This window comes from Antarcticibacterium flavum (assembly GCF_006159205.1).
In the GTDB taxonomy this organism is placed as follows: Bacteria; Bacteroidota; Bacteroidia; order Flavobacteriales; family Flavobacteriaceae; genus Gillisia; species Gillisia flava.
Genome location: NZ_CP040812.1, coordinates 1614796 through 1672466, shown reverse-complemented (window position 1 = coordinate 1672466; position 57671 = coordinate 1614796). Strand labels below are relative to the sequence as shown.

The window sequence follows — 57671 nt, the reverse complement described above, 5'->3', positions numbered from 1 at the left end:
CAATGATCTTCATCATGTATTTATGTACGGCAGGACTTCCTGCTTTTACCTTGATGAAATAATGGTCCCGGTAAATAGAATATTCTTCGGCCCGGCCTTTATAGATCTTTAGTTTGTAATAGGGAATGACCAGTGCATAGGTTTCCAGCAGGGAACGAAACATCACAATAATACCATTTGGCCTCATTTCTATATTGCAAATGTTGGCATTGTTGTCAAGAACGAGTAGGTTATGAATATCGATACTGGAGGAGGTGATGTGTAGTTTTGGAGAACCGGTTCCGTTAAGCCGAAACCTTTCAAGCAGGGTAAAGGTTTTCCCAACTTCGGTATTGATCTTGTCTCGTATTTTGGGTTGATTGTAACTTATATTAACCAGCATATACTTTTTTTCTAAAGATAAGGATTTGCCATTAAAGCACTAGAGCTTGCTGCTAAATTCTCTTATCTTTGGGCTTTCAGAAATAATAAGATCTAAACGCAAATGAGTATTCAGCAAGCCATTGAACAGCAGGTTAAAAAGGCGGTAAAAAGTATATATGACGTAACATTGGAGACTGTAGAATTCCAGCCTACCAGAAAAGATTTCGAGGGAGATGTGACGTTGGTAACCTTTCCTATGTTGCGTCAAATTAAAACCAACCCTGTTCAACTAGGCCAGTCCATAGGTGCTTATCTCTTAGAGAATGTTCCACAGGTAGACAGGTTTAATGTAGTGCAGGGATTCCTGAACATAGTACTTAAAGATAGTCTTTACCTGGAGAAGTTCCTGGAAATAAACCGGCAGGAGGATTTTGGTAAGGCAACACCCGGCCCTGCCTCCCAATCCATCATGGTAGAATATTCCTCTCCAAATACCAATAAGCCCCTGCATTTGGGGCATATTCGAAATAATTTACTGGGTTATTCTGTTTCAGAGATCCTAAAAGCAGCGGGGAATACCGTGTACAAGACACAGATCATCAATGACCGGGGAATTCATATATGTAAATCAATGTTGGCCTGGGAACGTTATGGAAACGGAGAGACCCCTGCTTCCAGTGGTCTTAAAGGTGATAAGCTGGTAGGGAAATATTATGTAAAATTTGACCAGGAGTATAAAAAGGAGGTCAATGCATTAAAGGAGCAGGGCAAGACAGAAGAGGAAGCTAAGGACACTGCCCCTGTACTCCTGGAGGCTAAGGAGATGTTACGTAAGTGGGAAGCCGGTGATGAGAAGGTGGTAGACTTATGGGGAATGATGAACCAATGGGTATACGATGGTTTTGAAAAGACCTATGATGCCCTGGGGGTAGATTTTGATAAGAATTATTATGAAAGTCAAACATATCTATTAGGAAAAGATGTGGTTAATCAAGGGCTGGAGAAAGGTGTTTTCTACAGGAAAGAGGATGGCAGTGTATGGATAGATCTTACAGATGAAGGCCTGGATGAAAAAATAGTCCTGCGCAGCGATGGTACGGCTGTTTATATGACCCAGGATATTGGTACGGCAATTCAACGAGTTAAGGATTTTGATATTGACGGGATGGTCTACACCGTGGGGAATGAACAGGATTATCATTTTAAAGTCCTGTTCCTTATCTTGAAAAAGCTTGGATATGAATGGGCCAATTATCTCTATCATTTGAGCTATGGTATGGTAGACCTTCCTTCAGGAAAGATGAAAAGCAGGGAAGGTACAGTGGTAGATGCAGATGACCTTATGGAACAAATGACTCTCACGGCCAAAAATATATCTGAGGAATTAGGCAAACTGGATGATTATTCAGAAACTGAAAAAGAAGAACTTTACAGGATCATTGGCCTTGGAGCACTGAAATATTATATTCTGAAGGTGGATCCCAAAAAGAGGATACTTTTTAATCCTGAAGAATCTGTAGATTTCCAGGGGAATACTGGTCCTTTTATTCAGTATACTTACGCCCGTATTCAATCGATCCTGCGTAAAGCCGATTTTGACACTTCCTCGCAAAAGGCTGAAATACCCATAGGTTATAATCTTCATGAAAAGGAGAAAGAACTTATCAAGCAGCTTTTGCTTTATCCTGAAACTGTGCAGCTGGCGGCAGAGAATCATAGCCCGGCTCTCATTGCCAATTACACCTATGACCTTGTGAAGGAATTCAATTCATTTTATCAAAATGTAACTATTCTTGGTACCACAGAGCAAACAGAAAAAATATTCCGTGTGCAGCTTGCCAGGACAGTGGGAGAGGTAATAAAATCTGCTTTTAAATTGCTTGGAATTAATGTGCCGGAGAGAATGTAATTCGCCCGGGTTGCTTATTTTTGTCTCTATATAAAACTTTGGATATGAATAGATTGATGTATGTTGGATTGTTCCTTTCCTTTTTTGGATTGGCTTCCTGTGATGTTAGTGATGATGAGGTACCTTGTATTACAGGGCCTGTGCAGCTTTACCTGGAATTTGTAGAAAAACAGACCGGTGAGAATCTTTATGCTAATGATACCTTCCAGACTGCAACACTTGAGGTTACAGATGAGGACGGGGTTCTGGTTCCCTTTGAGTTCGTACAGGATCTTAACCGTACTTTTCTCAAGTTGACCTTTGAAAGAGAAGTTGGGGAAAAGTTGATAACCCTGGCAATAAAAGAAGACGTGAGTCTGGATCTTGAATTAACGATTGCTGTCCTGGAAGACAGTTGCAGGTCTTATTATATTAGTGAATTTGAAGTACCGGGTTACGAATATGACCAGGGAGGCGTGGCCGGGGTGGTTAGGATCCTTTTCTAGGATCCTGTGAATCAAATTTCCCCTGCAGAAACTTTTTTCTTCTGGGGTGAAAATCATTAAATTTGTTCTCCTTCCCGTATAGGGTGAGAATTTAAAATTACAGAGATAATTATGTTCGATAATTTAAGTGATAAGTTAGATAATGCTTTACATGTTCTTAAGGGGCATGGACAAATAACTGAAGTAAATGTTGCCGAGACTCTTAAGGAGGTAAGAAGGGCACTTGTAGATGCCGATGTCAACTATAAAATTGCAAAGGAATTTACCGGTACGGTAAAGGAAAAAGCCCTTGGACAAAACGTATTGACGGCCTTAAAGCCGGGGCAATTAATGGTTAAGCTGGTAAAGGATGAACTTACCCAGTTAATGGGAGGGGAAGCAGCAGGTATTGACCTTTCGGGAAATCCTTCAGTGATATTAATGTCTGGATTGCAGGGTAGTGGTAAAACTACTTTCTCGGGGAAACTCGCAAATTATCTCAAAAATAAAAAAACTAAAAAGCCTTTGTTGGTTGCCTGTGACGTATACCGTCCCGCAGCGATCAATCAGCTACACGTAGTTGGGGACCAGGTTGGTGTTGAGGTTTACAGTGATGAGGGAAACCAGGATCCTGTAAGTATAGCAAAAGCAGCGGTCGCCCACGCAAAACAAAATGGTCATAATGTGGTCATTATAGATACAGCCGGTCGTTTGGCCGTGGATGAGGCGATGATGACAGAGATTGCGAACATTCACAGCGCTATCCAGCCTAATGAAACTCTTTTCGTAGTGGATTCCATGACAGGGCAGGACGCTGTAAATACTGCAAAAACTTTTAATGAGCGTCTTAATTTTGATGGGGTTATCCTTACAAAATTAGATGGTGACACCCGTGGTGGGGCAGCTATCTCCATTAAATCTGTAGTGAATAAGCCTATAAAGTTTATAGGTACAGGTGAAAAAATGGATGCCATAGATGTTTTCTACCCGGACCGTATGGCCGACAGGATCCTTGGGATGGGAGATGTGATATCTCTTGTTGAGCGTGCGCAGGAGCAATATGATGAGGAGGAAGCCAGGAAGCTTCAAAAGAAAATCGCTAAGAACCAATTTGGTTTTGATGATTTCCTTAATCAGCTGCACCAAATTAAGAAAATGGGGTCAATGAAAGACCTTATGGGAATGATCCCTGGAGCAGGTAAAATGCTTAAAGATGTGGATATAGATGATGATGCTTTTAAGCATGTTGAGGCTATCATTTATTCCATGACTCCAGAAGAAAGAAGTACCCCAACAGTTATCAACGCCAGTAGAAAGAAAAGAATTGCAAAGGGTTCAGGTACATCTGTTCAACAGGTGAATCAATTGCTCAAGCAGTTCAATCAAATGGGTAAAATGATGAAAATGATGCAGGGCGGCGGCGGAAAGAAAATGATGCAAATGATGAAGGGAATGAAGTAATCCTTCTTCAACCTGGCAGTTATTTTTTGGATTTGGCCTGAATAACTGATATGATGACGGTTGAAATTGTTGAAGGAAGTATTCATGGTAAAGTACCGGCCAGGGCCGGGAATACAAAAGGTTACACGATCATTTAATTTTTAGCATAAATAATCCCGGTATAATTGGTATCTCAAACTGCCAACTGCACCTTTTTAAATAGATACTATAATGACTATTCTTGACGGTAAGAAAACAAGCAATGATATAAAAGAAGAGATTGCTGCAAAGGTTTCCAAAATGAAGGAGCGCGGGGAGAAAGTTCCGCATCTGGCTGCAATAATTGTTGGGAGTGATGGTGCAAGTATGACCTATGTTAACAGTAAGGTGCAGGCATGTAAAAAAGTGGGCTTTGAATCTTCTTTGTACAGGTTATCCTCCACTGTAAGTGAACTTGAACTGCTGGCTAAAATACAGGAGCTCAATGAGAATGATGATATTGATGGTTTCATTGTGCAACTTCCATTGCCCCCGCAAATAGATACGCAAAAAGTCCTGAATGCTGTAGATCCAGAGAAAGATGTAGACGGTTTCCACCCTACAAATTTTGGAAAAATGGCTTTGGATATGACTTCCTTTATCCCGGCCACACCGTTTGGAATCCTGGAACTACTTGAGAGGTACGACATACCTACAAAGGGGAAACATACAGTAGTAATTGGGAGAAGTTACATTGTTGGTCGCCCTATGAGTATTTTGATGGGCAGGAGTGGTTTCCCTGGAAATTCAACTGTAACCCTTACTCATGAGTTCACAAAAAATATTACCCAGATCATATCTCAGGCAGATATAGTTATAATAGCCGTGGGAATCCCAAATTTCCTGAAGGTAGAAATGATAAAGGATGACGCTGTGATCATTGACGTGGGAATTACTCGCGTCCCAGATGAAAAAGCTGAAAAAGGTTATGTGATCAAAGGAGATGTGGATTTTGAGAATGTAAGCAAGCGGGCATCTTTTATAACCCCGGTACCTGGTGGGGTGGGGCCTATGACTGTTTCAATGTTGCTTAAGAATACCCTGCTGGCGAGGGAAAATCATAGAAGAAAGGCTAAAGCTCTTTCCAACTAATAATAAAAAAGCCGCTACAAAGCGGCTTTTTTATTACAATCTTTTTCTTTTTAAGACTCCTCTTCCTCGTCTTCTCCTTCTTCCAGTTTCCAGTCGAGATAGTTGTGAAGATCTGTTTCCATGAATCTTAAACTAAAGGTGAGCACAGCAAAATCATCTACATATCCTATCCCCGGTATAAAATCTGGGATAATATCAAATGGATTAAGCACATATAATAATCCAAAAGCGATAGCCGCGATGGTGAACCAGGGCACATTGGTATAGATTCCCTTGCGATAATCCTGGAGCATCCCAAACATAACCTTACCCAGCTCTGTATACTTCTTTAAGGCGCTGGAACTCGAGATCTTTTTTGCTATCTCCTCCTGGTTGTCCATTACAACATCTACATCTCCCTCGTCAACTTTAGTGATCTCACCACTTACGTATTCTTCATCTACGATCTTTTCTTTCTTCCCAAACATATTTTTCGTTTTAATTAGGTTTTATAAATTATCATAATCATTCCCATATTCCTTCTTGTAAATCTTCAAAATAAGCAGAAACAGCGATATAAGCAAAGGCCCGAATATTAGCCCAATAAAGCCGAATAAGGGCACACCTACTATTACTCCAAACAGAGTGATCAAAGGGTGCACGCTTGCCAGCTTTTCAAGTATATAAAGCCTTACAATATTATCTGTAGATCCAACGACCACTATTCCATACACAAGGATAGCGATTGCCTGCCAGTTTTGCCCCATTGAGAGTAAAAGCAGGGTTACCGGTACTATTCCCAGGGCTGAACCTATAAAGGGTACCATAGAACCTATGGCGGTTATGGCGAACCAGAAAAATGGATCTGGCACACCAAATATAAGAAACCCAATAAGTGCAATAACTCCCTGAAAGATGGCTACCAGTGGAATTCCCAGTGCATTCGATTTTACAGAGAGATCACTTTCTTTTTCTATTAGCTCAATATTCTCATCATTTAATGGAATATATGTTCTTAAAATAAGGTTCATTTTATCCCGGTTAATGAGCATATAATACAGCATGAAATACATGATCCCAATAGCTATAATAGCTGTAAAGGTACCCCCGCCAAACTTTGCAGATTGGTGGAGAGCCACCCGGTTATGGCGGTGCTGTCTATGCTGTTGCTTATATTAAAACCAAGGTAATCCTGCAAATTATCTGCCTGGTCTTTTACTGCAGCTACAACTTTTTCAGAATTGGCAATGAACTTTCCTATTTTGGAGTAAAGCATTATAATGATAAGCACAACCGGTACAAGGATCCCAATAAAGGAAGCCAGCATTAATACTGCTGCCGCCAATGGCTTTTTCCATCCCAGGTTCTCCAGCTTTCTCATTCCATTCTTCAGGATCACAAACAAGGTTATAGCACCCAGTATGCCCGAAAGAAAGGGTACAATTTCCTTGAATATCAAAAACCCCAAAAAAATTATTACCAGCAGTACGAATAGTTGCCGTACTAATGAGGGTTTAAGTTTATCCATGGAGGTCCCTATTTTGCAAACAACTGGCTCATGTCCTTAAAGGCCTTGAATTCAAGGGCATTGCCCGAAGGGTCTTTAAAGAACATTGTAGCCTGTTCGCCTGTCTTACCTTTAAATCTTATATATGGCTCGATAACAAAATCTATATGCTGCTTTTTTAGTTTTTCAGAAAATACCTGGAAATCATTCCATTCCAATACAACTCCAAAATGAGGAATAGGTACGTCTTTCCCGTCTACCGGATTTCCCTTTCCTGCCTTTTCAGCACTTGATTCCTGGACATGAATAACGAGTTGATGCCCAAAAAAATTAAAATCGACCCAGTGGTCACTGCTTCTCCCTTCTTCACACCCCAGGGTGTCTCTGTAAAAGATCCTGTTTTTTTCAAGGTTCTGCACAGGTATAGCCAGGTGAAATGGTTGTATTTTACCCATAATGTAATAGTATATGTCTAATTTAAAGATAATCCATCAATTTCTAAAGACGAAAATCTTTTGAAAGGACCACCGGGTACTAAAAATATAAAGATAAGCTGAAAGGCAGCAGGAGGAAGTGGTAATAATCTGTTAAGATTTTCTCCTGGAGCGGGAAGCAGGCGTAAATTTTTTTGGTTTATCCTTTTGAGAAGTATTATGTGCAGGGTTTTTAACAGGTTCTGTCTTTAATTTTTTTGAAGAAGTAGCAGGCTCATGAGTTTTTGTAGATGAAGAAACCATTTTCTGGATTGTTTGCAACTCCTCTGCAGTAAGATCACGCCATTCTCCTAATGGAATATCCAGCTGGACGTTCATGATCCTTATCCTTTTCAATGCGGTTACCTCATAACCCAGGTACTCACACATTCTACGAATTTGCCGGTTAAGGCCCTGGGTAAGGATGATCCTGAAATCAAATTTCCCCAGTTGCTCCACTTCACATTTTTTGGTAACAGTATCAAGTATAGGTACTCCACTGCCCATTCGCTTTATAAAAGTCGAGGTTATAGGCCTGTCTACAGTCACTACATATTCTTTCTCGTGATTATTTCTTGCCCGCAGGATCTTATTAACAATATCGCCGTCATTAGTAAGAAATATCAATCCTTCACTGGCCTTATCCAGCCGGCCTATGGGAAAGATCCTTTTTGGATAATTGATGAAATCTATGATATTATCCTTTTCCACGCCAGTGTCTGTAGTACATACTATTCCCACCGGTTTGTTAAAGGCAAGATAGACCTGTTCTTCCTTTTTATTACTAATAGGCTTCCCATCTACTTCTACAAGATCTCCAGGGGCTACCTTAGTCCCCATTTCGGGTACTTTGCCATTAATGGTGACACGTCCTTTATCGATCAATTTATCTGCCTCGCGACGGGAACAATATCCTGCTTCACTTAAATATTTATTGATTCGGGTAAGTTGCATGGTCCAAAAATAAAGTAAGGCTGCAAAGATAAAGATTTTGCCTGCCATTCCAGCAGGATGCATCTTTAACTTGCAGCCTTATATTTAAAGGTGATATTAATGCTTGCGATGATCTGCAGCTACTTCATCTGTATCCTTTCGATATTTAAGCATTGAGATACCGGCAATAAAGAAGATGAACCCTAAAATTGCCAACGCCCAGGGACTCAGCATAAGGGCAATACTTCCAAAAATTCCCAGAACTCCCATTACCAGTGCAATAGCACCACCAACTAACATAATAATAGCTAAGATCTTGATCATAACATACTTTATTGGTTAAGGGATAAAGTTAGACAATCTATTAAAAAGAGGTCTTGAATTAACATTTTATAAAGATAATTCTTACAAATAGGACGATTAAAATGCTTTATTTCTACCAGCTAATCATGAAATACTTGATTTTAGCATCATCTGGGATCTGGGAAGCATTTATCCTGCTGTCTGTATCAAATCTAAGGCTGGAGGGTAGTTCCTTTTTATCTATAGTTAAGTACATATTAAGTTCGTCTATGAATACTACTGCAGAGTTTAATGTGTTCTCGATCCTGGAAATACTGTAATTCTTAACCACATCCCCAAAAGTGCTTTTTGTATTTAAGCCTTTGGCAGTTTCAAATCTGGGATCAAGGACCTGTATGTATCCAACAGTGCTAGTTGAATCAAACTGCTGCACCGGCTCCAGTATAAGAAGGGGAGAGCCTTCCCTGTCATAGATCTCAATGTCATTAGTAGCGTTTAGAAATCTATTTCCCGAGGTATTCCTAACTATGGAATCATTTGCAAAAACAGAATCCAGTTGGTTGATCCTTATCTCTTTTGTAAGAGGCCCAACCCTATTGGAATCTATTAAGAAAGGATCCTGGTCTCTGCCGCAGGCTGCCATAATCGCCGCCACACTTGCACACAGAAATATTTTTTTTATCATTTGAATTTCTTATTTAAAACTTTTATTTAAAATGCTCATCACCCCTCTAATAAATGTTGCACTGGTGAGGACTTTGATAACGGGGTTTTGCCTTTGCGATCCTCTTTTTCGGGTTGTTGTGCGGGAAATAGTTTCTCTTTCCTTCTTTGCTTTAGTGCGAGCTTCTTCCTTTTCTGCCTTTGATATCTTTGCGTTTAGAAGTTCATATGCGCTTTCCCTGTCTATGTCACCGCTGTACTTTCTGGCCAGGGTGGAGGAGCCGGTGATCTCCCTTAATTCCTGTTCTGTAAGTATATCCATTCTGCTCATTGGTGCCCGCAGCATTGTTGCAGCGAGCGGGGTGGGCCTGCCTTTATCGTCAAGAGCAGAGATCAATGCTTCCCCTATTCCTAACGCCGTAAGGACTTCTTTGGTATCGTAATATTTAGAAAGAGGATAATTTTCTGCTGTTAATTTTATGGCTTTCCTGTCTTTTGCAGTAAAAGCGCGCAGGGAGTGCTGGATCTTAAGTCCCAGCTGGCTTAGGATCTCTGCAGGTACATCTGTAGGGTTTTGAGTTACGAAATAGATCCCTATCCCCTTGGACCTTATAAGTTTTATGATGCTTTCCAGTTGATCCATCAACGCGCCAGATGCTTCTTTGAATATGAGATGCGCTTCATCTATAAATAGAATTAGTTCCGGGTTTTCAGCATCCCCTTTTTCAGGGAATTCAGAATATACTTCTGCAAGCAGGCTTATCATAAACGTGGAAAAGAGCTTTGGTTTATCCTGTATGTCATCCAGTCTTAGGATGTTGATGTAACCTTTCCCCTCTGGGGTTTTCCTTATAAGATCGTGGACTTCAAAAGAAGGTTCACCGAACAGGCGGTCCCCGCCCTGTTGTTCCAGGGAAACAATATTTCTAAGGATGGCTCCCGTAGAAGCTTTGGAAATTCTCCCGTAGTCTTTTTCAAATTCTTCTTTACCTTCATCTGTGGCATACTGCAGGATCTTTTTAAGGTCCTTCAGGTCCAGAAGTGGTAGGTGGTTATTGTCACAATATTGAAAGATTATGCCCAAAATACCGGTTTGGGTATCGGTAAGATTCAGGATACGGCTTAAGAGTACGGGTCCAAACTCGCTTACTGTTGCTTTCAGCTTTACCCCGGGTTGATCTGAAAGGCTCAGGATCTCAACAGGAGAGCGCTGGGGAGTGAATTCGAAATCGATTAACCTGTGCCTGCTCCTTAATTTTTCATTATCTTCAGCAGCTTTGGCTATTCCGCTTAAATCACCTTTAATATCCATTAAAAGGCAGGGGATCCCTTTATCTGAAAGATTTTCAGCAAGTATTTGCAGGGTTTTTGTTTTTCCGGTTCCTGTTGCCCCGGCTATTAAACCGTGCCGGTTAAGGGTGCGTAGCGGGATCTTTACACGGGCTTCTGCAACCGGTTGTCCATCGAGCATCGCCGCTCCCATAAAGATATGGTCTCCTTTGGAAGAATAACCCTGTTGAATATGTTGTATAAATTCCTCCCTGTTTTCCATATTATATGATTTTATTTAATAACCCCTTTTAAATTACCGCCGGCTGTAACAATCTTATAGTTCCTTCACTTGCATCAATCTCGGCACCAAGCCCGTTGGGAATTGTTGAATTATCATCAATATGTCCAATCATAGCGCCTGTATATGCGGGAATATTTAATGGTTTTATATAATGGTCTATAACTTCTTCCATCGTGAGGGAACCATAGCCGCTTCCTGGCTTACAATCTGTGCATTTTCCAAATACAAATCCTGATATTTTGTCAAGTACTCCACCCAATTGCAACTGGGACATCATCCTGTCCACAGCATAGATCTGTTCCCCCACATCTTCGAGGTAAAGGATCTTATTGTCCCAGTTGTTAGGAAAATAAGGCGAACCCATTATACCGGTGAGAACAGAGAGGTTGCCGCCAAGCAATTCTCCCTTTGCCTTACCCGGCTGTATAGTTCTTATCCTGTTTTTTGTAACCACAAGGTTCTTTCCTTTCTCAGCAGGATTTTTATAGGTAACCGTTTCCGCCTCGAAAAGCACTTTTCTAAAGTTTGAATAGCTAAAGTCATTCCAGGTAGATACAGCAAGAGGTGCGTGAAAGGTAACCAGTCCTGTCTTTGCATATATTGCCAGGTGAAGGGCAGTGATATCACTATACCCTATAAAAATCTTGGGGTTTTTAGCAATGAGTTCGTAATCAAGTTTCTCAAGGATCCTTGCTGCTCCAGAGCCACCTCTAAGGGCGATGATAGCGTCAATTTGAGGGTCCCCAAACATCTCAGTAAGCTCTGCAGCCCTTTCCTCATCGGTTCCCGCAAGATGCCCATATCGATTATTTACAAATTGTCCAAGTTTCACCCGTAAGCCCATTGCCTCAAAGGTCTCCACCGCGATCTCATAAGGTTCAGTTTCAAAAATTGCACTGGAAGGGCTTACTATTCCTATAGTATCACCTTCTTTAAGTCGCCGGGGGAGATCGGGTTTATTTATTGATGAGGTGAGGAATGTTTCCTGCGGAAGTGTAAAAGCTGAAAGGGAAACAGCGAGTCCTCCTGTTCCAAGATTTCTTAAAAAGTTTCTTCTCTCCATTGATTCTGTATTACGCTGAAGCCATTTTGTGCTAATTTAAAAGAATTAGCCAATTTTATTAACTTTTATTGCTGCTTAATTCCTTTCATATAACTGCTTCAGGATCACCTCCATGTTTTCCTTTAATTCTGAAGTAGGCACCACATAATTGCTGTTCATAAAACTGAAAGCAAGGATTTTCCCCGATTTTGCGCGTAAGAATCCGCTAAGGCTATGGTTGTTCCTTAAAGTGCCGGTCTTTGCAAAAATATATGGGGTGGCGGCTGCATAATTGTTTTTAAGGGTGCCCGATACTCCTCCGGTAGCCATTAAACCGAAAAGTCTTTCTACCGGAGCTTCAGCCTTGATCTTTCTCAACAGGGCCACCATGGTACGAGGTGTTACAAGGTTATACCTTGATAAACCCGAGCCATCTACCCACTGCGGCTCGTCGGGGAGGTCCTGTAAATGATTTTCCAGCATGTGTGCTATTGCAATCTCTGTTTTTAGTGTGTCGGCAATCTTACCTGCCGCCAAAAGCAGAATTTGCTCAGCAATGAAATTATCGCTCACCTCCATCATACGTCTATAAATACTATCCACCGGTAAACTGTAAAGGGTTTTGGGATTTCTGAACTGGGATTTAGGGTCCTGCAGGAGGACGACCTCTTTTTGCAGCGTGTCTCGTAATATATTTACCAGTAATTCGGGAGAGTATTTCACAGGAACCTGTTGGGGCTGTGAACGTTGGGAGGTATTTTGATCAAAACTAAATTTATTGGAAAGCATCTCTCTTCGCACACCTCTAAAATTTTCTGAAGTAGTAACAGGCCCAATGGAATCTTTAAAAATGCCCGGGCTTACCCTCGGCACTTTAGCACCGGCAGGAAATTCTACAGATATCCTATTTCCGTAGACGGGAAAAGAAGATCTTTCTACGCTGTAATAAGAATTATAGTCGTCCCAGGACCATCCCGGCCCAAAATATTTTTCAGTAAAAGAAGGAGGAAAATAATAAAGTGTTTCACTGCGATTCCTTAAAAACTCTGCAATCTTCGATTCCTGCAAGTCAGGATTTAGGAAAGAAGGATCCCCTGTTCCTTTGAAAATAACAGAGTCGCCCCTTACTTCATATTTCAAAGCAGGAACAGAGTCTCCCAGTATCTTTAAGCCTGTATATAAGCTAAAGAGTTTTATGTTGGAAGCCGGGGTGAAATATTTTGAGGCATTATGTTCATAGATCATTTTTCCTGCTGTAAGATCATAAACTGCCAGACCTGCAAAACCCTGCTCAAAGGAAGGCGATTTCTTAAACGTCCTGTCAATTATTTTAGTTGAAGAACAGGACGAGAACAAAAGGAATAAAAATGAGAGGAAGAAAAAGAGAAAAATAGTGTGCCGTGATATTCGAAATTTGGAGACCATTTAGACAGTTTAAGGCGATAATCAATTAGTGGCTTAAATTTAGTTTTTTTAGATAATATGAAAAGTCAAACTTAGGTTTATTTCGATTTATAGATTTTACTCCTTCACAGGTTAACAGGATTTGACCTCTTCCAGGTACTTGGTGTTTCTAACTTTTTGGAGTACATTTAAGTTTGTTGGTTTTTTTTCGGGACCTTTTCCAGTAAGTGGAAGTTTTTTTTGGGCTATGGATTTTAAGTCTGTGGGTATACGTTCACCATTCTTCTGTTTTTAATTTAAAATTCCATTATATGCATTTCTTTCGTCTTTATCTCCCTTCGATCCTAATACTTAGTCTGAGCATTGCCTGTAAAAACAACCAGAAGGAAATGGTGGATCCCCGGGTGAATACAGAGGAAGAAAGGCCAATTATTTCAAGTATTCTCGAAGACCGGGAGTCCTTTTATTATGTGAATTTTGAAGAGTACCCTGCCATGGACCCCACCCTGCCAATTGGGGTGTTTGACTCGGGAACAGGAGGTTTAACTGTGCTGGATGCCCTTGTGAATTTTGATGCTCATAATAATCAAACACGAGAAAAGCAAAGCGATGGTAAGGCCGATTTCCTGGAAGAGGAGTTTATCTACCTGGCAGACCAGGCCAATATGCCTTACGGTAATTATTCCAGCGAGGAGAAAACCGATTTACTTGTAGAACATATTATAAAGGATGTGCAATTCCTGGTTTCCAATAAATACTACCGGGATGGTAAAGACAGTATCGTTCAAAAGGACAAGCTTCCTGTAAAATCCATAGTTATTGCGTGTAATACAGCTACTGCCTATGGTAGTGAGCTTGTGCAGGAGTTTTTCCTTAAAACGGGGATAGAGTTAAAAATTATAGGGGTTATTGATGCAGGAGCAAGAGGAACATTATCACGCATGGAACTGGAAGAGGATGCAAGCGTGGGGGTAATGGCTACCGTAGGGACCATCCAGTCAAAAGGATATGAGAATACCATCCTTAGAATTAACCTATCTAACCCTTCAAATCCGGGATATCCTGGAGGAATTGTATAATTATCAAAAGGAAGGACAATATATCTACAGGGATCATATGGTGGAAGATGTGGCAATTGTAGATCCGGCTGTGAATGTTGCAGAGGAGCTGTATGAATATTTACAGCAAAAAGCACTTTTTAATCCTGCAGGCAATATTGCGAACAGTGAGTTCTATATAAGTGTTCCCAATTCCGGGAATCCCCGTGTGAAAGTAGATGAGAATGGCAGATTTCCCTATGATTATAAATATGGAAGACAGGCAGGGGAGATACAGGAATACGTGAAGGTTGTGCCCTTCAGCCGTGACAATATCCCTCAGGAAACCCTTGAGCGACTGGAGAAATCCATTCCTCAAACCTATCAATTAATTAAGGATTTTTCTCAATCCAATCCCAAGACAAATTTTTTGAAGAAAGTATAAGGATGTAGGTTGTGTTTCGGTTTAAACACCCGCTAATCTGGTTATTTTCAGTGCTTAATAAATATTTCCTCTGCTTGGCCAAAAGTGAAATTTTTTAACAGGCAGGTGCAGTTTATCGGTTTTTTTTGCTTTGTGTTTTGAACAATTATGGTATATTAGTTTCTAATCCTAATTTTTTAACAAACAAACCAATGAAAAGCAAAATTACATTTCTTGTGTTACTTGCTCTTTTTCAGGTATCTGCTATGGTAGGCCAGGAGAGGACGGTAACAGGACAGGTAACAAGTGCAAGAGACGGCATGGTCCTTCCGGGGGTCAATGTTATTGTGAAAGGTACTACAGTGGGTACCACGACAGATTTTGACGGTAATTATTCACTTACCGTACCTACAAATGCAACCCTGGTGTTTTCATCTCTTGGTTTTGGGACAAGAGAAGTAGCTGTAGGCAACCAGCAGGTTATCAATGTAGAGTTATCTGAAGACCTGGAGGGGCTCGATGAAGTTGTTGTTACCTCCTTTGGTATTGAAAGACAAACCAGGGCGCTGGGATATGCCGTGCAGGAAGTTACTTCAGAAGAAATTACGAGAACGAAGCAACCTAATATTGTAAGTGCCCTTCAAGGACAGGCTGCCGGGGTGCAAATTACCAATTCAGGTGGAGCTCCGGGGCAAAGTGCACGAATCATTATAAGGGGTGTGAACTCACTTGATCCAAATGCAGATAACCAGCCATTATTTGTTATAGATGGGGTGCCAATTGATAACTCCACTACAGAATCTGGTGGAACCCCACGTGGTCTTTCAAACAGGGCTGCAGATATAAACCCTAATGACATAGAATCCATGAACGTTCTAAAAGGTGCTGCGGCAACAGCTCTTTATGGAGTGAGGGCAGCAAATGGTGCGGTTATTATCACCACCAAGAAAGGAAAGGCAGGGGATGTGAGAATTAATGTGAGCAGCAGCGTAGGTTTTGAAGAGGTGAATCAATACCCTAAATTCCAGGAAACCTATGGGCAGGGATTTGCCGGAGTTTATGATCCTAATTCCTTTTGGCCAAATTGGGGGCCCTCAATGGAGGAAATTAGACAAATTGATCCAGATGCGCAATTCTACGATATTTGGAGAGATGCAATGAATACGGGGGTGCAGTATGATAACTCTTTTAATATTTCCGGCGGGACAGAAAATGCAAATTTCTATGCCTCTGTAAGTAATCTTGACCAGGAAGGGATCCTTCCTTTCAGTACCTGGGGCAGGACTACCGCAAGGTTAAACGGAGAGCTGAAATTCAGTGAGAAATTCTCGGTTGCAGGTAATATGTCCTATGTGGTTTCTGGTGGTAACAGGGTGCCCCATGACAGGTTTATGGAACGTTTGGTATATAACACGCCAAATAAAGACATAAGGGATTATATAAACGAAGATGGAACTATGAATCAAAGAGGTGGCAATACAAATCCAATATATGATGCCCGGTTTAGTACGTTTGAAGATGAGGTGAACCGTATAACCGGAAATTTCAGGTTTACATACACTCCCTTTGACTGGATGAATTTAAACTACATTATTGGAACAGATTATTTCCACGATGCCCGTACCTCAATTACTCCCGGTCCACTGGGAATTGAAGGGGAATTACCATTAAGCTCCCAGGGTTTTATTACTGAAACAAGAATAAACAGCCGGGACCTTAACTCCAACTTCTTTGTTACCCTTTCCAGGGACTGGAGTGAAAAATTTAGTACCGTACTGCGTGTTGGTAATGATGTTTTTGAAAGGGACCTGGAGAGAGTTGATGCTACGGGAACAGAATTCGTAATTCCGCGTTTTTATGACCTTAGTTACACAAACCAGCTTTCAAATTCCCAGGACAAGCGCCGGAAAAGACTTGTAGGTGTGTATGGGGACTTAAGTATTGAGTATGACAATATGCTGTTCTTAAATATTACAGCGAGAAATGACTGGACCTCTACCTTGCCGGTGGGTAATAATTCCTTCTTTTACCCATCTGTAAACCTTGGTTTTGTGTTCACAGAGGCTATGGATAGTCCAGATTTTCTCACCTTTGGTAAACTAAGAGCATCCTATGCTGAGGTTGGTAAGGATACAGATCCTTATTTAATAGGACAAACCTATACGGCTCCTAATGTTTATCCATTAGGCGGGCAGGTAGGTTTTACAAGGTTTAGCCAGTATGGAGACCTTAATCTACGGCCGGAAAGAACAACAGCGATAGAATTTGGAACAGATCTTAGATTCTTTGAGAACCGTTTAGGATTGGACTTTACCTGGTATAAATCCAATAGTAAGGACCAAATTATTCCTGTTCCGGTTTCCAATACCACCGGTTTCTCCACTTTTATTACAAATGCAGGGGAAATAGAAAACCGCGGGGTTGAGTTTATTCTTAGAGGTACCCCTATAAGAACAGAAGATTTTAGATGGGAAATTGCCCTTAATGCAGCTTATAACAGGAATGAAGTTGTCTCCATTAGGGAGGGAATAGAGCAAATTGCGCTGGGAAGCCAGTTTGGGTATGCTGGAAGTACTGTATCTTCTATCTTAACAGAAGGAGAGGCTTATGGCAACATTTATGGTAGTAGTTACCGTAGGTTTGGAGCAGATGAAAATACCACTCATCTCGACAGGGACCTTCCTATAGTTATAGGTGAAAATGGTTTCCCGGTAAGGAATGGGGAGTTACTTATTTTAGGTAATGCGACCCCCAAATGGATAGGGGGCTTAAGGAATAACTTGACCTATAAAGGTTGGGACCTGTCTTTCCTTATAGATTTCAGGACCGGGGTAGAGCAGTATAACCAGTATGACATGTTCTTCTCTGCATTTGGTATAGCAGAAAGAACCCTTGAAAGAAATTCATTCAGGGTTTTTGATGGGGTGCTGGCAGATGGTACTCCCAATACCCAGGAAGTATGGCTGGGACAGGGTGTGGGGCCAGATGGCCGTGACTACGGTGCCGGTTTTTATCGTAATACAGAGCGTACTGTGAGTGAAAACTTTGTGCAGGATGCCTCTTTCGTCAAATTAAGGAATATCACCCTTGGGTATAATTTTAACGATAATATCCTAAGCTCACTTGGTTTCATTAATTCTGCCAGGATTGCTGTAGCAGCAAACAATATTATCCTTTATACGCCCTGGGATGGGTTTGACCCGGAATCATTTAGTGCCGGTGCGGGTGGTAATGCCGTTGGATTTACCGGTCTTGGCTACCCTGGAGTTCAAAGTTTGTTTTTTACACTTAACCTAGGTTTCTAAAAAAGTTTATTATGAAGATTATAAAGAAAATATTTACGTATTCGTTGGCAATGGGTGCACTGGCCACGCTTGGCTCCTGTGATGACTACCTTGATATTAACGAGAACCCGAATAATCCCACAGAGGCTCCTCTGGCGGGGTTAATGACAAATTCCACTTACGAAACGGCCCAGAATGTCTACAGGCTGGGAAGTACTACTTCAAATTATGTGCAATATTTGGCATCGCCTAACCCGGGTGGAGCTGCAGATACTATGGAACCTACAAGTTTCGATAATACCTGGGCTACGCTTTACAGTGTGATGACAGATCTTAATGATATGATCACTGCAGCACAGGAAACCGGTGCAAACCATTATGAAGGTGCGGGCCAAATCCTGCTTGGACTTCATTTGGCTATGACCGTGGATGCCTTTGGGGATGTGCCGTTTAGTGAATCCTTCGATTTTGCAACCCTGACCCCGTCCTACGATGATGATGCCCAGCTTTATGACAGGGTTTTGGCACTGCTCAACGAAGGTACTTCCAATATGTCGCAGGAAACCACTTTGCCCCTGGGGAATGATGATTTTATCTATTCCGGGGATGCAGATAAGTGGGTGAAATTTGGAAATATGCTGCGTGCAAGGTATTTAAACCATTTAAGTGGTACAGGAGCATATGATCCTGCTGCGGTATTGGCAGCTTTGGAGGGAGGTTTCGAAAGCAGTGCAGATGATGCACAGGTAGAGTATTTTGAACAGGCATATAATCCCTGGGCAACTGTAGCCATTAATAACGCCAATTTATTTCTTGGTGGCTGGATATCTGAACACTTCATTGCAGCCTTTGATGGTACGATCCACGGAGTTGAAGATCCACGAATGCCCTTAATCATTGGTGCTACAGACGAAGGCGAATACATTGGGGTAAAAAGTGGTGCCGGGAGGGGCGATGCTCCAGAATCTGGTGCGAGATCTACCTTGATCGAAGACCAGTTCTATACTGAAAGAGAGGGGCCGGTTCTAATCGCTACTTATTTTGAGCAAAAATTCATTGAGGCTGAAGCCGCTTTCAGTATTGATAAATCCAGGTCCTACCAGGCATATCTGGAAGGGATTGAAGCTCATATGAGAAAAGTGGGGGTGCCGGAAGGAGAGATACAAGCCTACATAAACAGCCCGGAAGTAAGTATGGGGGAAGCTGCTTTTACAATGGACGATATTTTTGAGGAAAAGTGGAAAGCAATGTTCCTTCATCCTGAAGCCTGGGTAGATGCCAGGAGATTCGATTACCAGTATGAAGGTTTCGAATTACCCGCAAATCTTAATCCAGATCTCAATGGCCAGCTTATACGACGCCTGGCATATCCAGATTCTGAAAGGAGCAGGAATGGAAGTAATGTTCCAAATGTTACTTTGCTCGACAGGATCTTTTGGGATGAATAAAGACTTTTAAACCTGAAAAAATCTCCCGATATTGTCGGGAGATTTTTTTTATGCGCTATTTTCGAGTTTCGTTACTTTTACTTATTATTTCCTGTAGCCCTTCCCGGCATGCAGGTGATATTATTGATCGACCTGTTAAATTTGATGAAGAGCGAAAGGAACTTACCCTGGAGTATCTGCAAGACCGCTATGGAATTGCGAAGGAACAGCCGGTGATACAACCTAAAATGATTGTGGTTCACTGGACAGCCATACCCACTCTTGAAGCTTCGTTTGCCGCTTTTGATCCTGTAAGATTGCCCGGCTCAAGAAGTGATATACAGGGGGCAGGTGCCCTGAATGTTTCAGCTCATTTCCTTGTAGACAGGGATGGCAGGATATACAGGTTAATGCCGGAAATCTGGATGGCCAGGCACGTCATTGGCTTAAACCATTCAGCAATAGGAATTGAAAATGTAGGAGGGACCCCGGTCACCCCTCTTACCAAAGCCCAGTTAATGTCCAATCTTTTTTTGGTAAGTTACCTGGCTACAAAATATTCCATAGATTATGTAATTGGACATCATGAATATACCCTCTTTGAAGGCCATCCTCTCTGGTTGGAAAAGAATGAAGCCTATCGCACCACCAAAGTGGACCCGGGGAAGGAATTTATGAATGATCTAAGGAAAGGATTTACAAAGTATAATTTTAAACCTCTGCCGGTTAAAAACTAAAATGAAAAATATGAATACAATAAAGATCACATTGCTTTTTGTGCTATGCGGCCTCACAGGCTTCGCACAAACTCCACAACTATATAAGGACCTTTATGATTCCTATTCAACATATAAAGTGGATGATTTTGACCAGCGAAGGATAAAACATACAGCGGTAAAAAATCATCTTAAAGAATTGGGGTCTAATGAACTTTTCAACCTGCAACAGGTGGGGACTTCTATCGAGGGCAGGGAGCTTTACCTTTTAAGTGCAGGAAAGGGAGATACGCAGGTGTTTCTCTGGTCCCAGATGCATGGGGATGAATCTACAGCAACACGGGCTCTTTTTGATATCTTCAATTTTTTGCAAAGCGATGAATTTAAAGCTGAAAAAGAAAAGCTGTTTGCTGAGCTTACCATCCATTTCCTGCCAATGCTGAATCCAGATGGGGCAGAGAAGTTCACACGACGCAACGCGTTGGGAATAGATGTGAACCGTGATGCTTTAAGGCTGCAGTCGCCAGAGGGGCAAACTCTTAAAAGAATTAGGGATAGCCTGGACGCCGATTATGGTTTTAACCTCCACGATCAAAGCAAATATTACAATGCCAGCCGCACCGGGAACCCTGCAACTGTTTCATTTTTGGCGCCGGCATATAATTACGAAAAGTCCATTAACGAGGTAAGGGGAAATGCTCTTAAGTTAATCGTTGAAATGAACAGGCACCTGCAGGAGTATATCCCCGGGCAGGTAGGACGATATAATGATGATTTCGAGCCCCGGGCGTTTGGGGATAATATCCAGAAATGGGGCACGAGCACCATTCTTATAGAATCTGGTGGTTATCAAAACGATCCTGAAAAACAGGAGATTAGAAAATTGAACTACAGTATGATCCTCACAGCACTTTTTGCTATTGCTGAAGGTGATTTCCTGGAAAATGATATCGCGCTTTATGAGGAAATTCCGGAAAATGACAGGATGCTCTTTGACCTTAAAATAACTGAAGTGACCTATGAACTTTTGGGCAATGAATACCTTCTCGATTTAGGAATAAACCGGCAGGAAGTAGATGATGAGGAGAATCGCAGTTTTCATTACAAAAGTCATATAGTAGACCGGGGAGACCTTTCAACCAGTTATGGCTATGAAGAATTCAATGCTGAAGGTTACGGGATAAAAATGCCGCAAGTGTATCCGCAGGAATTGACAATTGAACAGGTGGAGGAGCTGGACCATGCTGCATTGCTCAAAAAGGGCTATGCTTATATTCCTGTCAAAGACCTTGGCAGTGATAAAAAATCCTCACCCTATCCCATACATATGGTTAGTCCCGGCTATAAAGTGGGAAATGACCTGGAGTCAACTTTTTTTCTTGAAAAAGACGGGCGCATTGAATATGCGGTGGTCAACGGCTTTCTTCTGGACCTGTCCAGGGACGAGCTGGAAATTGAAAATGCCCTTATAATAAAATAATTACAGAGGTTGTAATCTTCATTGTTATAAGCGTCTAAAAAGATGAGAATCCGTATCTTTGCACGCTATGATAAAAGAAGAAACACAGGAGCTGGTAGACCAGGGAAAAATGTTGCCTTTAATGGAGGCTTTCTATACCATACAGGGAGAAGGTTATCATAAAGGAACTGCCGCCTATTTTATAAGAATAGGTGGTTGTGATGTAGGCTGCCACTGGTGTGATGTTAAGGAAAGCTGGAATGCAGATCTTCATCCACCCACTGCTGTAGATACTATGGTGGAAGAGGCAGTTAAATACAGCAAAACTATTGTGATCACTGGAGGGGAGCCTCTAACCTGGGATATGGGGCCACTTACTTCGAGCCTTAAAGAAAAAGGCTGTGCTATCCATATAGAGACCTCAGGAGCTTATGAGCTAACAGGCCACTGGGACTGGATATGTCTTTCTCCTAAAAAGATAAAATTACCTACAGAGGAGATATATGCTGTCGCCAATGAACTTAAGGTAATTGTCTTTAATGCACACGATCTAAAATTTGCAGAGGAACAGGCTGCAAAAGTGAATAATGATTGTATACTCTATCTCCAGCCGGAATGGAGCAAGCGGGAAAAAATGATCCCCTTGATCGTAGATTATGTCATGAAAAATCCAAAATGGAAGGTTTCCTTGCAAACCCATAAATATCTTAATATTCCATAAAAAAAGAGGCCGTCTAAAAAGTAATTTTTAGGCGGTTTCTCTTTTTAGGTTATTTAATGATTTGTTTGGTCTTCTCCTTTTTAAAAAATTAATAGAAAGTCAAGGATATAGTCTTTTTAGGCTACACTGAACTTCCTGAGGTTGTGTGCCATTGCTATGAGTCCTATCTCAGTGGTAGCTTTATCCATTCCCCGGAGCATAAACCGTTTGAAACCCATGTTCTGCTTGATATTTCCAAAGACAGCTTCCACATCCCAGCACCGGCGCTTACGATGTGCTATTCCTTCTTCACTTAGCAGCAAATCTCTTGCTTTTTCTTTTAGGCGAATTAGGTTGTGATTGCGTTCGATGGTCCTGTTCCCTTTTGCTTTATGGCAGCTGCCTCGCAGCGGGCAGCCAAGGCAATTCTGAGCCTGGTATTTGTGGATCGTTTGTTTAAAACCATTCTTAGTTTCACTTTCGTAGCTTTCTATTTTATTCATCGCCTGCCCCATTGGACAGTAATAAGTATCTGTTTCCTGGTTGTAAAACAAGTTATCGGGATGGAAAGGGTTTTCTCTGTGCTTTTTATCCCGTTGTTCTTTGTGAAAGTAGTTGTATTTCACATAGGCAGTAACTTCTTTCTCTTCTAGATCAACATAATTTTCTTCACTGCCGTAACCAGCGTCGGCAGTAAGAGTTTGAGGAGCTTCTCCATAGGAGGCAATATGTTTTTGCAGGTGATCTTTTAAAGTGGTGGTGTCAGCTGTAGTTTGTGCTAAGGAGTAGTTAACGATAAACTGATTATTGGTTGAAGCCTGCAAGTTATATCCGGGTTTTAATTGCCCATTTTGCATATAATCATCTTTCATCCGCATAAAGGTGGCATCGGGATCTGTTTTGCTGTAGCTGTTCCTTGTTCCCAGGATCTTCTCCTGCTCATTATATTTTTGTAGGTTCTGTGGCCAGTTCTTTTTGGCATAATTGAGCTTTTGTTTGACCTTCTTGTCAATCTCTTTGTCCTTCAGGGCCTGGTTTATGGTGTCAATGGTTTGAGCAACTTTTTCAGGATCGATGGCTTCAAAATCAGGTTCATTAGGCAACATTTGCTCCTGGTCATAGACACTCTCAACATATTTCCATAGTTCTTTAAGTTGTTTTTTGATTCGCTCTTTACTGGTCTTGTTAGACTTGCCCCACACAAAGGTATAGCGGTTAGCATTGGCTTCTATCTTGGTGCCATCCACAAAAAGTTCTTTAAGTGATAGCACTCCTTGTTCTGCCAATAAAATTACAACCTGATTAAAAATGTTTTGAAAAGTTCCTTTTAAGCGTTTTCCCCTAAAATCATTGATGGTATTATGATCTGGTTTGCTTTGCCCGCTAAGCCACATAAAGTGTATGTTCTCCTGTAGGGCTTGCTCTATCTTACGAGAGGAGTAAATGTTGCGCAAATAGGCATAAATGGTCACTTTTAATAACATCCGGGGATGATAGCTGGAAGTGCCACCTCCTTTATAGCTCCTTTCTAAAGCGGAGATATCAAGGCGATCAACAATCGTATTTACAATTCGGACAGGATGATTCTTAGGAACCAAATCATCATAGCTGGGCGGAAGAAGACTTAACTGGTCCTGTGAGTAAGTCTTAAATACAACTTTCTTGTTCATAGCATGAAAATAATACTATCCATAATTATTTCCAACAAAAAAGGCTGCCTTTTCAGACAGCCTCTTTTTTTTAAAGAAATAAGAGTTTTATTTTTTATTAGCAGGCATAAATGGTACTTCTACATATTTGTCATCCCAGCCCATCAATAATTTGGCACCTTCCCCCTGTGGCTCAAAGGCAACAGAGAAGCTTTCAATTGTAGTTGGAGAATTTCTTACAGGCACTTTTATTCTCACCTTATCCTCCTTATCTGTATATTCATAAGCTCCCCAGGTATGTATCCTGTTATTTAGGATAATTGTCCACTCCTTTTCGCCCGGGATGGTGTACACTGTATAAGTTCCCGCTTCAACCAAGGCATCGGCTACTTTTACATCCTGATACAGGTTTAACTCTGTTGCTTCATTTGCACCTGTACGCCAAACTTCCCCATAGGGAACAAGATTTCCAAAAACCTGGCGATTTCTCTTTTGAGGTCTGCTGTAAATGACCCGGGCTACCGCCTCATCATCAGTATTTCTGTAAATAGCTATATCCATGGGACTGGCATCAATTTTCGGGAAATTGGGACCTTCCCTTGGAGTGTCCTGTTTGTCCTGAGCTTCCATAGAAATGGTATTCAGGGTAAAAAATGCAATAGTTGCTAAATAGACTAATTTTTTCATAAATAATTATTTTTGATTTTTTATCAAACCGCTATAAATGTAGGATTTATAGCAGTGTACGACTGTTAAGAAATGCTTATAATTTCAAAATGCTTAGTTGAATCTTTCAATCTAATAGTTTTTCACCTGTTGCACCAGATGTTTTATTCTTTAAAATTTAAAATATTTGAAATTTAATTCTCATATGTAAGCAAAATATAATTTTTGCTTTTTGTTGGTTATCTTAAGGGCCATATTTGCTTCATAAATATAAAACAAAAGTTATGTGTGGAATATTAGCAATTATTGGATCATCTCAAACAGAAAGCAAGATTGATGCCTTATCTAAGCGTATGAGCCATAGGGGGCCAGATGAGAGTGATCTTCATGTTACAAAGAGCGGGGCTATCCTTAGCCATGAAAGACTTGCAATAATGGATATTAATACCGGCATACAGCCCATACAGGGAAGCCGCAGTGCCTGGATGGTACATAACGGGGAGATATATAACTTCAGGGACTTAAAGAAGAACGAGCTTAAGGAGCATAGCTTTCGCACCACGGGAGACTCGGAAGTTATAGTGCATTTGTATGAAAAATATGGGTATGAGTTTGTAGATAAGCTGGATGGTGATTTTGCCTTTGTGGTGGTAGACGGTGATGATTTTATTGCTGCCCGGGATCCAATAGGTGTAAAACCCCTGTATTATGGAAAAGATGAGGAAGGAGCCCTTTGGTTTGCCAGCGAAATGAAAGTCCTTGCAGATCAATGCGTGGAATTCCAGGCATTTCCTCCGGGATATTATTATACGCCAGTAACCGGTTTTGTGCAGTATTACAAACCAGCCTGGTACAGTGAAGCCGAATGTACAAAAGAGGCAGGCCTTGTTAAACTTAGAGAATCATTGATTGATGCTACCAGGAAAAGACTTATGGCAGATGTACCTCTTGGGGTGCTTCTAAGCGGGGGGCTGGATTCCTCCCTTACATCCTCAATCGCATCCCGTCTTTTAAAAGAAGAGGGTAAGGAATTACATTCGTTTTCTATTGGGTTGGACAGCGAAGCGCCAGATCTCAAGGCGGCGAAAAAGGTTGCCGATTTTCTTGGAACCATCCATCATGAGATCCACTTCACTATTGAGGAAGGTATAGAGATCATTAAAAAACTTATCTGGCACCTGGAGACGTATGATGTAACATCTATTCGGGCCAGTACCCCTATGTATTTTCTTTCCAAAGCTATTTCAGAAGCAGGGATCAAAGTTGTACTTTCAGGGGAAGGGGCAGATGAGATCTTTGGCGGCTACCTTTATTTCAAGAATGCACCTTCAGCAGTAGAATTTCAGAAGGAAACCATCAGGCGCGTACAAAGGTTATCAACTGCAGATTGTTTGAGGGCAGATAAATCTACTATGGCCCATGGTCTGGAAGCAAGGGTGCCATTTCTTGATAAGGAATTTTTGCAAACTGCAATGGAAATAACCGCTATAGAAAAAATGCCTTCTACTCACGGGGGGGTAGAAAAATATATCCTTAGAAAAGCTTTTGATACCCCAGAGGATCCATTTTTGCCGGCTGAGGTTCTATGGAGGCAAAAGGAGCAATTTAGCGATGGTGTTGGTTACAGTTGGATAGATAGCCTTATCGAGTATGCGAAAGCACAGGTAAGTGACGCAGAAATGCAAACAGCGGCTGTAAAATATCCGGTTAACACCCCGGCCACTAAAGAGGCGTATTTCTACCGTGAAATATTTGCAGGATTTTACCCGCAGGAGAGTGCGGCGCGTTCAGTAAAAAGATGGGTTCCAAAATGGCAGGAGGATCTTGATCCAAGTGGAAGGGCCAGTTCTACCCACATCGCAAAAAAGCAATTTACACCTGCAGCTGCAGAAATGAAAATTGTAGCCATTTAGAGCTGTTTTTTCACAAAAATTGTTAATAACTTAAGGGTATTGAGGTGCGCATCAAGCTAATAGGAGTAAGGGTTTTGTTATATTTGTCTGTTGCAAAATTTGATAAAATTTAACAGAATTATATATGAGCGAAGAAGCGAAGAAACACAATTACTCGGCAGATAGTATCCAGGCGCTGGAAGGGATGGAGCATGTGCGCATGCGCCCTTCTATGTATATTGGTGATACCGGGGTAAGAGGTTTACATCACCTGGTATACGAAGTAGTTGATAATTCTATAGATGAGGCCATGGCCGGCCACTGTGACACTATAAAAGTCACAATTAATGAAGATGGATCTGTAACTACCGAGGATAACGGTAGGGGGATCCCAATCGATATGCACAAGAAGGAGGGAGTGTCTGCCTTGCAGGTGGTAATGACCAAGATTGGTGCGGGAGGAAAATTTGACAAGGATTCTTATAAGGTCTCAGGTGGTCTTCACGGGGTGGGGGTAAGTTGTGTGAATGCACTTTCTACTCATCTCAAAGCTACTGTTTACCGTGACGGGCAAATATGGGAGCAGGAATATGAGCAGGGGAAACCTATGTATCCTGTTAAACCTGTTGGGGAAACAGACCTTAGTGGTACCGTGGTTACTTTTATGCCAGATCCCACGATCTTTCAGCAAACAACAGAATATAGCTATGATACCCTGGCAAGCAGGATGAGAGAATTGTCTTTCCTGAATAAAGGAATTACGATCTATCTTACAGATAAGCGGCAGGTAAATGAAGATGGTACGCATACTACCGAGAAATTCCATTCAGAGGAAGGTTTAAAGGAATTTATAAAATATCTGGACGGTAACCGCGAGCCTATCATAGGAGATGTGATCTCTATGGAAGGAGAGAAGAACGATATTCCTGTTGAGGTGGCGATGGTGTATAACACCTCGTTCAATGAGAATTTACATTCTTACGTTAATAATATAAACACTCACGAGGGAGGTACCCACCTTTCAGGATTTAGAAGAGGCCTTACCACAACCCTAAAGAAGTATGCAGATGCTTCAGGGATGCTGGATAAGCTTAAATTCGAGATCGCGGGGGATGACTTCCGTGAAGGGTTGACCGCGATTATCTCAGTAAAGGTTGCAGAACCTCAGTTTGAAGGACAAACAAAGACCAAACTTGGTAACAGGGAGGTAACGGCAGCGGTTTCTCAAGCAGTTTCAGAAATGCTGGAGAATTACCTGGAGGAAAATCCGGGGGATGCCAAGATCATTGTTGAGAAAGTGATCCTTGCCGCACAGGCACGTCACGCGGCCAAAAAAGCGCGTGAGATGGTGCAGCGTAAGACGGTGATGAGCATAGGAGGGCTTCCCGGGAAATTGTCTGACTGTTCAGAGCAGGATCCTTCAAAATGTGAAGTATACCTTGTGGAGGGAGACTCTGCAGGGGGTACGGCAAAGCAGGGAAGAGACAGGAATTTCCAGGCCATTTTACCACTAAGGGGAAAAATCCTCAATGTTGAGAAAGCAATGTCTCATCGTGTTTTTGACAATGAGGAGATAAAAAATATATATACCGCCCTTGGGGTTACTATTGGTACAGAGGAGGATAGTAAAGCATTGAACCTCTCCAAATTGCGATATCATAAAGTAGTGATTATGTGTGATGCCGATGTGGATGGTAGCCACATCGAGACACTTATTCTTACTTTCTTTTACCGCTATATGAAGGAGCTGCTTGAAAACGGCCATATCTACATTGCAACTCCACCTCTTTACCTGGTGAAGAAAGGACAGAAAAAACAATATGCGTGGAGCGACAAGGAGCGTGATGAAATAGCCGCAAGTTTTAGCGGGGGTGTGCAAATTCAACGATACAAAGGTCTTGGGGAAATGAATGCAGAGCAGTTGTGGGATACCACTATGAACCCTGAATTTAGGAAACTTAGACAGGTTAATATAGACAACAGTAGTGAGGCAGACAGGATCTTCTCGATGTTAATGGGAGATGAGGTGCCGCCAAGACGGGAGTTTATAGAAAAGAATGCCGTCTATGCTAATATAGATGTTTAATAAAAAAGCCCACGAAAAGTGGGCTTTTGCTTTTGTAACCGCCTTTAAAAAGGAAAAGTCTCCAAGTGAGATTTTTTCTTATTTTAGCGCCCAAACCAATTCATTATATATGTTGAAAAAGAACCTTCAATTGTTGATCATTCTGTTGGCGGGTATTACTGCTACAGCACAAAACGAACAGGAACGCCTTATAAATGACATGCTTTTGGTGGCAGAGAATTTTGCCAATCCGGGGGCTGAAGGTGCTGCAATACAGTCCAGTGCAGGCTGGTTCACATCTGCCACTACTCTTGAAAAATGGAAATTTGAGGTTTCGGTTCATGGGAATGCCCTTTTTGTGCCAGACGGGAAACAAAGAAAATTATCTTCCAACAGGGATTTTTCCCTTCTTTCTTTTAGGGATGCCAATAACGCTGTGCTTCCTACAGTATATGGAGGTAATACCGATGCTGTCTTTGAAGGCAGGATCTTTGGACAGGATTTTTCCTTTGATGCGATAGATGGTTTGAATAAGGAAAATATTATCCACCCATATCCACAGGTAACAATGGGTCTCCCATACAGTACAGAGGTATCTGTAAGATTTCTTCCATCTATTATTGTAAACGATGTGGGCTTTCAAACCTATGGGATAGGTTTAAAACATAATTTCACCCAATATTATGAAAGGAGATATAACCCAGAGGATTTCCAGTTTGCAGCGGCTATTGCTTACAGTAATTTCAAAGTTGATTATGCTTTTGAGCAAATCTCGCTACCGGTCCTTCAGCTTAACAGGGTGGATGTGAATGCAGACCTTTGGTTATTCCAGGTGCTGGGATCCAAATTATATGACACTTTTGAGGTGTTTGGGGCATTAGGGCTTACCGCCTCCAATTTTGACTACAAAATGGGAGGTACCGGTGAGGCACTGCCTTTGCTTAATAATGCCTTGCAGGGAGTGGAAGGCAGCGGTACAAATTTCAAAGGTGATCTTGGATTCAACTATTACGTGGGGAATTTTAAAATAAGCAGCATGTTTACGGCCAGTAACTTTTTTAATGTGAATTTGGGAATACATTACAGGATATAAGCAGAGTTTAACCATTCCTTATTCCATATTAAGCCCATATTTCGTATTTTCGCTGAAACATCAATAAATCATTAAAAAATATATAAAATGAAAGTTACTATCGTAGGAGCAGGTGCCGTAGGTGCCAGTTGTGCAGAGTATATTGCAATAAAGGATTTTGCCTCAGAAGTTGTTCTTCTTGATATCAAGGAGGGGTTTGCTGAAGGAAAGGCAATGGATTTAATGCAAACTGCTACCCTTAATGGATTTGATACCAAAATTACCGGAACTACCAATGATTATTCAAAAACTGCCGGCAGTGATGTGGTTGTGATAACCAGCGGTATTCCAAGAAAACCGGGAATGACCAGGGAAGAGCTAATAGGTATTAATGCCAATATAGTTAAGGAAGTGGCTTCCAATCTTATCGAGCATTCCCCTGAAACTGTTATGATAGTAGTGAGTAATCCTATGGATACCATGACTTACCTGGTTCATAAAGCCACGAACCTTTCAAAGAATAAAGTTATAGGTATGGGTGGTGCTTTGGACAGTGCGCGTTTTAAATATAGATTAAGTGAAGCTTTGGAATGTCCACCCTCAGATGTTGACGGGATGGTAATTGGAGGGCATAGTGATACCGGGATGGTGCCATTGACAAGGCTGGCCACAAGAAATTCTGTTCCTGTGAGCGAGTTCCTTAAAGAGGACAGGCTGGAGCAGGTTAGTGAGGATACTAAAGTAGGTGGTGCAACCCTTACCAAATTATTGGGTACCAGTGCCTGGTACGCTCCGGGAGCAGCAGTATCTGCTCTTGTGCAGGCCATTGCCTGTGACCAGAAAAAGATGTTCCCATGTTCTGCTTTGCTTGACGGGGAATATGGCTTAAGTGACCTTTGTATTGGAGTGCCTGTAATCCTTGGAAAAAATGGTATTGAAAAGATTGTTGAAATAGAACTCAACGATGCTGAAAAAGCTAAAATGAAGGAAAGTGCAGAGGGAGTTAAAAAAACAAATGACCTCCTTGAATTTTAAGAATATGCTATTTATTTAGCTGCTGAAAAAGCCTCTTTTAAAGGGGCTTTTTTTAGTTTAAAAGTTAAATTATTCTAAAAAAAAATAATTGGGATTTGAATCATGAAGTCCTATATTTGTCCGTTTTATAAAATGACCTAAATATTAAGGAATAATGCAGAATAAAGGACTGATCAAGATTTTTGCTATTTTGTTTGGACTGGTATGTATCTACCAGTTATCGTTTACATTTATTGCAAGTAGTGTAGAGAGTGATGCTGAAGCCTACGCTCAGGGAAAAATTAGCGGTGATGTTGAAAATTATTCAGTAGCACGGGAACAGGAGGCGAGCAGGTATCTTGACTCCATTGGGAATGAGGAGATCATTGCCGGGATTACTTATAATTCAGCTAAAGAAAAAGAACTTAATAAAGGTCTGGATCTTAAAGGAGGGATCAACGTTATTCTTCAAATTTCTGTTAAGGAGATATTAAGAGGTCTGGCAAATAACAGCCAGGACCCTGCATTTAATCAGGCTCTTGCTGAAGCTGATGTAGCCCAGAGAAACAGCCAGGATAATTATATAGACCTCTTCTTTGAGTCATTTAATAATATAGAGGGGGCACAACTGGCCTCTCCTGAAGTTTTTGCTAATAAAGGTTTACAGGGGCAGGTTAACTTTGATATGTCAAACAGTGAGGTTGAGCCTATAATTAGAGAAAGAGTAAACGAATCCATTACTTCTGCATTTGAAGTATTGCGTAAGCGTATAGATAAATTTGGGGTTACCCAGCCAAATATCCAAAGATTAGGAAACTCCGGCAGGATCTTAGTAGAGCTTCCGGGAGCCAAGGATATTAGTCGTGTTAAATCCCTTCTTCAAAGTACAGCACAGCTTGAATTCTGGTTTGTACATAAGAATAACGAATTTGGCAACTTCCTTATGAATGCCAACAATGTGATCGCTGAATCAAGGAGGTCACAGGAAACAACACAAGCTGAACCTGTTGCAGATACGGTTGCCGATGAGCAGGAAGAAGATGAAATAGAAGCCTTACTTGCCAGCCAGGAAGATACTGCACAGGCTGCAACAAGTGGAAATAACCCATTGCTCGATAAAGTGGTATCTCCAGGTTTCCAGGGAAGTCCGGTACTCGCAACATTCCGTACACAGGATACTGCCCAGGTAGGGGAGTATCTAAGGATGCCGCAGGTGCGTTCTTTATTACCTTCAGATCTTCGCTATGCTGAATTTGCATGGGGTGTTCCAAAGAACAATGTGGTAGAATTGTACGCCCTTAGAGGTAATCGTGAAAACACACCTCCTTTAACCGGGGATGTTATTACAGATGCACAACAGTCTTTTGACCAATTAGGCCGTGTGGATGTTACTATGCAAATGAATGGTAAAGGTGCCAAGATATGGGAAGAAATGACCGGCAAGGCATACCAGGAGCAGGGGAACATTGCCATTGTTCTTGATAATGTAGTATACTCGGCTCCTACTGTGTCCACGGGGCCTATTAGCGGTGGAAGAAGCCAGATTTCCGGTGATTTTGATATTGCTGAGGGACAGGATCTTGCGAATGTCCTTAGAGCAGGTAAACTTCCGGCTTCAGCAGCTATTGTTCAAAGTGAGATCGTTGGTCCTTCGCTTGGACAGGAAGCAATTGATAGCGGTATTACCTCCTTCCTTATTGCTCTTGTTTTTGTATTGATATGGATGGTTTTTTATTACGGTAAAGCCGGACTGTTTGCAGATGTTGCCCTTGTGGTGAACATTCTCTTCATATTTGGGATCCTTGCAGGCCTTGGAGCTGTGCTTACCTTACCAGGTATTGCTGGTATTGTGCTTACCATAGGTATGTCTGTAGATGCAAACGTACTTATCTTCGAACGTATTAAGGAGGAACTGGCTAAAGGAAAGGCTCAGAAAGATGCAATTAAGGATGGTTTTAATAATGCCTTATCTTCTATTCTGGATGCCAACATCACAACAGGTCTTACAGGTTTGATCCTGCTGGTACTGGGAACAGGTCCTATAAAAGGTTTTGCAACTACCTTGTTAATTGGTATCGCAACTTCATTATTCACTGCGATCTTTATTACAAGGTTGTTCATAGACGGATATGGTAAAAATGGTAAATCATTACCGTTCAGTACAGCTGCTACCAAAAACCTTTTCCAGAATTTAAGTATCGACTTCCTTGGAAAAAGAAAGATCGCTTATATGGTTTCAGGTGTAATGCTTCTTATAAGTATTGGGTCCTTCTTCATTAACGGTCTTAACCAGGGGGTTGATTTTATTGGAGGTAGAACTTATACAGTAAGATTTGCTCAGGATGTTAATGCAACTGAAGTTCAAAATGACCTGGTTGCAGTATTTGGAAGTGCAGAGGCTAAGACCTTTGGAGCCAACAATCAATTAAAGATCACTACAAAATATAAAGTGGAAGATGAAGGGGAAGCTGTGGATACCGAGATACAGCAAATGATGTTTGAAGGATTACAATCTTACCTTCCTCAGGATATAACTTATGATGACTTCACTATAGGAAGCGGGGAACGCGGTATTGGAATTATGCAATCTATGAAAGTAGGTCCTACTATTGCAGATGATATTAAGAATGACTCTTTCTGGGCGGTAATTGGATCGCTTGTAGTAGTGTTCCTTTATATCCTGCTTAGGTTTAGGAAATGGCAGTACAGTTTAGGTGCTGTGGCCGCTGTTTTCCACGATGTGATCATTGTTCTGGGAATCTTCTCTCTATTCTACAATATAATGCCATTTAGTATGGAGATCAACCAGGCATTTATCGCGGCTATACTTACGGTCGTGGGTTACTCGCTGAATGATACCGTGGTGATCTTTGACAGGATTAGGGAGTTCGTAAATGAACACACCAGCTGGCCTCTTGGCAGGACTGTGAACAGTGCACTTAACAGTACAGTGAGCAGGACGGTGAACACCTCTTTGACCACAATTATAGTATTGCTTGCAATCTTCATCTTTGGTGGAGAAAGCTTACGAGGATTTATGTTTGCTATGATCGTTGGTATCATTGTGGGTACTTACTCATCCCTTTTCATCGCAACCCCTGTTATGTTTGACAGTGTGAAGAAAAAGGAGAAGATGGACAAAAGAAGAAAAGTTGCCGCTTAAGGTTACTTAGATAATCATAGAAAAAAGGCTGCCTTGAAAGGGCAGCCTTTTTTTATTTGTTTCTCTTGCAGTAAATAATAAATGAAGTTCGGTTGTGTTGGTGTGCATCCAGTCCCCGCCACCGTCAGCCAGATTTTATTGCATGGTCTATTGAGTTAGTAGGAGGGGTCTGGCGATTTCTTTCAAAAGTTTTTGAGACCGTGGGTCCAATCCAAGACCGTTAGATGCTGAAACAAGTTCAGCATGACGTGAGAAGAGGGTTTTCAGATCCAACGAGCATCCTCGCCACCGTCACCCTGAGACCCCGATAAATTTTTTTTATTAGCGTGAGGTGATGACGTATGAATATCATCAATAAGTATAATATTCTTCTTTGCAGAATTTCTCCCGGCCTACGAAAGCTTATCATAAAATTTGATATGAGAGGGGCGTTAAAAATTTTAGGCTGTTTGAGCGGAACGGATTAAACTCGCTAGAATGGATTTGCTCGCGAGTTCCTAAAATTTAGCCACCGAATGATAAATTTAGATAAGCTTTCGTAAGCCTAGACTTTTTTGTTTCTTTTTTGGGCGATGCAAAAAAGAAAAGGCGGTCCTATGAAATGGGAATAAACTCCCCTGGATAATAGAAGAAATATAGAATACGTCAATGGTAATTTATTTCAGGGTCTAATGGGTTAGAAGGAGGGGCTAGGCGATGGCTTTGGAAGATATTAAGCTCGTAGGTTTTATCAAGAGCGTTAGATGCTGAAACAAGTCCAGCATGATGTGAGAAGAGGATTTTCAGATCCTATGAGCGTCCTCGCCACCAGCACCCTGAATGTATTTCAGGGTCCAATGGGTTAGAAGGAGGGGTTAGGCGATGGCTTTGGAAGATATCGGGCCCGTAGGTTTTGCCAAGAACGTTAGATGATGAAACAAATTACCAGCATGACCTAAGTAAACACTTTGTCCCGTTAGGGACCATATATGGGTAGAAGAGAAAAGACAAGAGAATAATCCGTGCCTTTAGGTACGGCATATAGTATCACAGAGGATGGTATGATCAGGATATCTAATCAAGGTTAGTTCCGGAAACAAGTTCATAAGTCCTGATTCCAACATTGTATTAATGAAAAGCTGATTAGATCAATCCTTCCAAAACCTCATTTTATCCCCTGTTTCTATGTTCCATTCCTCAACCTTGCCCGCATTTACCTCGAGAATGAACTGTGCCGGGGCGTTGGATGGGATTGAGGTTTCATCCAGTGGCTCTGCATTCTCATAAAAGCTCACCACAATGCTGTCTTTGTTATAAAAGATAAGGTCCAGCGGGATATAGGTATTCTTCATGTAGAAGTTACGCTGGCCCTCCTGGGAGTATACAAATAACATTCCCTGCTCCTCTCCCAGAGATTCCCTGTACATTAGGCCGGTTTCCCATTCATAGGGTGTATCGGCTATTTCTATTTCCAGGGTTTTGATAACCTCTCCCTCTTTCAAAAGTTCCATCTCACCCTCCCGTTCAAATGTGATCTCGGGAGTTTCAATAGAACTTTCCTTTGGCTCATCAGCACAGGAAATTAATAGCCCTGGGATAAGCAGGAAATAAAGCCAATGTTTTTTCATTAGTATCATACTGCAGTATTTTTGACAGGCCTGTACATAAAGTAAAAGCCGGCTATTATAAACGGAATACTAAGCCATTGTCCTGTATTAAGGGACAGAACGATCTCTCCCTCACTTTGTGGCTCCTTCAGGAATTCGATAAAGAACCTTACTGTCCAAAGCAGCACAAGAAACAGGCCGAAGAGATAACCTATCTTCTGCTTTTTATCAGTTTTCCAGTACACAAACCAAAGAGCCAGGAATACCAGGGCGTAACAAAAGGCTTCATATATCTGGGTGGGATGCCTTGGGAAATTCTCTCCCAGTTGCACAAAGATGACCCCAAAGTCTGTGTTAGTGGGTTTTCCTATAATTTCAGAATTTATGAAATTCCCTATCCTTATAAAAACGCCCCCGCTTGCCACAGGAATCACAATCCTGTCCAGGATCCATAAAGTAGGTTTGTTAAGTACGTTTTTTCTGTAAAGATACATAGCAATAATGATCCCTATTGCCGCACCATGACTTGCAAGTCCGCGAAAGCCGGTGAACTGGAATTCAGGCTCAAATTTTACGGGCAGGAATATCTCCAGTAAATTATGCTGAAAATAATCCCAGTCATAAAATATTACATGTCCCAGCCGGGCACCTATTAATGTGGCCAGTACCGTGTAAATAAAAAGAGGATCCAGTTTTTCTACAGGGATCCCTTCTTTTACATAGATACTTTTCATGATATACCAGCCCAATCCAAAGGCTATCAAAAACATTAAACTGTAATAGTGGAGGGTGAAGAATCCCAGATCCAGTCCTTCAGAAGGATTCCAGACAATAGCATTGAATAGCATGTATGATTTTTTAAATTGTGGTAGTAAATATACATATTTGCATTGTTTTGAAACAGCACAAACACAAATAATGGGAACTATGGTACAGGGTCGTGGCCTTTCCCGCCCCAGGGATGGCAGCTGGCTATGCGTTTTAGTCCAAGCCATCCTCCTTTGAAGAAGCCGTATTTCTTAAGGGCTTCCAGGGTGTATTGAGAACACGTAGGGGTATACCTGCAGGTGGCCGGAGTCAATGGCGATATTACTTTCTGATAGAACTTTACCAAAAGTATGAATGGGTATGCGAGCCACGTTTTTAGCATAACCACTTGTTTAAATGTTAGTCAATAGAAAAGGTGGTGCCTTCCTTGCCGTCCTTGAGCTGTATTCCCAGTTCAAGCAATTGGTCCCTTATCTGGTCGCTGGTTGCAAAATCTTTATTATTACGAGCCTCAGCTCTTAATTTTATTAAAAGCTCTACAGTACCTGAAAGTTTTTGGCTGCTGTCCTCATTGACGGTGGCGGTGTCAACCAATCCCAGGACATCAAAGATAAAGGCTCTCATGATCTCCTGCAGGAGTTCCCTGTCGGCAGACTTGAGTTTTTCATCGCCTTCTTTTACAGCATTGATGAATTTCACTGCTTCAAACAGCGTTGCTATGAGAATGGGGCTGTTGAAATCATCATTCATCGCGTCGTAACAACGTTGCTTCCACTTTTGAAGATCGAAAGATGTAGTTGAAGATGTAGGAAGATCCTCAAGATGACGATATGCATCCATAAGCCTGTTAAAGCCTCTTTCACTGGCCGCCAAAGCCTCATCAGAAAAGTCAAGGATGCTTCGGTAATGTGCCTGCAGCATAAAGAATCTCGCGACAGAAGGGTTATAGGCCTTGCTAAGGACATCATTTTGGCCGGTAAAGATCTCTGTAGGTAAAATGTTATTTCCTGTACTTTTGGCCATTTTTTTCCCATTAAGGGTAAGCATATTAGCGTGCATCCAGTAATTTACAGGATTTTTACCGGTAGCTGCTTCGCCCTGGGCTATCTCACATTCATGGTGTGGGAATTTAAGATCCATTCCACCGCCATGTATATCAAACTCTTCTCCCAAATATTTGGTGCTCATTACTGTACATTCCAGGTGCCAGCCCGGGAACCCGTCACTCCAGGGAGATGGCCAGCGCATGATGTGCTGCGGTTCGGCTTTTTTCCATAAAGCAAAGTCCTGCGGATTCTTCTTATCGCTTTGGGCAGCAAGTTCCCTGGTGTTAGCGATCATATCTTCAATAGCCCTGCCGCTTAACCTGCCGTAATTGTGATCTTTATTGAACTTAAGAACATCAAAATATACAGATCCATTTACCGCGTAAGCGAATCCTTTATCAATAATGGTCTTTATGGTTTCAATTTGCTCTACAATATGGCCTGTAGCCGTAGGTTCAATACTTGGCGGGAGATTGTTGAATTTTTCCAGGATGTTGTGGAAGTCCACGGTGTAGCGTTGCACCACTTCCATTGGTTCAATTTGCTCCAGCCTGGCTTTTTTAGCGATCCTGTCTTCGCCGGTCTCAGCATCATTTTCAAGATGGCCGGCATCTGTAATGTTACGTACATAGCGCACTTTATACCCAAGGTGCTTCAGGTACCTGAAGACAAGGTCAAAAGAGATAAAAGTACGGCAGTTGCCTAAGTGAACATTGCTATAAACAGTTGGTCCGCACACGTACATTCCAACATTTCCTTCTGTGAGGGGGGTGAAGATCTCTTTTTCCCCGGTCATTGAATTGTAGATCTTCAAGCTTTGCTCTTTATAAACCGCCATAAATGTATGCTGATATAGTTTTTAATTAAAAAGTAGTGTCTAATTTAATATAATCCAGGAATTCCCTTTTCACACCAGGGTCTTTAAAGGCGCCGCCAAATTCACTTGTAACGGTACTGCTTTCTATATCCCTTATTCCCCTGCTGTTAACACAAAGATGCTTGGCATCAATAACACAGGCAACATCCTCTGTCCCCAGTGCTTTTTGAAGCTCCTGCACTATTTGCATCGTCATACGCTCCTGCACTTGTGGTCGTTTGGCAAAGTAATCCACGATCCTGTTCATTTTGGATAGACCAATAACAGACCCTTTCGAAATATATGCTACATGAGCTTTACCTACTATAGGAAGAAGGTGGTGCTCACAGGTAGAGTAAACAGTAATGTTTTTTTCTACAAGCATTTCCCCGTATTTATATTTATTTTCAAAGGTAGATGCTTTGGGTTTTCTTTGAGGGTCAAGGCCGGCGAACATTTCTTTCACAAACATTTTTGCCACCCTTAATGGGGTACCTCTAAGACTGTCATCATTCAAGTCCATTCCAAGGGTATCCAAAATATGTTTCACGTCCTCGGTGATCATAGCGATCTTTTCGGTATCACTAAGATTGAAGGCATCTTCCTTCATAGGGTTTACTGCACTGCTGGATGCATGTGCATCACCAAGTTCGTCTATTTCATTCTCAATTTGGTCTATCTTCATAGCACTTTTTTCTATTGTAGTCGTAATCTTTTCAATTGGCTTGCAAAGATACATATTTTCAGGCTGTTTCATGCAAGTTTCATAAATCTGCATATGTGCTGTAAAAGGAAATTCCTTAATTTGCAGGTAGTTCCTGTAGAAATATGAAAACCCGTCGCCATTATTTAATATTCATTCTTATATTTTCCTGGTACGGGGTAAGTATTGCGCAGGGTGACCGCTGTTCCTCTATTCAACCTTTTTGCGCGGGAGATGAACAATTGGTTTTCGAAAATTCAAATTTCACTAACAGTGCTCAGGTTCAGGCAGAGCCGGGGCCATTTTATGGATGCCTGGACGATCAACCTTATCCCGCCTGGTTCTATTTGCAAATCCGGGATTCCGGTAATCTTGAATTTCTTATAAGGCAATCTCAAAACCCTGATGGTTCAGGGATGCTTTATGATGTGGACTTTATAGTATACGGCCCCTTTGATGCAGAGGATGATTACTGTAGCAACGCGTCACTTTCAGCAGGGAATGTTATTGACTGTAGTTTTGACCCGGCCGCTGTTGAGGAGATGAGGATTCCCAATGCCGTGGCAGATGAGATCTATGTAGTCCTTATTACCAACTATTCAAACCAACCCGGTTTTATAAGCCTGCAGCAAACCAATTCTGCTTCAGGGGGTTCAACAGATTGTTCGATTGTGGGCAGTACCCTGGGACCCGATATTGCTGTTTGCGGGGAATCCTCATACACCCTCGACGCAACCAATGCACAGGCTACCTCCTACACCTGGTCCATATTTAATGAAACTACCGGAAATTATGATGTCATACCTAATGAAACCGGGGCAACCCTAACAGTTTCTGAAACCGGGAATTACCAGGTTATTATAAGAAGCGAGGTCCTGAATGCAGAGGTTACAGATGATGTCCTGGTGGAATTTTTTGAGTTGCCCGTGCCTGGTTCCACATCTGTAGTTACAGGATGTTTGCAGGGGGAGGAAGTAACCTTTGATCTACAGGATACCGCTGCGGAACTTATTGGGACCAATACAGGAAATTTCACTACCAGGTTTTATTTGAGCCGGCAGGATTATGAAGAATCTAGCCCGTTACCGGCCGGACCTGTGGTTTATAATGTAAATGACACCTTTACCTTGCTTGGCACACTTGTCAATGAAGACACAGGATGTGAATCCCTGCCTGTGACATTAAATTTAGATACTTTCCTGATGCCTGCAGTAGAATTTCCCGAATTTACAGCTTTGTGTCTGGATCTAAATGCAAATGTGGTAAATACCGTTTTGCTGGGGGAAGATCTTGGCCCCGGGTACACATACGCCTGGAATATTCCAAATGATCAAAATGGAGATGGATTAGAGGATGCCGTGCTGGAACTGGATGCCTTTCCATCTCAAAACCCCATCACATTAACTGTTACTCATACAGCTACCGGGTGTAGTAGCTCCTATTCCACTTTGGTGCGTGCTTTTGCTGCGCCGCGGGAAGTTACGGTGGAAGTGGAGGGAAATGACTTTGATGGAGGCTATGTGGTAACTGCCACAGCAGTTCCTGGTTTTGGCAATCCAACTACTTATGAATACAGGCTTGATGATGGTCCCTGGCAGGAAAATCCTGTTTTTACCGGGGTGTCTGGCGGTACACATACAGTTACGGCAAGGCAGGTGGATGGTTGCGGCATGACTACCTCGAGGCCATTCCGGTTATTTGGTTATCCACGGTTTTTTACCCCCAATAATGATGGGTATCACGATACATGGAATGTGGTGAATGATGGGGAAGGGCTGGTTGGGAAAATTTTGATCTTTGACCGGTATGGAAAGCTCTTAAAGGAACTTGATCCCAGGGCCGCCGGGTGGGATGGTAATTATAACGGCCGGTCAATGCCGGCAGATGATTATTGGTTTTCCCTGGAATTTCGGGATGAGGCCAGCGGCGAGCTGCAGGTTTTTAGAGGGCATTTTTCCCTGGTGCGCTAAAAAAAATCCGGACCTTCCAATTTTATAAGTGACTCTAAGGTCAAGTAAAAAAGGGGGGAGGAAGGCCCGAAAACTTTTAAGTTACAGTCCGAAGCTCAGGGAAAGGATCACATTGGTAAAATCACGATCTATCCCTGCACGATTGGTTAAACCAACCTGGTAAAGCTGCGGGTTATCTGTCCTGCTGGCATTATCATAAGCCAGGTCAATTTTTATATTGCCAAAGTTATATCCTAATCCGGCTGAGTATCCCGTAAGATCCCCTATAGTGGTTTCATCTACATAGGGACTCTCTTCAAATCTATATCCACCTCGCAGGCTCCAGTTGCTTATCCTGTATTCGCCACCTATCCTGTAAGTAGAGGCAGCTCTCAAATTATCGGCAATTATACTGTTTTGGAACATAAATTCAGGATCTCCGGCAGGTCGCAATTCAATACTGCTGTAATCCTTATAGGAATAATCGAAACTCAGGAGTCCGCTGGGGCCGAAGAGAACCGCCAAACTACCGGTAAGTTTCCCCGGGGTTTTAAGATTATAATCGGGATATGAATTTACAACATTGGGATTCACAACTACTCTCTCATCAAATTCATTGCTGAAGGTTTCAAGCCTTTGAGTAGCTCTTTCATTTATTGTATACCAGGTGGGGGTATCATAAGTAACTCCCAGCCTGAAGTTATCACTAAGTTTTGCAATTGTTCCTACCTGAAGGGAAAACCCGCTCCCGGTGGTGCTTAGATTATTGCCAAAGATCACTTCATTGGTCTCACTTCCTGCATTGGAATTTCTTTCCAGCAGCCTGGTAGACCTGTCATAATTGAGAAAGTGTGCATTCAGGTTGGCTCCCATGTAGAGGAAATCTTCAAATTCTGAAGCAAAATTAAAAGTGAATTTTCCGTTTAAGCCGGTTGCTGCGTAGGAATAACTCTGGTCAAAACTTCCCGGTGCAATTGTGGACGTATAACTGGTGTTATCAAGGGTATTGGAAACAGGATCTATGATATAACCCTGGTATCCCAGGAAAGCCTGCTGCGCTCCAAAGCCTTCATTCTCTCCAAGGAATAAATAAAGATCGGTTATGGTTTCGTTCTCTATTGTTTCAAGTAATTCCAAAGGTATTCCATTGGCATAGTTCAGGAAATAACTGTCAATGGAAGTTGATCCAATTCCTCTTGCCAGGAAATTATCATCAAAATTATTGGTTTGAGCATAATTAACACCAATGGTAAACTTCCCAAAGCGGTTATCTGGGTTAGTGCTGTTGAAAACCAGTACGGCTCCCGCCTGTTCAAAATTTACATCAGAATTTCTATTGGCATTGAATCCGTTAAAATAGCTGGTGGAATTCCTGCGATTATTATAATTAAGTGTAACGGTGGAGTAGCTGTTGAGAAACACAGCAGATCCTGCTGGATTCATGCTCATTGCAGATATGTCTCCGCCAAGAGCTCCAAAGGCGCCGCTCATCCCCCTGTAACGTGCGGTTCCAGAGAGACTTTCTGTGGAGTACCTTAAAGCATCGGTTATGTTCTGTGCCTGAGAGAAGCCCATGCCTAAAAACGCCAGGGCAGTGATAAATATCTTTTTCATATTTGGATATTAAATTATTTAATGAACAAATGCAATTCGTATATCCTCACAGGTGATGATAACGCATTGCATTTATGTTCTTATAGTGTGTCGTCGTTAGGAGATCATTAGTTTCCTCTTCCTCTACTGGAGGTTCCTCCTGAAGATGATCTTCCACCGCCGGAACTTCTTACAGAACCAGAACTTCTGGTCGAGGTTGGTGCACTTCTTACAGTATTACTACGTGTTTGTGCAGGCCTGGAGTACGTATTATTGCTCCTGTTACTACGTGCATCAAAGACACGTGACCTATTGGAAGTGTTATAGTTTTGATTGCTCCTTGTATATTCCCTGGATACTGCTCTTCTTGTAAGGCCGTAATTATCGTTACTACCTCTAAGGTTTCTGATACTTCTTGAGTAGCTTGTGGCCCTGCCTCGTGAATCTATTGCAGCGGCATTCCTTATAGAAGATCCGCTTCGGTTCCTGTTTTGATAATAGGATGCTGCATCCCTGCGCCCTGTATTATAAGCGACGTTTTGTCTAAAGCTGTTGTACCTGTTACCATAGTAGTTGTATGGATTATACCAGCCACCACCGTGAAAGAAAGGGTGTGCACCCCACATTCCGAATCCCATGCTCCAGCCGGGTCCCCAGAATCCTCTGCCCATTCCAAATCCCCATCCTGAACCATAGAATCCTCCCCAGCGAGGTCCCCAAAAACCGGGTCCCCAATGTCCGGGCCCCCAGAATCCGGGTCCCCAAAACGGGTCAAATCCGTACATGGCGCCACCCCAAAAGGGATCCCACATACCCATTCCCCAGCCTCCGTAGAAACCGGTGTTGTATATGTTTACTGCATAAGAATCTGGATCTTCACCCCATGGTGCATTTGGACGGTAGCCCTGGCTCTGGGCTCCTTCTTCATACTGTCCCTGCGAAGTGTAAGACTCAACATCGGTAAATATCATATCATCTGCAAGAACGTTCCCGTAAAGGGCTGCTTCTTCAGCAAATAAGTTTTTATAGTAACTGCTGCCGCTATTATCTTGGGTTGCATTTTGCTGTCGGTCGTATCCACGCTGGTTCGTACGATTTGACTCACCATAAATCCCGTCCTGGTTGCCGGTATACTGGTAAGAACTACAAGATGCCAACAAAAGAAAAGACACAGGAGCTAGAAACAATAATAGTTTTCTTCTGGTAGTTTTAAAAAGTGCCATTAGCTGTGTATTTTATTGTTGAACATTACAAAAATAGTTAGTTTTGCGCTAACTAGTTGTACCTTTAACAAAGACACAACGTTTAAGAATTCACAACATTTGTGCCAAAAAAAGATATGGGTAAAAAATTAACCGCGCGTAAAGAAGACTATTCCAAATGGTATAATGAATTGGTTGTCAATGCCGACCTTGCTGAGAATTCAGCTGTAAGAGGGTGTATGGTAATAAAGCCATATGGCTATGCGATCTGGGAGAAAATGCAGGCAGAACTGGATAGGATGTTCAAGGAATCTGGCCATCAAAATGCATATTTTCCTCTTTTCGTTCCAAAAAGCCTTTTTGAAGCAGAAGAAAAGAATGCTGAGGGTTTTGCTAAAGAATGTGCCGTGGTTACTCACTACAGGCTTAAAACAGATCCTAATGACAACTCAAAGTTAATTGTAGACCCTGAAGCTAAACTGGAGGAGGAGCTTATCGTGAGACCAACTTCAGAGGCTATTATTTGGAACACTTATAAAGGCTGGATACAGTCGTACAGGGATTTACCAATTTTAATAAACCAGTGGGCCAATGTGGTGCGCTGGGAAATGAGGACAAGGCTATTTCTAAGGACTGCTGAATTTCTTTGGCAGGAAGGTCATACGGCCCATGCTACAAAGGCTGAGGCTATCGGCGAAGCTGAATTGATGAATAATATCTATGCAGAATTTGTCGAGAATTTCATGGCTATCCCTGTTATTAAAGGGACAAAGAGTGAAAACGAGCGTTTTGCAGGAGCTGTAGAAACCTATTGTATAGAAGCATTAATGCAGGACGGGAAAGCTCTGCAGGCGGGAACATCTCATTTCCTTGGCCAGAATTTCGCCAAGGCTTTTGATGTGAAGTTTGCATCAAAGGAAGGAAACCTCGAACATGTATGGGCAACATCCTGGGGTGTGTCTACCAGGTTGGTTGGAGCTCTTATAATGACCCATAGTGATGATAACGGCCTGGTATTGCCTCCTTCGCTTGCGCCAATCCAGGTGGTAATTGTACCTATATATAAGGGAGATGACCAACTGGCTCAAATTTCAGAAGTGGCAAATGATATAGCATCCAAATTACGTGCTGCAGGAGTATCAGTGAAATATGATGACAGGGATACTCAAAAGCCCGGGTGGAAATTTGCCCAGTATGAATTACAGGGAGTGCCTGTAAGGCTTGCGATAGGCCCTAAAGATCTTGAGAAAGGGAATGTAGAACTGGCACGAAGGGATACCTTAACCAAGGAAGTGGTTTCCCAGGAAGATGTTGTTGGGATTGTGACAGGGTTAATGACCACAATACAGGAAAATCTTTTTTCAAGGGCAAAGAATTATCGTGATGAACACATCTCAAAAGTTGACAGCTTTGATGAGTTCAAGGAAGTGCTTAAAACTAAAGGAGGATTCCTCTCTGCTCACTGGGATGGTACTTCTGAAACAGAAAAAGCGATCAAGGACAGGACCAAGGCTACTATTCGTTTAATACCTATAGAAGGAGAAAAGGAAGCCGGCCAGTGCGTGTTTAGTGGGAAACCATCACAGCAAAGGGTGTTATTTGCAAAGGCATACTAAGGAATTTATAATTTTGATAATTTTTGAGGGCAAATTATCTTTGCAACCTCAAAAAAGTTCTTATTTTTGTGGCCCGGAAACGGGGTTGAGCAAGGCTGAAAGTTTAATTCTAATATTTTTAGAAAATTTTTGTTCAACATTTGCGGCATTCAAAAATAGTTGTATTTTTGCATCCGCATTTAAAACAAAAAATGGTCCGTTCGTCTAGGGGTTAGGACGCCAGGTTTTCATCCTGGTAACAGGGGTTCGATTCCCCTACGGACTACGAAAGGCAACTAAGTTGCAATGTTCTGTGTAAAAGCAGGAATGTCTGCCCAAAAGCAGGCTCCTTTTTGAAATGATTAATGGTCCGTTCGTCTAGGGGTTAGGACGCCAGGTTTTCATCCTGGTAACAGGGGTTCGATTCCCCTACGGACTACAATAAAAAATTAATTTAATAGTATTTGTAATGGCAAATCATAAGTCGGCGTTAAAGAGAATTCGTAGCAATGAGACCAAACGTCTTAGAAATCGCTACCAGCATAAAACTACCAGAAACGCTATTAAAAGGTTACGTGAGGCTGAAAAGAAGGAGGCAGAGACCTTATATCCATCTGTTGTATCTATGATAGATAAATTGGCCAAGAATAATATTATTCACGACAACAAGGCATCAAACTTAAAGTCAAAGTTAGCTAAACACGTAGCTGCACTTTAAGAAAAACAGTGTTCAATTTATATCGAGAACTGTTGAAGGCTTCTGCTTTCAACAGTTTTTTTGTTGGGGTAAATTTGATGTGTTTCTTCCCTAAAGCTTAAGGGATTTAATTATTTTTTCCGGAAGCCAATAACATTAAGATTACGCGGATTTTGGCGGATTACACGGAAAGTATTTTCCTCATTTTTTGTCATCCTGCGGAGCGTTTTTTGCGCAACTTAGGATCTCTCCTCATTTAAATTCTTGTTTTTAGTCATTCTGCGGAGCCCATTTCACGCCAATACTGGTCTCTCCTCATTTTTATCATCCAGCGAAACGCTTTTTTGCGCCAATACTGGCCTCTCCTCATTTTTTGTCATCCTGCGGAGCGCTTTTTCGCGCGACTAAGGATCTCTGGCGATAGTAAATTTTGTTCGTTTCCTATAAAATAATTGCGGAAGGAGAAGCGAATGTTTGGATCTTAAGATGTCCTGTAAATGGTCTTTGTACTTTGGGCTGTCACTTCCCGCTGCACCGACTGTTGGGATTCTTCACTTCGTTCAGAATGACAAAATATGGTTTCTTGTCATCCTGCGGAGCGCTTTTTTGCGTGACTAAGGATTTCTCCATTTTTTGTAATCTTGCGGAGCGCTTTTTCGCGCGACTTAGGATCTCTGGCGGAATCAAATTTTTCTTGATTATCTGAAAGATTTTCCGGAATGAAAAGCGAATGTTTGGATTTCAGCATGTCCGGGAAATGGTCTTTGTACTTTGGACTGTCTCTTCCCGCTGCACCGACTGTTGGGATTCTTCACTTCGTTCAGAATGACAAATTATTGTTTTTTGTCCTTCTTTATTTAACTCATCGCGCAACTAAGTAGCTCTGGCGGCACCAAATTTTGTTAGTTTCCTATAAAGTAATTGCGGAAGGAGAAGCGAATATGTATTTTGTGATGTCCTGAAAAGGAAGCTTATGCTGTCTAGAAACCCTTCCTACTGCACCTATTGCAATCCCGGAAGCCATCGATCGGTATTCACTACGTTCAGGAGGACCGGATAAGGTGATAGGCCATTTTTTTTTGTCCAGACTCTAGCCTCTAGATTCCATTATAAAAAGTCTTGTCTCTTGTCTCTTGTCTCTTGATTCTAACAAGAATTACTCTCCTTTAAACTGCGAATTAATCCCATCTATATACTCCAGCACTTCTTCCTGTCCCACGCCGTTTTCTGCAGATGTTATAAAGTATTGCGGCATCTCCATCCAGGTTTCGAGCATCTTTGACTTGTAATATTCTACATTTCTCTCCAGCGCTTTCGGTTTAAGTTTGTCGGCCTTGGTGAAGATGATACAAAAAGGGATCTCGTGTTCTCCCAGCCATTCCATGAATTCCAGATCTATGGCTTGTGGCTCATGCCTGCTGTCTATAAGTACAAATGCGCAAAGCATTTGCCTTCGTTTCTCGAAATACTGGGTTATGAATTTTTGGAATGTTTTCTTGATGCTTTTTGAAACCCTGGCATAACCATAGCCGGGTAGATCTACAAGGTGCCATTCCTTATTGATCAAAAAATGATTGATAAGCTGTGTTTTTCCTGGACGGCCCGAGGTTTTTGCAAGGCTTTTACGGCCTGTGAGCATGTTTATAAGGGAAGATTTGCCTACGTTACTCCTGCCAATGAAAGCATATTCGGGTAAGCTGCTGTCCGGGCACTTTTCAACATCGCTGTTGCTTATAACAAATTCGGCAGATTTGATCTTCATGTGTAGTTTCTAGAAGTTCCTCTTTTGAAGCCATTTGTACAGGATCTCATTAAATTCCTCTGGGTGTTCCATCATGGCTGCATGTCCGCACTTGTCAATCCAGTAGAGGTTTGAGTCTGGTAGTAGCCTGTCAAAATCTTCAGCTACTTCCGGTGGGGTCACATTGTCATTCTTCCCCCAGATGATGCAGGTAGGAGTATGCATTTTTGGAAGGTCCTTGGCCATGTTGTGACGTATGGCACTCTTCGCGATAGCGAGCGTTTTGATCAACTTGTTACGGTCGCTTACCGTTACATAAACTTCATCTACAATTTCCTTGGTTGCCACTGCAGGATCATAAAAAACATTCTGGGCCTTTTTCTTGATGAATTCGTAATCACCCCTGCGAGGGTAGCTTTCACCCATTGCATTCTCATAAAGGCCGGAACTTCCGGTTATGACCAATCCCTTTAAAATTTCAGGATACATTTTGGTCGCAAGAAGAGCAATATGCCCGCCCAGGGAATTTCCCAGCAAGATGACCTCTTTATATCCCTTGTAATCCACAAAATCCTTTAGGTATTTTGCAAATGTTTGAACACTTGTTTTTAAGAGGGACATGGTGTAAAGGGGTAGCTCCGGTATTACAATCTTATAGCCTTTTTGAGGAAAAAAATCCACCACGCCGTCAAAATTGCTCAATCCGCCCATTAGCCCATGCAAAATAACGATTGGAGTGCCTTCACCTTCTTCGAGATAGGTAAATCCTCCGTCTTGCTGTAATTTATTCTTCATTGATGGCCTTTGCAGTTAGCAATCGCAAATATAGCGATTTCAGTACAAGTATAAGCATTTTTAGGAAATACACTAATCATTTGTTTAAAGCTTTTATGGATAAAACCATCTAAAAAAAGCCTTAAAAGTGACGAAAATTTCGCTGATTTACCAAGGTCCTGAATTCCACAGAAGTAGCGCTATTAACTAGTCTTTCAGCAGAATAGGTGGAGAAACTTATCAACAAAGTGGTAAAAAGTGGTAAATTGTGGTAATAATTTCAATATATTTGAAACTATAAACAAACCAGTGGTAAATCTCATAGGGACATACGAATGTAAAGTAGATGCCAAGGGCCGGTTAATGGTCCCTGCTCCATTGAAAAAGCAGTTATCACCTATGTTGCAGGATGGGTTTGTTTTAAAACGCGCGGTTTTTCAGCCGTGTTTGGAGTTGTACCCAATGGAGCGGTGGGATAAAATGATGTCAAAGATAAACGCCCTGAATCCTTTTGTTAAGAAAAATAATGATTTTATAAGAGTGTTTACTGCAGGGGTAAAAACTGTGGAGGTAGATACCAACGGCAGGTTGTTGATCCCTAAAGATCTCATTGCTTTTGCCGGGATCGATAAGGAGATTGTTCTATCATCTTCTGCGGGAATCATTGAGGTATGGGATAAGGATAAATATGAAGCAACGCTCGATGCTACTGCCGGGGATTTTGGGTCGTTGGCCGAGGATGTAATGGGAAATATAGATTTTGATGGATTATCATAAACCTGTCTTATTAAGAGAATCTGTAGATGGTTTAAATATTAAGCCAGATGGGGTTTATGTGGATGTGACATTTGGCGGTGGAGGGCACTCCCGGGAGATCCTTTCCCAATTGGGGGAGAAGGGCAGGCTTCTGGCTTTTGACCAGGACCTTGATGCTCTTGAAAATAAAATAGATGACCCCAGGTTTACGCTCATCAATGAGAACTTTAGATTCATTAAAAGATTTCTTCGGTTCCATGGGGTAAAGGAAGTAGATGGGATTCTTGGGGATTTTGGGGTTTCTTCTCATCAATTCAATGTGGCAGAGAGAGGTTTTTCAACCCGGTTTGAGGCAAAGCTGGATATGAGAATGAACCAAAATAGCGCTCTTAGTGCTTATGAGGTTATTAATGAGTATGGTGAGGAGCAGTTAAGAAAGCTCTTTTATGAATATGCAGATCTTAAGAATGCGCCACGACTGGCATCAGAAATTGTAAAAGCAAGGGAGGCCGCGCCTATAGAAAGTAGTGAGAGGCTTAACGAGGTTTTAAGGCCGTTCCTTTTCAAGGAGAAAGAGCACAAGATCCTCGCCCAGATCTACCAGGCAATTAGGATTGAAGTAAACCAGGAGATAGAGGCATTAAAGGAATTCTTGTTGCAAACCGAGGAGTTGGTGAAGAAAAATGGAAGACTAAGCCTTATTTCTTACCACTCGCTTGAAGACAGGCTGGTAAAACGGTATATACGCAGCGGACTTTTTGAAGGGGAGCCGGAAAAGGATTTCTACGGAAATATCTCGGTACCATTTAAAAAAGTAAAGGGGCTCATAGTTCCTTCAGCTGAAGAGATCGCAGATAACAGCAGGGCTCGAAGTGCCAAATTAAGAATAGCGAAGAAATTATAGTAAATCTTTAGAGCCGCAAGGTTCAGTAAAAACTAAAGATGAAAAAAGGGTTTTATAACATCTTAAAGGCAAAGTTTCTTATAAGCAGTGATGCTGTACAAAACTGGCGCTTTATAGTTTTTTGTACCCTGCTGGCAATAGTGATGATCGCATCCTCTCATAGTGCTGAAAGAAAAGTGCACAGGATCGCAGGACTCAATCATGAGGTAAGGGAATTGAAGAATGAATTTGTTGATGTGCGCTCTGCCCTTATGAAATTAAAAATGGAATCTACCCTCACGGGAAAAATGAAAGGGAGGGGGATCGCCCCATCTGAGACCCCTCCTTATAAAATTAAGATCAAAGTAAATAAATAGATCTGCTGTGGCAACTACAGAGAAGCACATACTTAACCGTCTCTACATCATTGCAGGATGCATGTTCATCTTTGCGGTGGCGGTAGCTGTGCAGTTGCTTAATATTCAAATTGTTGAGGGGGAGAGGTACAACCAGCTTGCAGAGGAGCGTACCTATCGCAATTTCACCATTCCCGCCAACCGCGGAAATTTATATGATACCAACGGCAATCTGCTTGCTACTTCTATTTCTAAATACGACATAAGATTTGATGCAGTAACGGTTACAGATAAGAATTTCGAAGAGAATATCACAGCCCTCTCCAGGGAGCTTTCCAATATGCTGGGTCAAACTCCGGCTCACTGGTCTCAAAAGCTGCGTACAGCACGGGTGAACAAGAACAGGTATTTGCTTATCACCAGGAACCTGGGATATACAGATTATATGAAGTTGAAAAGCTTCCCTATGTTCAAACTTGGTACATATAAAGGAGGAATGATCACAGAGCAGCGCACGGTAAGGGAGCATCCGCTTGGGGCTATGGCTGCCAGGACGGTTGGTTATGAGCGTAAGGATGATCAGGGTTTCTATACCCGGGTGGGTCTCGAAGGCGCTTTTGGGCCTTTCCTGGAAGGGAAAGATGGTCACCGGCTTAAACAAAAGATAGCAAAGGGACAATGGAAGCCAATAAGTGATAATAATGAAGTGGAGCCAAAGGATGGGTACGATGTTATCTCCACGATAGATGTAAATATTCAGGACATTGCTCACCACGCCTTACTGGCCCAGCTGGAAAAATATGAGGCAGATCATGGTACTGTGGTGGTGATGGAAACAAAAACCGGAGAGATCAAAGCTATCTCCAATCTGGGGCGCACCTCCAAGGGTACCTACTATGAAAAACTAAACTATGCTGTTGGGGAAACCCACGAGCCCGGGTCTACTTTCAAGCTAATGGCGATGATCGTTGCCCTGGAAGATAAGGTAATAGATACCAGTACAGTGGTAGATACCGAAAATGGGATTATGACCATTCGTCGCAACTATGTACGTGATTCCAAAAGAGGGGGCTATGGTAAAATTTCTGCAGGACGTGCATTTGAGGTTTCCTCGAACGTTGGGATCGTGAAACTTATCTATGATAACTATAAGGATAAACCTCAAAAGTTTATCGACGGGCTAAACAGGATGAATTTGAATGAGCCGTTGGGCCTATCCATTAAAGGAGAAGGAGCGCCATATATTCCAACCCCGGGAGATAAAACCTGGAGCGCCTTATCCCTCCCGTGGATGGCCTATGGATATGGTAGTATTCAAATTACGCCATTGCAAACCCTTACTTTCTATAATGCAGTTGCAAATGGAGGGGTGATGGTGAAGCCGCGATTTATCAAGGAAATTAAGGAGTGGGATAAGACAATCGTAAAAAATGACCTTACAGTCATCAATCCTTCGATTGCCTCTGCTGAAACGATTTCTAAGGTGCAGGAAATGCTGAAGAATGTGGTGGAAAAAGGTACGGGAAAAAGCCTTTACTCCCCAAATTTCTCCATGGCCGGAAAAACGGGTACAGCCCAAACCGAATACTGGATGCCAGACTGGCAATCGAACCGAAGGTATATTTCCTCTTTCGTAGGTTATTTCCCTGCTGAAGATCCCAAGTACACAAGTATTGTGATAATCCACAAACCAAAAGTAAGCACAGGATATTACGGCGCCGATGTTTCAGGGCCGGTGTTCAAACGCATAGCCCAGAAGATCTATACAGATACCCCGGTTGAAGATGAGATAGAGTCCCTGGACATCCAAAACGAACTCATCTTAAATGATTTTGAAAAATATTACACCACCTCCCAAAATGAAAAGAGGTTAATGCCAGATGTAAAAGGGATGCCGGTTATGGATGCTATGTCCATTCTTGAGAACCTGGGGCTGGATGTAAAGGTAAATGGGAATGGTTATGTGAAAGATCAATCCATAGCACCTGGAGAAAAAATTAAGACCAAACAAAAAGTAGCACTTATATTAAGTTGAAAAGTTTAAAGGACATATTATATAAAGTACCAATGGAAGCCGTGGCGGGAAGCACGGCAGTGATAGTTAATGAAATTCACTTTGATTCCCGCAGGGTGCAGTTGAATGATGTTTTTGTAGCGGTGAGAGGTACCGTGGTCGATGGCCACCAGTATATCACCACTGCGGTTAAAAATGGTGCCCTGGCTGTGATATGTGAAGAATTGCCTTCAAATATCGTAAATGGGGTAACCTATGTGCAGGTTGCAAATTCCCAGACTGCCCTGGCTTACATGGCTGCAAATTTTTATGACAATCCTTCAGCAAATCTAAAACTTGTGGGGGTTACCGGTACCAATGGTAAAACCACTATCGCCACCCTGTTGTATAACCTCTTTACAAAAGCAGGTTTCAAAGTGGGGCTTTTGTCAACAGTAAAAGTTATGGTAGCAGAGCAGGAATACCCTGCAACCCATACCACCCCAGACTCTCTTACCATCAATTCTTATTTGCATAAGATGAACCTGGAAGGGGTAGAGTTCTGCTTTATGGAGGTGAGCTCTCACGGGATCGCTCAAAAACGTACGGCTGCATTGCAATTTGCGGGCGCCATCTTTACAAACCTTTCTCACGACCATCTTGATTACCATAAAGACTTTGCTGAATACCGGGATGTCAAGAAGGTGCTTTTTGATGAGCTGCCATCATCGGCTTTTGCCCTTGTAAATGTTGATGATAAGAACGGACAGGTGATGATGCAAAATACCAAAGCAAAGAAATATACCTACGCTTTAAAATCCTATGCAGATTATAACGCGCAAATCCTGGAAAACCAGTTTAGCGGCTTGTTGTTAAAGCTTAATGGACATGAGGTTTGGTCTAAACTTATTGGAAATTTCAATGCCTATAATATCCTGGCGATCTACGCAACGGGAGAGTTGTTAGGGCTTGATGTTCAGGAAAATTTGCGCATCATAAGTGAATTGGAATCTGTAAGCGGCCGGTTCCAATATGTGGTCACTCCAAAGAAGGTGACGGCTATAGTGGATTATGCCCACACCCCAGATGCTTTAAAGAATGTACTGGAAACCATTAACTCCATAAGGACCAAAAATGAGGAATTGATCACAGTTGTAGGCTGTGGGGGAGACAGGGATAAGACCAAAAGGCCGGTTATGGGTCATATAGCCTCAGCTTTAAGTACAAAAGTGATCTTCACCAGTGATAATCCCAGGACAGAGGATCCTGAGAAAATCCTGGAAGAGATGGAACAGGGGGTAGAGCCGCAAAATTTTAAAAAGACAATGGCTGTTGTGAACAGGAAACAGGCGATCAAAACCGCCTGCCAGATGGCACAGCCCAATGATATAATCCTTATTGCCGGAAAAGGCCATGAGACTTACCAGGAAATAAATGGTAAGCGAACAGATTTTGATGATTTCAAGATCGTAAGTGAATTTTTAACTCAGTTGGAAAAATAACCATCCCTGCAGGGGTGCCGTAAAGAAGATATGTTATACTATTTATTCAAATTCCTGGATGAGAACTATGATATCCCCGGCACGGGGCTGTTTGAATTTATTTCATTCCGCTCTGCCATGGCTATTATCTTCTCCTTGGGAATCTCTACTATTTACGGTAAAAAGATCATTAATTACCTGCTAAGGAAACAAGTAGGAGAAAGCGTGCGTGACCTTGGTTTGAAAGGTCAGAGTGAAAAGGCAGGAACCCCTACCATGGGTGGGTTGATAATTATCATCGCTACCCTTATCCCGGTGCTGCTTTTTGCAAGACTGGACAATATTTATGTGATCCTGCTTATTGTGACCACCCTATGGATGGGGACTATTGGGTTTATAGATGATTACATAAAAACCTTTAAGAAAGATAAAGAAGGCCTTAGCGGAAAATTTAAGGTAATAGGCCAGGTAGGCCTTGGGCTTATTGTAGGTGCTACTATGTATTTCCATCCCGGGATCACTGTGAAGGAAGAAACAAATGTGCCGGCAATAAGGAATACCCAATTCGTGGAACAGGCCCAGGAGGCCTCCAGTGCAGCAGGCCCCGGCACCAAGAGTACCACCACGACTATTCCTTTTGTAAAAAATAATGAATTTGATTATGCCAGCCTTATCACCTGGATAAATCCAAACCTGGTAAGTTACGCCTGGCTTATTTTCATTCCCATAGTAATCTTTATTGTGACAGCCGTATCGAATGGCGCAAACCTTACAGATGGAATTGACGGTCTCGCCGCAGGTTCCTCGGCAATCATCGTGCTCACCCTGGGGATCTTTGCATGGGTATCGGGTAACATCATCTTTTCAGATTATCTCAACATTATGTACATCCCCAGTTCGGGGGAAATGACCATATATATCACCGCCTTAGCAGGGGCATTAGTGGGGTTCCTATGGTATAACACTTTTCCTGCCCAGGTTTTTATGGGAGACACAGGAAGCCTTACCATTGGAGGGATAATCGCGGTGCTGGCCATAGCAACAAGAAAAGAATTGCTGATCCCTATTCTCTGCGGAATCTTCCTTGTGGAAAATCTATCGGTAGTGCTGCAGGTAACCTGGTTCAAGATCACCAAAAGAAAATACGGAGAAGGCAGAAGGATATTTTTAATGTCCCCGCTGCATCATCATTATCAAAAATTAGGATTACACGAAAGCAAGATAGTTGTAAGATTCTGGATCGTTGGAATTTTCCTGGCCATCGTAACAGTAGTAACGTTGAAGGTTAGGTAATCCTGTAGAGACGCAGCACGCTGCGTCTTCAAGAGACAAGAGACAAGAGACAAGAGACAAGAGACAAGAGACAAGAGACAAGAGACAAGAGACAAGAGACAAGAGACAAGAGACAAGAGACAAGAGACAAGAACAAAGAACAAAATAACACCAAACACCAAACACCAAACACCAAACACAACACAATGACAACAAAACAAAAAATAGCAATTCTTGGAGCCGGCGAAAGCGGGGTGGGGACGGCTGTTTTGGCGTTGAAGCAGGGGTTCGAGGTTTTTGTTTCAGATCGTGGAAGGATTAAGGAGAAATACAAGAATAAGCTCGGAGAAATAGGAGTAGAGTGGGAAGAGGAGATACATTCAGAAGAAAGGATACTTTCCGCAGATGTGGTGATGAAAAGCCCCGGTATACCAGATACTGCTCCATTGGTGGTGAAGTTGAAAGAAAAGAATATTCCTGTGATCTCAGAGATAGAATTTGCAGGTAAATATACAGATGCTACCATCATTGGTATTACAGGTAGCAACGGCAAGACCACTACCACAAAATGGACGTACCATATCCTTAAAAATGCAGGTTTGAATGTTGGTATGGCGGGGAATGTAGGTGATAGTTTTGCCCTGCAGGTAGCAGAGACAAACGTTGATTATTATGTTCTGGAACTTAGCAGTTTTCAGCTGGACGGGATTGAGAGTTTCAGGCCGCATATTTCAGCTATTGTCAATATTACTCCAGACCATCTGGACAGGTACAACTATAACCTTGAGGAATATGTAGCCTCAAAATTCAGAATAACAAAGAATCAAACAGAAGAGGATTTCTTTATATATGACAGTGATGATGAGCTTATCAAATCCTGGCTTAAAGATCATCCTGTAAAGGCTAAGGAGTTGCCATTCTCTGTAAGCCAAAAACTTGAAAATGGCGCCTATTTAGAAGATAACAACATTAAAATAACTACACAAAACACCCAATTTATTATGCCTAAATCGTCTCTAGCACTTGAAGGTCAACACAACACCAAAAATGCGATGGCTGCCTCAACCATAGCCCAGTTATTAAGAATAAGAAAAGAGACCATACGTGCCAGTATGGAGAGCTTCCAGGGAGTTGAACATCGCCTGGAGAAAGTGCTTAAGATCAATAATGTACTTTATATCAATGATTCCAAGGCAACGAATATCAACGCCACTTATTACGCACTGGACAGCATGGACACAGAGACTGTGTGGATAGTTGGGGGGGTGGATAAAGGAAATAATTATGCCGAATTGCTGCCGCTGGTTAATGAAAAAGTAAAGGCGATTATTTGTCTTGGAGTGGACAACTCAAAGATATTTGAGGCGTTTGGTAATTGTGTGGAATTGATGAGTGAGACCCAGTCTATGGCAGAGGCTGTGCAAATGGCCTATAAAATAGCCGATAAAGGTAATGCCGTTTTGCTATCCCCGGCCTGCGCAAGTTTTGACCTGTTCGAGAATTACGAGGACAGGGGGAGGCAGTTTAAGGATGCGGTGAGGAACCTCTAAAGAAGTTAAGAGTTAAGAGTTATGAGTTATGAATTGATAAATTTAATGTAGAGACGCAGCACGCTGCGTCTTCCGGAACCAAGAACCAAGAACCAAGAACCAAGAACCAAGAACCAAGAACCAAGAACCAAGAACCAAGAACCAAGAACCAAGAACCAAGAACCAAGAACCAAGAACAGAGAAACAGGACAAAATAACACCAAACACCAAACACCAAACACCAAACAACAAACACCAACCAGGAATGAGCAGCGTTTTTTCAAATTTAAAGGGAGATAAAGTGATCTGGGCGACAGCCGGATTGCTGGCCCTGTTCTCATTTTTACCGGTGTACAGCTCCAGTAGTAATATCGCATATTTATACGGGGATGGTAGTACTTTTAATTATTTGGTGGTGCATTTCTTTCACCTGTTGCTGGGCTTCTGTTTGTTATATGCTATTCACAGGATCCCTTATCACTATTTCAAAGGCCTTTCGATCTTAATGCTGCCCATTGTGGTGGTATTGTTAATCTATACAATCGCACAGGGAACCACAATCGACGGCTCGTATGCAAGCCGCTGGATACAGATCCCGGTCGTGGGAGTGACCTTCCAGTCTTCCACGCTGGCCGCTGTAGTGCTGCTCATTTATGTAGCTCGATACCTAACCAGGATAGCCGATAAGGAAGTGACCTTTAAAGAAACAATTTTGCCATTATGGATGCCGGTATTTGTTGTGCTTGCCCTCATCCTTCCCGCAAACTTCTCTACCACCGCGATCATTTTTACGATGGTTATTGTGCTGGTGTTTTTGGGAGGATATCCGCTAAGATACATTGGGATCGTTATGGGAGCGGGATTGATTGCTCTAACCTTTTTTATACTTGTAGCCAAGGCATTCCCGGGATTAATGCCCAACAGGGTAGATACATGGACTAGCAGGATAGAAAACTTCTCTAACGGGGAAGATACTGAGGCCGATTACCAGATCGAGAAGGCAAAGATCGCCATCGCACGTGGTGGGGTAGCCGGCGCCGGAATTGGAAAAAGTGTGCAGCGTAATTTCCTGCCACAGTCGTCATCAGATTTTATTTATGCCATCATTGTGGAGGAAATGGGACTTATTGGAGGTTTTG

The 57671-nt window shown here is 42.0% G+C and carries 47 protein-coding genes, 2 tRNA genes and 1 pseudogene (2 of these 50 only partly in view); 29 read left to right on the top strand and 21 right to left on the bottom strand.

The features are described from left to right. A protein-coding gene (locus FHG64_RS06910) for a hypothetical protein (protein ID WP_139065728.1) crosses the window boundary here: on the bottom strand, window positions 1-382 show its 5' portion. 47 nt of this gene lie to the left of the window's left edge; the window shows 382 of its 429 coding nt (coding positions 1-382); its start codon is at window positions 380-382; its stop codon lies off the left edge, out of view. A gap of 102 nt (window positions 383-484) precedes the next feature. Here FHG64_RS06910 and argS point away from each other — a divergent pair, with 102 nt between their 5' ends. The 4 genes from argS to FHG64_RS06890 all read left to right on the top strand — a co-directional run bounded on the left by argS (window position 485) and on the right by FHG64_RS06890 (window position 5307). Next, window positions 485-2272 (top strand): arginine--tRNA ligase, encoded by a 1788-nt coding sequence (gene argS / locus FHG64_RS06905; RefSeq protein WP_139065727.1) that lies wholly within the window; start codon window positions 485-487, stop codon window positions 2270-2272. Between the two features lie 44 nt (window positions 2273-2316). Further along, window positions 2317-2757, top strand: coding sequence for a hypothetical protein (locus tag FHG64_RS06900; protein ID WP_139065726.1), 441 nt, complete (start codon window positions 2317-2319; stop codon window positions 2755-2757). Window positions 2758-2868: 111 nt separating this feature from the next. After that, a complete protein-coding gene (gene ffh, locus FHG64_RS06895) occupies window positions 2869-4197 on the top strand; it encodes a signal recognition particle protein (protein WP_139065725.1) in 1329 nt (442 codons plus the stop codon). Window positions 4198-4407: 210 nt separating this feature from the next. Next, window positions 4408-5307, top strand: a complete 900-nt coding sequence (locus FHG64_RS06890) for a bifunctional 5,10-methylenetetrahydrofolate dehydrogenase/5,10-methenyltetrahydrofolate cyclohydrolase (RefSeq protein ID WP_139065724.1) — start codon at window positions 4408-4410, stop codon at window positions 5305-5307. 50 nt (window positions 5308-5357) lie between these two features. Here FHG64_RS06890 and FHG64_RS06885 read toward each other — a convergent pair whose 3' ends face one another. The 9 genes and pseudogenes from FHG64_RS06885 to dacB all read right to left on the bottom strand — a co-directional run bounded on the left by FHG64_RS06885 (window position 5358) and on the right by dacB (window position 13205). After that, complete coding sequence (locus tag FHG64_RS06885) at window positions 5358-5774, bottom strand: YkvA family protein (RefSeq protein WP_139065723.1); 417 nt, start codon at window positions 5772-5774, stop codon at window positions 5358-5360. A 21-nt stretch (window positions 5775-5795) separates the two neighbouring features. After that, window positions 5796-6814: pseudogene (locus tag FHG64_RS06880) on the bottom strand (AI-2E family transporter). Window positions 6815-6822: 8 nt separating this feature from the next. Further along, complete coding sequence (locus FHG64_RS06875) at window positions 6823-7248, bottom strand: VOC family protein (RefSeq protein WP_139065722.1); 426 nt, start codon at window positions 7246-7248, stop codon at window positions 6823-6825. A 132-nt stretch (window positions 7249-7380) separates the two neighbouring features. Continuing rightward, window positions 7381-8220, bottom strand: coding sequence for a 23S rRNA pseudouridine(2604) synthase RluF (gene rluF, locus FHG64_RS06870; RefSeq protein WP_139067914.1), 840 nt, complete (start codon window positions 8218-8220; stop codon window positions 7381-7383). A gap of 96 nt (window positions 8221-8316) precedes the next feature. Then, window positions 8317-8523 (bottom strand): hypothetical protein, encoded by a 207-nt coding sequence (locus FHG64_RS06865; protein WP_139065721.1) that lies wholly within the window; start codon window positions 8521-8523, stop codon window positions 8317-8319. A gap of 112 nt (window positions 8524-8635) precedes the next feature. Continuing rightward, window positions 8636-9187 (bottom strand): helix-turn-helix domain-containing protein, encoded by a 552-nt coding sequence (locus FHG64_RS06860; RefSeq protein ID WP_168191329.1) that lies wholly within the window; start codon window positions 9185-9187, stop codon window positions 8636-8638. Between the two features lie 9 nt (window positions 9188-9196). Then, a complete protein-coding gene (locus FHG64_RS06855) occupies window positions 9197-10717 on the bottom strand; it encodes a helicase HerA-like domain-containing protein (RefSeq protein ID WP_139065720.1) in 1521 nt (506 codons plus the stop codon). Window positions 10718-10745: 28 nt separating this feature from the next. Further along, window positions 10746-11801 carry a S66 peptidase family protein gene (locus FHG64_RS06850; RefSeq protein WP_139065719.1) on the bottom strand — a complete coding sequence of 352 codons (1056 nt, stop codon included), beginning with the start codon at window positions 11799-11801 and terminating at the stop codon, window positions 10746-10748. 75 nt (window positions 11802-11876) lie between these two features. Further along, on the bottom strand, window positions 11877-13205 hold the full coding sequence (gene dacB, locus FHG64_RS06845; protein ID WP_139065718.1) for a D-alanyl-D-alanine carboxypeptidase/D-alanyl-D-alanine endopeptidase: 1329 nt from the start codon (window positions 13203-13205) through the stop codon (window positions 11877-11879). A gap of 290 nt (window positions 13206-13495) precedes the next feature. Between dacB and FHG64_RS06840 the strand changes: the two genes are divergently transcribed. The 7 genes from FHG64_RS06840 to FHG64_RS06815 all read left to right on the top strand — a co-directional run bounded on the left by FHG64_RS06840 (window position 13496) and on the right by FHG64_RS06815 (window position 22252). Continuing rightward, window positions 13496-14263 (top strand): glutamate racemase, encoded by a 768-nt coding sequence (locus FHG64_RS06840; RefSeq protein ID WP_218937563.1) that lies wholly within the window; start codon window positions 13496-13498, stop codon window positions 14261-14263. Further along, a complete protein-coding gene (locus FHG64_RS19400; protein ID WP_218937562.1) occupies window positions 14193-14666 on the top strand; it encodes a hypothetical protein in 474 nt (157 codons plus the stop codon). The genes FHG64_RS06840 and FHG64_RS19400 overlap by 71 nt, the downstream gene beginning before the upstream one ends. A 191-nt stretch (window positions 14667-14857) precedes the next feature. After that, window positions 14858-17950 (top strand): SusC/RagA family TonB-linked outer membrane protein, encoded by a 3093-nt coding sequence (locus FHG64_RS06835; protein WP_139065717.1) that lies wholly within the window; start codon window positions 14858-14860, stop codon window positions 17948-17950. An 11-nt stretch (window positions 17951-17961) separates the two neighbouring features. Next, on the top strand, window positions 17962-19377 hold the full coding sequence (locus tag FHG64_RS06830; protein WP_139065716.1) for a SusD/RagB family nutrient-binding outer membrane lipoprotein: 1416 nt from the start codon (window positions 17962-17964) through the stop codon (window positions 19375-19377). 50 nt (window positions 19378-19427) lie between these two features. After that, window positions 19428-20093, top strand: a complete 666-nt coding sequence (locus tag FHG64_RS06825; RefSeq protein ID WP_139065715.1) for a peptidoglycan recognition protein family protein — start codon at window positions 19428-19430, stop codon at window positions 20091-20093. Between the two features lie 10 nt (window positions 20094-20103). Next, entirely contained in the window at window positions 20104-21552 is a 1449-nt protein-coding gene (locus FHG64_RS06820; protein ID WP_246054322.1) for a M14 family metallopeptidase, read from the top strand. A 67-nt stretch (window positions 21553-21619) separates the two neighbouring features. Beyond that, on the top strand, window positions 21620-22252 hold the full coding sequence (locus tag FHG64_RS06815; protein WP_139065713.1) for a 7-carboxy-7-deazaguanine synthase QueE: 633 nt from the start codon (window positions 21620-21622) through the stop codon (window positions 22250-22252). A gap of 116 nt (window positions 22253-22368) precedes the next feature. On the opposite strand, the gene FHG64_RS06810 is transcribed toward FHG64_RS06815, so the two are convergent. Together FHG64_RS06810 and FHG64_RS06805 are read right to left on the bottom strand one after the other, a co-directional pair. Then, window positions 22369-23901 carry an IS1182 family transposase gene (locus tag FHG64_RS06810; protein ID WP_139064573.1) on the bottom strand — a complete coding sequence of 511 codons (1533 nt, stop codon included), beginning with the start codon at window positions 23899-23901 and terminating at the stop codon, window positions 22369-22371. A gap of 87 nt (window positions 23902-23988) precedes the next feature. Beyond that, a complete protein-coding gene (locus FHG64_RS06805; protein ID WP_139065712.1) occupies window positions 23989-24567 on the bottom strand; it encodes a DUF2911 domain-containing protein in 579 nt (192 codons plus the stop codon). A 263-nt stretch (window positions 24568-24830) separates the two neighbouring features. On the opposite strand from FHG64_RS06805, the gene asnB reads away from it, so the two are divergent. The 5 genes from asnB (at window position 24831) to secDF (ending at window position 33752) form a co-directional block, all read left to right on the top strand. Then, window positions 24831-26459 (top strand): asparagine synthase B, encoded by a 1629-nt coding sequence (gene asnB / locus FHG64_RS06800; protein WP_139065711.1) that lies wholly within the window; start codon window positions 24831-24833, stop codon window positions 26457-26459. A 124-nt stretch (window positions 26460-26583) separates the two neighbouring features. Continuing rightward, entirely contained in the window at window positions 26584-28524 is a 1941-nt protein-coding gene (gyrB, locus tag FHG64_RS06795) for a DNA topoisomerase (ATP-hydrolyzing) subunit B (RefSeq protein WP_139065710.1), read from the top strand. Next, the gene (locus FHG64_RS06790) at window positions 28517-29596 is read left to right on the top strand and encodes a DUF6588 family protein (RefSeq protein WP_246054321.1); all 1080 of its coding nucleotides are present in this window, start codon (window positions 28517-28519) and stop codon (window positions 29594-29596) included. The genes gyrB and FHG64_RS06790 overlap by 8 nt, the downstream gene beginning before the upstream one ends. An 87-nt stretch (window positions 29597-29683) precedes the next feature. Next, the gene (gene mdh / locus FHG64_RS06785) at window positions 29684-30610 is read left to right on the top strand and encodes a malate dehydrogenase (protein ID WP_139065709.1); all 927 of its coding nucleotides are present in this window, start codon (window positions 29684-29686) and stop codon (window positions 30608-30610) included. Between the two features lie 154 nt (window positions 30611-30764). Next, a complete protein-coding gene (secDF, locus tag FHG64_RS06780) occupies window positions 30765-33752 on the top strand; it encodes a protein translocase subunit SecDF (RefSeq protein WP_139065708.1) in 2988 nt (995 codons plus the stop codon). A 1127-nt stretch (window positions 33753-34879) separates the two neighbouring features. Here the strand turns inward: secDF and FHG64_RS06775 are convergent. The 5 genes from FHG64_RS06775 to folE form a co-directional block, all read right to left on the bottom strand. Next, entirely contained in the window at window positions 34880-35368 is a 489-nt protein-coding gene (locus FHG64_RS06775; RefSeq protein ID WP_317133593.1) for a DUF192 domain-containing protein, read from the bottom strand. Continuing rightward, window positions 35365-36186 carry a prolipoprotein diacylglyceryl transferase gene (lgt, locus tag FHG64_RS06770; RefSeq protein WP_139065707.1) on the bottom strand — a complete coding sequence of 274 codons (822 nt, stop codon included), beginning with the start codon at window positions 36184-36186 and terminating at the stop codon, window positions 35365-35367. Before lgt ends, FHG64_RS06775 begins: the two co-directional genes overlap by 4 nt. A gap of 77 nt (window positions 36187-36263) precedes the next feature. Continuing rightward, the gene (gene yidD / locus FHG64_RS06765; RefSeq protein WP_139065706.1) at window positions 36264-36488 is read right to left on the bottom strand and encodes a membrane protein insertion efficiency factor YidD; all 225 of its coding nucleotides are present in this window, start codon (window positions 36486-36488) and stop codon (window positions 36264-36266) included. 17 nt (window positions 36489-36505) lie between these two features. Next, complete coding sequence (gene cysS, locus FHG64_RS06760; RefSeq protein ID WP_139065705.1) at window positions 36506-37990, bottom strand: cysteine--tRNA ligase; 1485 nt, start codon at window positions 37988-37990, stop codon at window positions 36506-36508. A 25-nt stretch (window positions 37991-38015) separates the two neighbouring features. Next, window positions 38016-38693, bottom strand: a complete 678-nt coding sequence (gene folE, locus FHG64_RS06755; protein ID WP_139067910.1) for a GTP cyclohydrolase I FolE — start codon at window positions 38691-38693, stop codon at window positions 38016-38018. Window positions 38694-38836: 143 nt separating this feature from the next. On the opposite strand from folE, the gene FHG64_RS06750 reads away from it, so the two are divergent. Next, window positions 38837-40681: a T9SS type B sorting domain-containing protein gene (locus tag FHG64_RS06750; RefSeq protein ID WP_139065704.1), complete on the top strand. Its 1845-nt coding sequence runs from the start codon at window positions 38837-38839 to the stop codon at window positions 40679-40681. Window positions 40682-40762: 81 nt separating this feature from the next. Here FHG64_RS06750 and FHG64_RS06745 read toward each other — a convergent pair whose 3' ends face one another. Continuing rightward, window positions 40763-42274 (bottom strand): OmpP1/FadL family transporter, encoded by a 1512-nt coding sequence (locus FHG64_RS06745; protein ID WP_139065703.1) that lies wholly within the window; start codon window positions 42272-42274, stop codon window positions 40763-40765. 107 nt (window positions 42275-42381) lie between these two features. Then, window positions 42382-43476 (bottom strand): hypothetical protein, encoded by a 1095-nt coding sequence (locus FHG64_RS06740; protein WP_139065702.1) that lies wholly within the window; start codon window positions 43474-43476, stop codon window positions 42382-42384. A gap of 116 nt (window positions 43477-43592) precedes the next feature. Between FHG64_RS06740 and proS the strand changes: the two genes are divergently transcribed. The 4 genes from proS (at window position 43593) to rpsT (ending at window position 45768) form a co-directional block, all read left to right on the top strand. Further along, window positions 43593-45071 (top strand): proline--tRNA ligase, encoded by a 1479-nt coding sequence (gene proS, locus FHG64_RS06735; RefSeq protein WP_139065701.1) that lies wholly within the window; start codon window positions 43593-43595, stop codon window positions 45069-45071. A 193-nt stretch (window positions 45072-45264) separates the two neighbouring features. Further along, window positions 45265-45336 (top strand) — tRNA-Glu (locus FHG64_RS06730). An 81-nt stretch (window positions 45337-45417) separates the two neighbouring features. After that, a tRNA-Glu gene (locus FHG64_RS06725) sits at window positions 45418-45489 on the top strand. A gap of 30 nt (window positions 45490-45519) precedes the next feature. Beyond that, window positions 45520-45768 carry a 30S ribosomal protein S20 gene (gene rpsT, locus FHG64_RS06720; protein WP_139065700.1) on the top strand — a complete coding sequence of 83 codons (249 nt, stop codon included), beginning with the start codon at window positions 45520-45522 and terminating at the stop codon, window positions 45766-45768. Between the two features lie 1135 nt (window positions 45769-46903). Here the strand turns inward: rpsT and yihA are convergent. Together yihA and FHG64_RS06710 are read right to left on the bottom strand one after the other, a co-directional pair. Further along, window positions 46904-47509, bottom strand: coding sequence for a ribosome biogenesis GTP-binding protein YihA/YsxC (yihA, locus tag FHG64_RS06715; RefSeq protein WP_139065699.1), 606 nt, complete (start codon window positions 47507-47509; stop codon window positions 46904-46906). Window positions 47510-47518: 9 nt separating this feature from the next. Further along, complete coding sequence (locus tag FHG64_RS06710; protein ID WP_139065698.1) at window positions 47519-48283, bottom strand: alpha/beta fold hydrolase; 765 nt, start codon at window positions 48281-48283, stop codon at window positions 47519-47521. Window positions 48284-48571: 288 nt separating this feature from the next. Here FHG64_RS06710 and mraZ point away from each other — a divergent pair, with 288 nt between their 5' ends. The 8 genes from mraZ to FHG64_RS06665 form a co-directional block, all read left to right on the top strand. Continuing rightward, a complete protein-coding gene (gene mraZ, locus FHG64_RS06705; protein ID WP_139065697.1) occupies window positions 48572-49039 on the top strand; it encodes a division/cell wall cluster transcriptional repressor MraZ in 468 nt (155 codons plus the stop codon). After that, on the top strand, window positions 49026-49922 hold the full coding sequence (gene rsmH, locus FHG64_RS06700; protein WP_139065696.1) for a 16S rRNA (cytosine(1402)-N(4))-methyltransferase RsmH: 897 nt from the start codon (window positions 49026-49028) through the stop codon (window positions 49920-49922). The genes mraZ and rsmH overlap by 14 nt, the downstream gene beginning before the upstream one ends. 38 nt (window positions 49923-49960) lie before the next feature. Continuing rightward, window positions 49961-50278, top strand: coding sequence for an FtsL-like putative cell division protein (locus FHG64_RS06695; RefSeq protein ID WP_139065695.1), 318 nt, complete (start codon window positions 49961-49963; stop codon window positions 50276-50278). A 7-nt stretch (window positions 50279-50285) separates the two neighbouring features. After that, window positions 50286-52292 (top strand): penicillin-binding protein, encoded by a 2007-nt coding sequence (locus FHG64_RS06690; RefSeq protein WP_139065694.1) that lies wholly within the window; start codon window positions 50286-50288, stop codon window positions 52290-52292. Continuing rightward, window positions 52289-53752 carry a UDP-N-acetylmuramoyl-L-alanyl-D-glutamate--2,6-diaminopimelate ligase gene (locus tag FHG64_RS06685; protein WP_139065693.1) on the top strand — a complete coding sequence of 488 codons (1464 nt, stop codon included), beginning with the start codon at window positions 52289-52291 and terminating at the stop codon, window positions 53750-53752. The genes FHG64_RS06690 and FHG64_RS06685 overlap by 4 nt, the downstream gene beginning before the upstream one ends. A gap of 30 nt (window positions 53753-53782) precedes the next feature. Beyond that, the gene (mraY, locus tag FHG64_RS06680) at window positions 53783-55024 is read left to right on the top strand and encodes a phospho-N-acetylmuramoyl-pentapeptide-transferase (protein ID WP_139065692.1); all 1242 of its coding nucleotides are present in this window, start codon (window positions 53783-53785) and stop codon (window positions 55022-55024) included. Between the two features lie 185 nt (window positions 55025-55209). Continuing rightward, entirely contained in the window at window positions 55210-56553 is a 1344-nt protein-coding gene (murD, locus tag FHG64_RS06670; protein WP_139065690.1) for a UDP-N-acetylmuramoyl-L-alanine--D-glutamate ligase, read from the top strand. A 244-nt stretch (window positions 56554-56797) separates the two neighbouring features. Further along, a protein-coding gene (locus tag FHG64_RS06665; protein ID WP_139065689.1) for an FtsW/RodA/SpoVE family cell cycle protein crosses the window boundary here: on the top strand, window positions 56798-57671 show its 5' portion. The gene runs 329 nt beyond the window's last position; the window shows 874 of its 1203 coding nt (coding positions 1-874); the start codon lies at window positions 56798-56800; its stop codon lies off the right edge, out of view.

What these genes read in the sequence shown, in the direction of transcription:
- FHG64_RS06815 (WP_139065713.1), top strand. Translation starts at nt 21,620, where the DNA reads ATGATAAAAGAAGAAACACAGGAGCTGGTAGACCAGGGAAAAATGTTG.
- FHG64_RS06830 (WP_139065716.1), top strand. Translation starts at nt 17,962, where the DNA reads ATGAAGATTATAAAGAAAATATTTACGTATTCGTTGGCAATGGGTGCA.
- FHG64_RS06850 (WP_139065719.1), bottom strand. Translation starts at nt 11,801, where the DNA reads ATGGAGAGAAGAAACTTTTTAAGAAATCTTGGAACAGGAGGACTCGCT.
- proS (WP_139065701.1), top strand. Translation starts at nt 43,593, where the DNA reads ATGGGTAAAAAATTAACCGCGCGTAAAGAAGACTATTCCAAATGGTAT.
- FHG64_RS06860 (WP_168191329.1), bottom strand. Translation starts at nt 9,187, where the DNA reads ATGATAAAAAAAATATTTCTGTGTGCAAGTGTGGCGGCGATTATGGCA.
- gyrB (WP_139065710.1), top strand. Translation starts at nt 26,584, where the DNA reads ATGAGCGAAGAAGCGAAGAAACACAATTACTCGGCAGATAGTATCCAG.
- rluF (WP_139067914.1), bottom strand. Translation starts at nt 8,220, where the DNA reads ATGCAACTTACCCGAATCAATAAATATTTAAGTGAAGCAGGATATTGT.
- FHG64_RS06890 (WP_139065724.1), top strand. Translation starts at nt 4,408, where the DNA reads ATGACTATTCTTGACGGTAAGAAAACAAGCAATGATATAAAAGAAGAG.
- murD (WP_139065690.1), top strand. Translation starts at nt 55,210, where the DNA reads ATGACAACAAAACAAAAAATAGCAATTCTTGGAGCCGGCGAAAGCGGG.
- yidD (WP_139065706.1), bottom strand. Translation starts at nt 36,488, where the DNA reads ATGCTAAAAACGTGGCTCGCATACCCATTCATACTTTTGGTAAAGTTC.
- FHG64_RS19400 (WP_218937562.1), top strand. Translation starts at nt 14,193, where the DNA reads ATGAGAATACCATCCTTAGAATTAACCTATCTAACCCTTCAAATCCGG.
- FHG64_RS06825 (WP_139065715.1), top strand. Translation starts at nt 19,428, where the DNA reads ATGCGCTATTTTCGAGTTTCGTTACTTTTACTTATTATTTCCTGTAGC.
- mraY (WP_139065692.1), top strand. Translation starts at nt 53,783, where the DNA reads ATGTTATACTATTTATTCAAATTCCTGGATGAGAACTATGATATCCCC.
- yihA (WP_139065699.1), bottom strand. Translation starts at nt 47,509, where the DNA reads ATGAAGATCAAATCTGCCGAATTTGTTATAAGCAACAGCGATGTTGAA.
- secDF (WP_139065708.1), top strand. Translation starts at nt 30,765, where the DNA reads ATGCAGAATAAAGGACTGATCAAGATTTTTGCTATTTTGTTTGGACTG.
- FHG64_RS06900 (WP_139065726.1), top strand. Translation starts at nt 2,317, where the DNA reads ATGAATAGATTGATGTATGTTGGATTGTTCCTTTCCTTTTTTGGATTG.
- argS (WP_139065727.1), top strand. Translation starts at nt 485, where the DNA reads ATGAGTATTCAGCAAGCCATTGAACAGCAGGTTAAAAAGGCGGTAAAA.
- lgt (WP_139065707.1), bottom strand. Translation starts at nt 36,186, where the DNA reads ATGCTATTCAATGCTATTGTCTGGAATCCTTCTGAAGGACTGGATCTG.
- FHG64_RS06740 (WP_139065702.1), bottom strand. Translation starts at nt 43,476, where the DNA reads ATGGCACTTTTTAAAACTACCAGAAGAAAACTATTATTGTTTCTAGCT.
- FHG64_RS06865 (WP_139065721.1), bottom strand. Translation starts at nt 8,523, where the DNA reads ATGATCAAGATCTTAGCTATTATTATGTTAGTTGGTGGTGCTATTGCA.
- FHG64_RS06745 (WP_139065703.1), bottom strand. Translation starts at nt 42,274, where the DNA reads ATGAAAAAGATATTTATCACTGCCCTGGCGTTTTTAGGCATGGGCTTC.
- FHG64_RS06695 (WP_139065695.1), top strand. Translation starts at nt 49,961, where the DNA reads ATGAAAAAAGGGTTTTATAACATCTTAAAGGCAAAGTTTCTTATAAGC.
- folE (WP_139067910.1), bottom strand. Translation starts at nt 38,693, where the DNA reads ATGAAGATAGACCAAATTGAGAATGAAATAGACGAACTTGGTGATGCA.
- FHG64_RS06835 (WP_139065717.1), top strand. Translation starts at nt 14,858, where the DNA reads ATGAAAAGCAAAATTACATTTCTTGTGTTACTTGCTCTTTTTCAGGTA.
- rsmH (WP_139065696.1), top strand. Translation starts at nt 49,026, where the DNA reads ATGGATTATCATAAACCTGTCTTATTAAGAGAATCTGTAGATGGTTTA.
- ffh (WP_139065725.1), top strand. Translation starts at nt 2,869, where the DNA reads ATGTTCGATAATTTAAGTGATAAGTTAGATAATGCTTTACATGTTCTT.
- FHG64_RS06875 (WP_139065722.1), bottom strand. Translation starts at nt 7,248, where the DNA reads ATGGGTAAAATACAACCATTTCACCTGGCTATACCTGTGCAGAACCTT.
- FHG64_RS06820 (WP_246054322.1), top strand. Translation starts at nt 20,104, where the DNA reads ATGAATACAATAAAGATCACATTGCTTTTTGTGCTATGCGGCCTCACA.
- FHG64_RS06775 (WP_317133593.1), bottom strand. Translation starts at nt 35,368, where the DNA reads ATGATACTAATGAAAAAACATTGGCTTTATTTCCTGCTTATCCCAGGG.
- FHG64_RS06885 (WP_139065723.1), bottom strand. Translation starts at nt 5,774, where the DNA reads ATGTTTGGGAAGAAAGAAAAGATCGTAGATGAAGAATACGTAAGTGGT.
- rpsT (WP_139065700.1), top strand. Translation starts at nt 45,520, where the DNA reads ATGGCAAATCATAAGTCGGCGTTAAAGAGAATTCGTAGCAATGAGACC.
- asnB (WP_139065711.1), top strand. Translation starts at nt 24,831, where the DNA reads ATGTGTGGAATATTAGCAATTATTGGATCATCTCAAACAGAAAGCAAG.
- FHG64_RS06855 (WP_139065720.1), bottom strand. Translation starts at nt 10,717, where the DNA reads ATGGAAAACAGGGAGGAATTTATACAACATATTCAACAGGGTTATTCT.
- FHG64_RS06710 (WP_139065698.1), bottom strand. Translation starts at nt 48,283, where the DNA reads ATGAAGAATAAATTACAGCAAGACGGAGGATTTACCTATCTCGAAGAA.
- FHG64_RS06810 (WP_139064573.1), bottom strand. Translation starts at nt 23,901, where the DNA reads ATGAACAAGAAAGTTGTATTTAAGACTTACTCACAGGACCAGTTAAGT.
- FHG64_RS06805 (WP_139065712.1), bottom strand. Translation starts at nt 24,567, where the DNA reads ATGAAAAAATTAGTCTATTTAGCAACTATTGCATTTTTTACCCTGAAT.
- FHG64_RS06750 (WP_139065704.1), top strand. Translation starts at nt 38,837, where the DNA reads ATGAAAACCCGTCGCCATTATTTAATATTCATTCTTATATTTTCCTGG.
- mdh (WP_139065709.1), top strand. Translation starts at nt 29,684, where the DNA reads ATGAAAGTTACTATCGTAGGAGCAGGTGCCGTAGGTGCCAGTTGTGCA.
- FHG64_RS06790 (WP_246054321.1), top strand. Translation starts at nt 28,517, where the DNA reads ATGTTTAATAAAAAAGCCCACGAAAAGTGGGCTTTTGCTTTTGTAACC.
- FHG64_RS06840 (WP_218937563.1), top strand. Translation starts at nt 13,496, where the DNA reads ATGCATTTCTTTCGTCTTTATCTCCCTTCGATCCTAATACTTAGTCTG.
- dacB (WP_139065718.1), bottom strand. Translation starts at nt 13,205, where the DNA reads ATGGTCTCCAAATTTCGAATATCACGGCACACTATTTTTCTCTTTTTC.
- cysS (WP_139065705.1), bottom strand. Translation starts at nt 37,990, where the DNA reads ATGGCGGTTTATAAAGAGCAAAGCTTGAAGATCTACAATTCAATGACC.